This window comes from Halorubrum sp. Ea1 (genome assembly GCF_002252965.1).
In the GTDB taxonomy this organism is placed as follows: Archaea; Halobacteriota; Halobacteria; order Halobacteriales; family Haloferacaceae; genus Halorubrum.
Window position 1 is genome coordinate 1 of sequence record NZ_NHPG01000058.1, and the last position, 41,020, is coordinate 41,020.

Below are 41,020 nucleotides of genomic sequence, written 5' to 3' on the forward strand. Positions count from 1 at the left end.
GTCGACGACGCGGACGCCCCGGCCGATCCCGTCGGCGACGACCCCGCTGTCGACGAGGCGACGGGCGAGGTCGACTACGCCGGCCGGGCGTCGTCGATCCTCGGGTTCTCCCGCTGGTGGCAGATCGTCGCCGCCGCGGGGATGATGGCCGCCGTGAGCCCGTACCAGTACGTCTGGTCGTCGATCGAGCAGCCGCTCGCCCAGGGCCTCGACATCGCGTTGCCGGCGCTCGGCGCGGTGTTCTCCTTTTACGTCGTCTTCCAGTCGCTCTCGCAGTTCCCCGCCGGAAAGTGGCGGGACAGCCGCGGGCCGGGCGCGCTCACCTTCCTCGCGGCGCTGCTGGCCGGGGGCGGGTACATCGGGCTGGCGTACGCGACGGCCGTCTGGCAGCTGTACCTGCTCTACTCGCTCGGCGCGGTCGGCGTGGGGATCGTGTACACGGTCGCGGTGAACACCGCCGTCAAGTGGTTCCCGGACCGCACGGGACTCACGACCGGTATCGGCACGATGGCGTTCGCGGGGGGGAGCGCCCTCGTGGTGCCGTACGTGCGCGCGAACGCCACCGTCGCGGCGTACGGCGACGTGCTCCGGAACGTCGGGCTCGCCATCCTCGTCGTCACCCTCGTCGGCGCGTACCTCCTGCGGGACCCGCCGGACGACTGGCTCGGACTGGACGACGACGAGGACGGGAACGGCGACGGACTCGCGGCCTCGCTCCGCGGTCGCGCGTACACGACCAGAGAGATGCTGTCGACGTGGCAGTTCTGGCTGCTGTACGCGATGTTCGTCGCGATGGCCGGCGCGGACCTGATCGTCATCGCCAACGTCGTGCGGTTCGCCGAGCAGTTCGGGCTGGCGGCGGTCGTCGCGACCGCGGCGGCGACCCTGCTGCCCGTCGCCGCCGGCGTCTCGCGGATGATCCTCGGTGAGGCCTCGGACCGCTTCGACCGGAAGAAGGTGATGGCCGTCTCCTTCGTGCTCGCCGGGGTGTTCCGGCTCGCGCTGATCGCCGCCGGGCGCGCCGAGGCCGGCATCGCCTTCGTCGCGCTGGTGATGGCGGCGATGTTCTTCTCCTCGCCGCTGTTCGTCTACTTCCCGTCGGTCATCGCCGACTACTACGGCGCCCGGAACTCCTCGGGGAACTACGCCGTCCTCTACACCGCGAAGGTCGGCGGCGGCGTCTTCGCCGGGACCGTCACCGGCTACCTCGTCGCCGCGTTCGGCTGGGTCCCCACGTTCGCGCTCGGCGGCGGCCTGGCGGTCGCCGCCGGACTGGCGGCGCTCCTCCTCCGCCCGCCGAGCGGCTCCGGACTGGAGTCCGAGGCGGCGACGCCGGCGGACTGACGCCGGGGCGCAGTCGGCCGAATCAGTCGCCGCCCGGCGGCTTCCGTCCGACGACCGCGTAGAAGGGGTCGGTCCCCGGGCTCTCCGCGATCCGATTCTCCACCGCGAGGCCGCCCGCTTTTAAGTAACGCTCGACGAGGTCGGCGCGCTCGTCCATCGAGGCGGCCCGCCACGCCCGGACGGCCTTCGTCGGGAACATCCGGTTCGAGAAGCTCACGACGAGGACGCCGCCGGGTGCGAGGACGCGCGCGAACTCCGCGAACACGTCGCCCGGGTACTGGAGGTACTGGACGGACAGGGCACAGCAGACGGCGTCGAAGGCGCCGTCGTCGAACGGGAGCGTCGGGTCGGCGTTGAGGTCTCGGACGACGAATCCGTCGAGCCGGTCGTTCGCGGCGAGCTCGGCCTCGTTGAGGCCGTGGCCGACGACCCGGTCGAACTCGGTCGGCGGGAGGTGCGACACCCAGCTGCTCATCGCGTCGAGGACGCGGTCGCCCGGCTCGAACAGTTCGCCGTACAGCGCCGTCAGCCGGTCGAGGAACGCGTCGTCGGCGTGGGTGACGAACCGCGGCTCCTGGTAAAACGTCTCGTCGGATCGGTCGTCGCGCTTCAGCCGTTCGCGGTCGGAGAGGACGGTCGTCACGGGAGCAGAACTCCGTGCCGCGAACAAAAGAGGCCGTCGCCGGCGACGGCTCGTGAGACGCGCGAGCGGCGGTCTCACGGTTTCCTCCGGTTCGTTTTCGGTCGACCAACCGGCCGCGTGTACGACAGCACCGGAGACAGAATTAGATGAGACTAATTTTCTTATTAGTCCGCCAGTTTTTTATTATTCAACTCTTCACAGATAGTCGATCAACGACTCATGACGCGTTCAGAAGACACGATATCTTCCCGAGTCGACGCTCCGCGTCGGCTCCGGTCGCTTCGCGTTCGCGTGAGTACGCGTCTCGGAGCGGGAGCAACGACGCAGAGGGCGGGCCGATGATGCTGCTCCAGCTGTCTGCGGAGCTGGTCGGCTCACCGCTTCGAGAGGTTCTCAACATCTTCATCGGCGCTTGGCGCGAGGGCTTCGTCCAGGTCTCGGGGTTCGTCGGTGCGACCATTCTCCTCTTCAGTCTCGTCCAGTATCGGTTCGACGGCCGGATCACCTCGTGGCTGGAGGAGAACGAGCGCGCCCAGCCGCTCGCAGGTGCGCTGCTCGGCGTGACCCCCGGCTGCGGCGGCGCCATCATCGCGATGCCGCTGTACATCCGCGGGACGGTCAGCTTCGGAACCGTCGTCGCCGCGCTGGCGGCGACCGCGGGCGACTCCGCGTTCGTCATCCTCGCGCTGGCTCCCGAAGCGGCGCTGTACGCCTACGGGCTGGCGTTCGTCTCGGCGATCCTGTTCGGCTACGCGATCGACTTCGGTGGCCTCGGCGTCGGCAAGGTCGACGCCGCGGTCGAGCAGATGGGTCGCCCGCTGACCGACGGCGGGTTCGCCACCGAGAACGTCGCCGCCGGCGGGCCGAGCCTCCCCGACTACGAGCAGCCGGACGGTCACGAGGGGGACCACGAACACGGCCACAGCCGCGACCACGGGAGCGCCCTCCCGAGCTACCTGCCGGAGTCCCGGCTCCTCGAGCGCGTCAGCCACGCCGTACACGTGCTCTGGTGGGTCGTCCTCGCCGGCGCGCTCGTCGCTGGCGTCCTGTACCTCGCGCGCGGAGCGGCGGAGCCGGCGTGGGCCGTCACCGCGACGTACGACGGGCTGTTCACGCTCAGCGGACTGATCGGCACGACGCTGTCGTTCTACCTCTACTTCGTCGGCCGCCACTACATCGGCCAGAGCGAGGCCGGTCGCGTTCGGGACACGTTCGGCAGCCTGTACAACACCTTCCAACACGCCGCGATGGAGACCGCGATGGTCACCGTCTGGGTCATCGCCGGCTACCTCCTCTACGAATACGGCCTCCTGATCACCGGGGTTGACATCCAGGGCCTCGCGGCGGCGGCCGGTGCGGCGGCGCCGATGGCGGGCGCCCTGCTCGGCCTGATACCCGGCTGTGCGGCGCACATCGTGTTCGCTCAGCTCTACGCCGTCGAAGAGGCCATCCCGTTCTCGGCGCTCGTCGCGAACGCCATCAGCCAGGACGGCGACGCGCTGTTCCCGCTGATGGCCATCGACATGAAGGCCGCCATCGTCGCGACGATATACACGACGATTCCGGGCGTGATCACCGGCGTGCTCGTCTACTACTTCTGGCCGTACGCCCAGTTCGGCTTCGGGGTGCTCTGAGGTGTACGACGACATCCTCGTTCCCGTCGACGGGAGCGACCACTCGATGGCCGCCGCTCGGCAGGCCCTCGGCCTCGCCGAGACGTACGGGGCGACCGTCCACGCGCTGTACGTCGTCGACACCGAAACGAGCTGGCTCGCGGTCTCGAAGCGCGACGTGCAGAACAGCCTTCGCGACCTCGGGCAGAGCGCCGGCGAGGAGGCGCTGGCCTCATTCGAGCGCCTCGCGTCCGACTACGACGCGACCATCGACACAGAGATCCTCGAGGGGAGCGTCGACGTCGCCATACTCGGCCACGCTCGCGACCACGACGTCGACCTCGTCGTGTTGGGGACTCACGGCCGGAGCGGTGTCGCGCGGCGAGTCGTCGGCAGCGTCGCCGAACGCGTCGTCCGCGGTGCGACGATGCCGGTGATGACCGTCCCAGCCGACTCGGCGCGGTAGCTCCGCGCAGTCGGACGCGGCCGCGCCGCCGAGGCGCCCGCGCGAGGAGTTCAGTCCGAGGAGCCCCCCACAGAGATCGACCGCCACCATCGTCGTTAACGGTTTGAACAATCCGACGAGCGCGGCGGGAATCGGGATCCCGTTGGAGAGAAAGGCGAGACGGAGGTCCTGCCCGGCTCGGCGGTGTGCCGCGTCCGCGATCCCGGCGCGCTCGCTCTTTTAATTTCGCTCGGTCACCGGGCGCGCGTCATCGCCCGCTCGATCCGTCGCGTGAGGTCGTCGAGACGGTCGCCGATCGATCCGACCGCCGAGAGGACGGGATACGTCGCGTCCGTCGACTGGTAGAGGTACGTCGGGAGGTCGGCGACGTCGTCGCCGAGCCGGAGGTCGCGCCCGTGCTCCGCGATCACGCGCTGGCGGCGCGCCGCGATCCGGTCGCAGTCCTCGACGAGGACGCCGGCGCGAGCGCGACACGCGTCGAGCGCGCCGAACCCGCCGTCCGGGACGGCCGCGTCGAGCGACGCGATCTCCCGACGGACCGCCGCGAGCCGCGACCCCGCTCGGTCGAGCGAGTCGGCCTCGACCTCGAGCCGCTCCACGAGGCGGTCGCGCTCCTCGATCGCGGATTCGACCGCGTCGATCAGGGCCGGCTCGTACTCGGGGTGGTACCCCGCGCTCCGCGTGAGCGCGTACGCCAGTTCGGGACCGAACTCCGCGGCGACGCTCCGCTCGTATGTGTCGTCGTACTCCTCCTCGTAGTGCGGGACCGACATCACCGTCTCGGCGTACGCGTCCCTGACGGCCGCGAGACCGGATCCGGGCGGTCCCGCCGGACCGCCGGCGCCCGCGTCGGCCGCGGCGCCGGAGCCGCTCGCGGGGCCCGCGACCCCCCGAAACCCCGCCGCCGCTGACGATCCGTCGGGTGAGGTCGCCTCCGTCGAGACCGATTCGACCCGGCCGCGGAACGTCCGAAACGCCTCGCGCTCGTCGATCACGCGGCGCCGCTCGATCCGGAGCGCTTCCCGCGCGTCCTCCAGGGCGGCGCGGGACCCGTCCACAGCATCGTCAGTCGCTGTCATACCGCACGCCTCGCGAGTCGTCCTCGTAAACGCTTATATGAGGGGTATCCGGCGCCGTAGAGCGCTCCCGAGCGCTCAATAGCGCTCCCGAGGCGCCGGCTTTTTAAGTAATTCCTCTCGCCAGCGACCCGAGCAGGGGCAGGCCGAGCGCGGCTGCGGCCGCGACGTAGATCACGGGCCGCATCTCGGGCAGTGCCCCGGCCGCCGGCCCGAGCGAGACGGCGAACGCGCCGAGCGCCAGCAGGCCGGCCCCGAGCGCGTACGCGACGCCCCGTCGGAACGTGGGCGCGACGAGCGATGCGGCGACGCCGGCCGCGACGAGCCCGATCCAGTGGACCGACGCCAGCGCGAGGCCGAGGGCGACCGCGCCCGCGAAGGCGACGAGGCGGAGCCGAGGGTCGCCCCGAATCCGGGCGAGCGGCGACGGCGACCCGGCCGACTCGCCGAGGCGGTCGCTCACGACGACTCACCTCTGAACGAGACCGTCTCGCCCGCCTCGCTGTCGGGGTCGAGCGACATCGGCTTCTGGTCGTTGGCCAGCCAGTCGCGGAGTTGGTCGCCGTAGTGCTCGGAGAAGTAGTCGCCCGAGTTGCCGCCGGGGAGCACCGCCGTGGCGCCCTCGCCGGGGCGAACCACCATCCGCCAGCTCGACCCGACCGCGTCGTCGACGCGGTAGTTCATCACGGTCGCCGGCGAGCCGTCGGCGGGGAGCGTCGGGTAGTTCAGGAACGGCGCCTCGCCGCCGAGCGGGTGCGCGATCGCCGCCGTCGTGTTCCGGTCGCCGTACGTCTCCCACCCCGCCTCGTCGATCTCGTCGAGCGCCGCCGAGAGCGCCGCGACCATCGTCGCCTCGCGCGAGCGGTCGGCGAACAGCGGGTCGTCGGCCGGGAGCCGCGCGAGCACCCAGTCGTTCGGGTAGTACGCCTCGCCAAGGTCGGCGTCGTCGAAGGCGGGGGCGAAGACGAGGTCCCGGAACCGGTCGAGCCACCGGTCGAACAGGAGCGCGCCGCGGGAGTCGGCCGCCATCCGTCGGTCCCAGTCGGCGAGCGTCGCGGCGGCCGCGGCGAGGCGGTCCGAGCCGTCGGCGGCGTCGCGCTCCGCCACCGCCGCCGCGAGGTCCGGCACGAGCCGGTCGGCCCGCCCGTCGCGCACGTCGCGCTGGAGTTCGCGGTGGAAGGCGGGGTCGACCGGATCGTCCCCCGCGACCCCCGCGTCGAGGCGCTCGGCGATACGCGCGCCGCGGTAGGGGGCCGCGTAGTCGACGCCCACGTAGTGGGTCGGGTCGTCGATCACGCGCTGGTTGGCCGTCGAGAGGACCTTCGGGTCGATCGCGTGCGGCTTCTCTTCGAAGGGGACGAACCCCTCCCACGTCGAGCGACCGAACGGCTCGAACCCCGCCCACTCGCCCTCGCCGGCCGAGCCGTCGAAGACGCGGTCGCCGGCGACGGCCTCGCCGTCGACCCGCCGGATCGGGAGCTGCCCCGTCGCGTAGTACATCGTCCGCCCGTCGGCGTCGGCGTACACGAGGTTCTGCGTCGGGAGGTCGAACTTCCGAGTCGCCGCCAGCGCCTCCTCGAACCCGTCGGCGCGACCCAGCTCGTCGATGGCGAGCGTCGTGCGCGTCGCGGCGTGCCCGGTCCACGCCACGCCGACGTGCCGGCCCTCGCGCTCGACGAAGGGACCGTGGACGGTGCGCCTCGTCTCCAGGGTGCGGTCCTCGCCGCCGGAGACGGGGATCTCGCGCGACTCGGTCTCGAACTCGCGCCACTCCCCCTCGTAGCGGTAGCGCTCGCCGGCGTCGTCGACCTCGTAGCGGTAGCAGTCGAGCACGTCGGCGCCGACGTTGGTGAACGACCACGTCGCGCGGTCGCTCGCGCCGGCGATGACGAAGGGGACGCCGGGGAACGTCGCGCCACGGACCGAGCGCTCGGGCGTCTCGACGCGCTGCTCGTACCAGAGCGGCGGCGCCATCAGCGAGAGGTGCGGGTCGTACGCCACGGTCGGCGTCCCGCTCGCGGTGTGCTCGCCGGCGACGACCCAGCTGTTCGACCCGACGCCGGTCGGCGACTCGAACCCGGAGAGCCAGTCGGTGAGCTCGGGCGCGATCGGGCCGGCGTCCGTCGCGACGGCGGCGGCGTCCCCGGAACGCGCCCGCCCGTTCCCGGAACGCGCCCGCCAGTCTCCGGCGTCGACGCGCCGCTCGGCCCCGCCGAGCCGCTCCTCGTCGCCGTCGAGGATCGGCGCGTCGTGGTCCAGCCGCCGCGGGAACAGCGCCGCGGCCCGCTCCGCCCCGAGCCGGTCCGCGACCAGCGCCCGCCGGAGCCCGGCGAAGCTCCCGGTGAGCGTCCACGAGATCTGCTTTTCCATCAGCATGGAGTCGACCGGGGTCCACGGTTCGGGCTCGTAGCCGAGCAGCTCGAACTCGATCGGGAGCGTCTCGGCCTCCGTCGCCGCGTTGACGCCCGCCGCGTACGCCTCGACGAGGGGGCCGGTCTCCGTCTCGCTCACGAGGTCCCACGTCGCCTCGGCGGCCGCGGCGAACCCCATCGCGACGTTGAACTCGTCGCTCTCGACGGTCGCCTCGCCGACGACCTCGGAGAGCCGCCCGCGCATGACGCGGCGCTGGAGGTCCATCGAGAACAGGCGGTGGAACGCCTGCAGGTAGCCGACCGCGAAGTACGCCGCGGCCTCGTCGTCGGCCTCGACGTGCGGGACCCCGCTGTCGTCGACGCGGACGCTCGCGTCGCCGTGCGGGCTCTCGACGGTCTCCGGGAGCGAGCGGTCCGCCGCGTCCCACGCGTCGCCGGAGAGCGGGGCGAAGGAGTCGAGGAGGGCGGCGGCCTCGGAGCGCGCCAGCCCGGCGGTGCCGGCCGCGAGCGCCGCGGCGAGGACGGCCCGGCGCGTCGTGTCGTTCGTCACCTCGTGACAGAGCCGCGGGGTCCTCATGATGTTTCGGGTCGGCGAGGGCGGTCGGCCGGTCCGCCGCGGGAAACGTACATCCGTCGCCCGTCCCAAGCGGGGGCCGATGGAAGTCGCGCTGATCACGGTGGGCGACGAACTGCTCTCGGGCGACACGGTGAACACCAACGCGAACTGGCTCGCCGGGGAGCTGAGCGACCGCGGGGTCGCGGTCGCGCGGGTCCTCTCCGTCCCTGACGACCGGGCGGAGATCGCGGAGCACGTGCGCGAGTACGCCGCGGCGTTCGACGCGGTGATCGTCACCGGCGGGATCGGCAGCACCCCGGACGACGTGACGATGGAGGCGGTCGCGGACGCGTTCGACCGCGAGATGGCCGTCACCGACCTCACGCTGGAGTCGGTCGAGCGCCGGCTGGCCGCGATCCGCGAGCGCGTCCCCGACCGCGAGTTCGACATCGACGTGGCGGCGGAGGCGGCGGTCCCCGAGGAGAGCCGCCCGCTCGTGACCGAGGCGGGACTCGCCCCCGGCTGCGTGATCGAGGGCGTCTACGTGTTCCCCGGCATCCCGGACGAGCTGAAGGCGACGTTCGAGACCGTCGCGGACGAGTTCTCCGGCGACCGTCGGTCGCGGTTCCTCTACACGGTCGAACCGGAATCGAACATCGTGCCCGCCCTGCAGGAGGCGATGGAGCGGTTCGACGTCGCCGTCGGCTGTTACCCCGACCGCGAGGCCGACCACAACCGCCTGAAGGTGACCGCGACCGACGACGCCGCGCTCGAGGACGCCGCGGCGTGGCTGCTGGAGACCGTCGACGCGAGCGAGACGCCGGTCCGTCGGAACTGGGACTGAGAAAAGTTGGAGCGGCGAACGGGACCGGGAGGGACGCGGCTCAGCCGGCCGTCCCGTTCTCCGGCGGCTCCGCGGGCGGCTGGTCGGGGCCGGTCGGGCCGGTCGGTCCAGTGGGCCCGCTCGGGCCGGTCGGTGCCTGCTGGCCGCCCGGACCGGGCGGCGTCCGATCGTTCGACACGAGGAAGTCCGCCAGGTTCCCGATCAGCGCGTCGGTGTCGGCGCGCCGGGCGTTCTCGGGCGCGAGGAAGTCGCTGTCGCCCACCGCGACCACGCCGTCGGTCCGGACGAGCAGCGGCGCCTCGGTGGCCGCGCGGGTCGTCGACAGCTCGCTCCCCTCGTTCGGGCGGAGCACGGCGCTGCCGGCGACCGTCGTTCCGACCGGCGTCGCGGACGGCAGGACGGCGCGGTCGACGCCCTCGGTCAGCGCGGCGTCGGCGTCGCCGGTCGGTTCCGCGTAGACGCGCTGGTAGTTCAGGTCGTTCTCCGCCATGTTGTACACGTAGCCGGGCTCGGTCGTGACGCCGAGCGTCGCGTCGAGTCCGACCGCGCCGGGCTGGTCGAACGCCGCGTCGGGCTCGGTCGCCAGGATCACGTGGCCGCCCGACTCGACGAACGACTCGATCTCGTCGAGCTCCGCCTCGTCGTAGTCGGTCCGGAACGTCACGAACGCGTCGGCCTCGGCGAGCCGCTCGCCGAGCTGGGTCGGTCCCCGCGTGCCGGCCGGACCGGCGGCGCGCCGCTGCTGCTCCGGATCCGGCACGTAGACGTCGACCTCGTGGCCGTTCTCGATGAGCGCGTTCGCCAGCGGCCGAACGTCGCGGTCGGCGACGTCCGGGCCGCCGAAGCCGAGCAGCGCGAACGGGGTCGCGGGCACGGAGCCCCGCGGCTCGACGCCGGGGTCGACGAGCACCGTCTGCGACCGCGCCGTGGACTCCATCTCGACGTTCGCCTGCCCCGGCGTGTCGTTCGCGACCAGGTCGTCTTCGAGGTAGTGCTCGTTCTGTATCTCGGGCGACGGAGCGACGCCGTCGGCGGTGACGTAGCCCGCGAGCGCCGCGCCACCGGTGATCGCCGCGAGCGTCACAGCGAAGGCGACCGCCAGCTTGGTGGCGTCGCTCACGCGCCGACACCTCCGGTTAGCCGCGCCGTCTCGTTGCTCGTCCCGCCCGCGCGGGTCGCCGAGCCGCCGCGGTCGACGGCGAGGTCGCTCTCGGAGAAGCGCTCGACCGTGTCGACGTGCGGGACGGCCGGGCGGTGGACGTACGAGAGGCCCATCGGTTCGACCTCACCGTAGCCCGGGTCGTTCGCGTACACCGCGACGACTTGGGTGTCGGTGCGGAGCAGGATCGGGAAGCCGAAGTCGGGCCCGGTCTCGCGGGTGTCGACCCGGTACTCGCCCATGTTCTCCGCGGTCGCGGCGGCGTGGATCGCCTCGTTGAGCGAGCCGATCTCGTCGGCGAAGCCGTTGTCGACCGCCTCGGTGCCGAGGTACACGTCCGCCTGCGCGACCTCCTCGCGCGGCATCTGGAACTCGTCGCCGCGCTCGGCCATCATCGCGTCGACGAACGTGTCGGCGAGCGTCTCCTGCTCGGCCCACGTCTGGATCGCGTTGCCGCCGGCCTTGTCGGGACCGCTCGGCCCCTGGACCGGCGCGGTCGTCCGCGGCGCGGGGGCGTTCAGACCGATGCTGCCGACGGTCGACGTCGGGAGGACGTAGATCTCGTCCGCGGGCGCCATGGCGTAGTAGCCGCCGGAGGCGCTGATCGACTGCACGCTCGCGATGACGGTCATCTGTTCGCTCGTCCGCTGGACCGCCTTGTACATCCGCTCGGAGGCGACGGGGGCGCCGCCCGGCGTGTCGAGCTTGAGCACCACCGCGCCGACGGAGTCGTTGGCGCGGATGTCGGCGAGTTCGCTCTCGACGTCGTCCGCGAGGGCCGTGTTAACGGGCCCTTCGATCTCGACGACGGCGACGGTGTCTTCTGGGTCGTTGGTCGCCGCGTACACGCTGGGCGCGAGCACGGCGCCGACCACCGCCGCGGCCACCACGACGACGGCGAGCTGCTGCCGCGACGTGAGGGCCGTGGAGGGCTGGTTGGTTGACATGACCGCTTAGACCCTGCGCCAACCGAGGAATAAAAATTTCGAAACGACGACCCAAACCGACCGCAGCGAGGGCCGTCGCCGACGGGGGATCGATCAGCGGAGGCCGGCGACGACCGCCCAGCCCAGCGTCGTCCCGACGGCGACGGCCACCATCGTCGCCACGGCGGGGAGCGGTTCCTCCCGACGCGTGAACCGGTGCGTGCCGGGAGCGAGCCCGACCATCGGCGCGAGAGTCCCGACGGCGACGGGCGGCGGCAGGACTCGCCCCGCGAGGACGACCGCGCTCCCGGCCGCGGCGAGGCTCCCGGCGGCGTAGGCGGCCCGGAGCCGCCCCGCCGACCAGCGCGTCGCGAGGGTGCGCTTCCCGACCGCGGCGTCCGCCCGACGGTCGGGCCACTGCGTCTCCAACAGGTTCACGAACACGACGAGCGCGAACGGGACCGTCGCCAGCGCGGCGCCGGGCGCGACGTCGCCGGTGACGACCGCGACCCCGTACAGCGGCAGCGCGACCCCGCCGAGCGCCGCGTTCGTGACCTCGCCGAGCCCGTTCCAAGCGAGCCGCAGCGGGCCGACCGAGTACTGCCACCCGACGACGAGGACCCCGAGCAGGAGCGCCGCGGGGACCCCCGACAGCGCGCGGTCGGCGGTCGGGGTCACCGCCGATCCGAGCACCGCGAGGCCGAACAGTCCGGCGGCGACCGCGGCGCGCAGCGCGAGACGCGAGGAGAGACCGCTCTCGACGAGGGCGCCGCTCCCGCCGGAGAAGGGCGTCCTCTCGGTGCGAGCGTCGGTTTCGACGTCCGCGTACTCGTTCGCGTAGTGGACGCTCGCGGCGACCGGCAGGAGCGCGGCGAGGCCGAGGCCGACCGCTCGGGGGTCGGCGGTCCCGCCCCGGCCCAGCGCCATCGCGACGCCGAGGGCGTACACGAGCGCGATGAGCGCGAGCTGCGCCGGACGCGACATGCGCCACAGCGCGACGAGCACGGCGCGGCGACCCGGGTTGCCCATCCGTCAGTCGGCTCGCAGCGCGCGGACCTCGTCGAGCAGGTCGTCGGTCGCAGGGCGGTCGGCGGGCATCCGCCCCTCGTAGGTGTATTCGACGACCGGTTCGCCGGACCGGACGTCGAGGACCGTCGCGACCGGCATCCGCCCGACGAGGTCGTGGAGCGATCCCAGGATCCCGAACCGGACCGGCTGGTCGTACGCGTCGCTCACGTCGGTGTCGGGGTCCGCGAGCAGCGCGAACGGGAGGTCGTACGACGCCTGCCACTCGCGGGCGCGGTCGACGGGTTCCGGGAGGACCGAGGCGACCGTCGCGTTCAGCGCCGCGAACTCGTCGTACCGCTCGGCGATCGCCTGCACTTGGTTCCGGCAGTTGCCGCAGTGGTAGTCCCGCTGGAAAAGGAGGACCACGGCGTCGACGTCGGGGTCGCCGGCGACCGCGGAGAGCGAGAAGGGGTCCGGGCCGGTCGCGACGTTCGGCAGTTCGAAGTCGGGCACGCGCTCGGCGGGGGTTGCCGTGTCGCTCATGCGTGGGGTACGTGGTACCGACCCATAACGGCCGGTCGGTCTGACACGCGCCGCGCCCAACCGCGGGGGATACTCGTTCGCGGGCCGATAGATCTGGCTATGACGGCCTCGGAGCCGACGCCCGCGTCCGCCTCGCCTCCCGCGTCCGACGTCGGCCTCGTGGCGGTCTCGCGCCGCTTCCTCCGCGCGATGCGGGCGGGCGACGAGCGCGAGCAGGAGCGCGAAGCGGCGCGCGACCGTCTCGCCGGGACCGACCCGGCCGACTTGGACGCGCTCGGTCCCGACGAGCGGCTCGCGTTCTGGCTGAACGTCTACAACGCCGCGGCCGGCGACGCGCTGCTGTCGGACCCGTCGCGGTTCGAGGACCGGCGCCGCTTCTTCTCGGAGCCGATCGTCGCGGTCGCGGGCGAGGACCTGAGCCTCGACGCGATCGAACACGGGATTCTCCGCGGCTCGCAGTGGAAGTACGGGCTGGGGTACGTCCCGAACCCGTTCGCCTCCGCGTTCGTCCGCCGCCACCGAGTCGACGAGCCCGACTTCCGGGTCCACTTCGCGCTTAACTGCGGCGCCGCCTCGTGCCCGGCCGTCTACGGGTACGATGCCGAGACGGTGGACGAGGACCTCGACGCGGCCGCCGAGAGCTACCTCCGAGACGAGACCGTCGTCGAGGGCGGGACCGCCTACGTGCCGCGGCTCCTCCTCTGGTACCGGGGCGACTTCGGCGGCGGGAGCGGGATCCGACGGATCCTGCGCGAGTACGGCGTCGTCGATCCGGACGCGGTCTCGCGGATCCGATACCGCGAGTACGACTGGTCGCTCGCGCTGGACGCCTTCCGCGACGGGAGCGACGGCGAGGCGGACTGAGCCGCGACGGCGACCCGGCAGAACGTCGCAGGCGCGGCCGGTCGTCGCCGCGGTCGTGTGCCGGGCGCGCCACCGCGGACGGGCCTTGATGAGGGTGGCCGTCGTCGAGCGCTCCATGCAGGAGTTCGACTTCATCGTGATCGGGTCCGGGTCGGGGCTGGACGTGGCGAACGCGATGGCCGGCCGGGGGGACTCGGTCGCGGTCGTCGAGGAGGGGCGGCTCGGGGGGACGTGTCTCAACCGCGGCTGTATCCCGTCGAAGCGGCTCCTCTATCACGCCGATGTGATGGAGACGATCGAGGGCGCCGGGGCGTTCGATATCGACGCCGAGGTCACCGGCGTCGATTTCGCGGAGATCGTCCGGAAAGTGAACGAGGACGTCGCCGAGAGCGCCGACTCGATCCGGCGGGGGCTCGCCTCATCGGACGCCCACGACCTCTTCTCGGGGACCGGGCGGTTCGTCGACGACCGCACCGTCGAGATCGGCGACGGCGACGACGAGGGGGCCGCGCTCCGCGCCGACACCGTCCTCGTCGCCACGGGAACGCGCCCCTCGATCCCGCCGATAGACGGGATCGACGACGTGGACTACCTCACGAGCACGGAGGCGCTCCGACTGGAGTCGCCGCCGGACCGCCTCGTGATCGTCGGCGGCGGGTACATCGCCGCCGAACTCGGCCACTTCTTCGGGACGTTCGGTAGCGACGTGACGATCGTCGGCCGCCGGGAACACCTGCTCCCGGAGGCTGACGCCGAGGTCGGAGAGGCGTTCACCGACCGCTACGCCGACCGGTTCGACGTGTACGCCGGCTACGAGGCCATCGCGGCCGACGAGGCCGACGGGGAGGTGACGGTCGAGGCCCGGGCGTATCCCGAGGCCGACTCGGTCCGCGCGGGCGGCGAGACCGTCGGCGCGCCGGAGGAGGCGGAAGACGTGACCGTCGCGGGCGACGCGCTGCTCGTCGCCGCGGGCCGGCGGCCGAACACCGACGCGCTGAACCTCGACGCGACCGGGGTGGAGACCGACGCCGCCGGCTTCGTCGAGACGGACGAGTACCTCCGGACTGACGCCGAGGGGGTGTGGGCGCTCGGCGACGTGGTCGGCGAGTACCTGCTCAAACACAGCGCGAACCACGAGGCGAAGGCGGTCATCCGGAACCTGCTCGGCGACGAGCCGGAGCCGGTCGACTACTCGGCGATGCCGTTCGCCGTGTTCGCCTCGCCCGAAGTGGCGGGGGTCGGCGCGCGCGAAGCCGACCTCCGCGAGGCCGACGCCGAGTACGCCACCCGCACCTACGCCTACGGCGACACCGCTCGCGGGAGCGCGATGCAGGCCGAGGGGTTCGTGAAGGCCCTCATCGACCTCGACGGGAACATCGAGGGGTGTCACATCGTCGGCCCCGAGGCGTCGAACCTGATCGAGGAGGTCGTCGTCGCGATGACGGCCGGTTCGGGGACCGTCGCGGACATCCGCGACGCGGTCCACGTCCACCCCGCGCTCTCCGAGGTCGTCGATCGGGCCTTCTCGGGGCAGTTCTCGCGCGGCGGCGGACGCGACCACGCGCATCAGCACCACGGCTGAGCGGTGCCGCCGAGCGCTCCTCCCGAGCACCGCGGAGCTCTCGCTCGAAGGCGAGCGTTTACGTCGGCTCGTGGCAACAACGAACCAACACACATGGTATCTAGCGACACGCGGTCGGTCGGCGAACTCGAGCGACGCGTCGAGGCGATCCGCTCGACGGCGCCGGCAGAGAGAGACGCCGACGACCGCGCGCGGCTGACCGACGCCCTGGTCGCGCTCGCAGACGCCTACGGCGGGCGCGGGGAATTCGACGCGGAGGCCGAGACGATCTCGCGGCTGGACCGACTGCGTGGCGGCGACGGAGACGACGTCGAACTCCACCTCGCGAACGCCCTCGCGAACGCGACGAGCGTGCGGGGCCGCGACGATCTCTACGAGACCGCGATCGACCCGGACCGGATCGAGTCGTACCGAGATCGGATCGAAGAGCTGTACGGCCGCCGCCCCGAGCCGGCGATCGCGGCGCCGCTGGCCCGGGCGACTGCCGAGGCGATCCACGCGAACGGAAAGGCCGACCGTCGCGGCCGGATCGGACCGCTGGTAGACCGCCTCGAAGCGATCTACGACGCCCACTCCGAGCCGGACATCGCCGCCTCGCTGCTACGGGCGTACGCTCACGCGGGGCTGTACCTCGACGCGGATCTCGGAGGCGACGCAGATCTCGGAGGCGGCGCGGATCCGGAGGCCGCTTCGGCCGAGCGCGACGCGGGAGGCGACCGCGTCGCCCGCGCGGAGGAGCTGTTCCGGGCCCACCCGGACGGGGAGGTCGCCGCGGGGCTGGCCGGCGTCCTCGCCGGGCGGACGAACGCCGACGCCGAGCGGACGGACGTGGACGCGATCGAGGAGCGGATCGGCCGGATCGAGGCGCTCGCCGACCGGTACCCGGCACAGGAGGAGTCGATCGTCCGCTGGCTCCCGGTCGCGACGGCGAACGCCGCGCGCGCCGGCTTCGAGGCGGCCGACCTCGGGCGGACGGAGCACTGGGCGACCGAGACGGTCGAACACCACGAGCGGCTCTCGACCCCGTCGAGTGCCACGTGGGCGGCGGTGGCGACGTTCTTCTCCTCGCGGGCGTCCTTCTTCGACGGCGACGTGGAGGCGGGCGAGGCGAAGATCGAACGCCTCGAGGCGCTCGAACGGCGGTACGACAATCCGGTGTTCGAACACTGGCTCGGGCGGGCGATGTTCGACGCGGCCCGCAGCTACGTGGAGACGGACCGCCCGGAGCGCGCGCGAGCCGTGGTCGACGACCTCGCCGAGTTCGCGGTCGGTCACGAGGACCGCAAGGAGATCGAGGCGGGGCTGGAGGCCCTCCGATCGCACGCGCCGCACCTGTTCGACGAGTTCGACGGATCAGTCGGCGAGGCCGACGGATCGATCGGCGAGGCCGACGGCTCGGTCGACGTGACCGCCGGACCGGTCGACGCCGCGGGCGCTGCGGACGGAACGCGGACTGAATCCCCCGCTGACGCCGGTTCCGGCGCTGCCCCGACGAACGACGACTCGGGGTCCGCCTCGACGGACGACGGCTCGACGGACGCGCCCGGCTGCGGGAACTGCGGCGACGACGGCTGCGGGAACTGCGGCTCGGGCGACGAACTGAGGCCGCCGGCGTCTGGCCCGGTGCTCGCCGTCGCCGGCGCGGCGGTCGTCCTCGTCGGTCTCTCCGTCGCGTACACGCTCTACCGGGCGCAGCGCGCCCTCAGGAACGCGATCTGATCGCCGTGGCGAGGGCGATCGCCCCCCGTCCTCTCCCGCACCGGCCGCCGACGCGGCCGAAGACGTATTGCGGCTCCCCGTCGAACCGGGCCACATGACCGCCCCTTCGACCCTCTCCCGCCGTCGGTTCGTGACGGCCCACGCCGCGGGCGTCTCGCTGACCGCGCTCGCCGGCTGCGCGGACGACGCGGGACCGGAGCCCGCGGACGGAACCGACTCGGACGCAGGATCGGGGTCGACCGACGCCGACCTCGATCTCCGGGAGGCGAACGTCGTCGACGTCGCCGTGGAGCCGGTCGACGCGGGGTACGCGTTCGACGTGACGCTCCACCACGACGACGAGGGGGAGGACGGGTACGCGAACTGGTGGCAGGTCGAGCGCCTCGACGGCTCGCGGCTCGGCCGGCGGGAACTCCTCCACGCGCACTCCGAACAGCCGTTCACGCGGTCGGAGACGATCGCGGTCCCGGACGGCGCGACCTGCGTCGTCGTCCGAGGGCACGACGAGACGCACGGGTACGGCGGGGTCGCCGCCGCGGTCGACCTCGACGCGGGAACGGTGCGCCGGGTCGATCAGGGGCCCGACCCGCGCTCGTTCGACCAGAGCGACTGCCCGTGAGGCGCTCGGTCCCGGAGCCCGCTCCCCGGCGGATGACATGCCATCGCATGCCGAGTCGGCGTTCCGGACACACACCCGCGGGTGGGTTTTGTACGGGTGTCAGTTATCAGCGGACACGATGGCAAAAGCAGCAATCGTGATTCTCGCCGGCAACGAATCGCACGCCGACTACGGCCGCCTCGCGAACGCGCTCGAGGCCGCGAAGGAGTTCGCCGAGACCGAGGGCGACGAGGTCGAGCTCATCTTCGACGGCGCCGGGACCCAGTGGATCCCGGAGCTGGAGGACGAGGAGAGCGACTACCACGAGCTGTATCGGGCGGTCCGCGACGACGCCGCGGTGTGTGACTACTGTTCCGGCGCGTTCGGCGTCGAGGACGCCGTCGCCGACGCCGGCCTCGTCACGCTCGACGACTACGACGGCCACCCGAGCGTTCGCTCGCTCGTCGACGACGACTACGAGATCATCACCTTCTGAGCGGCCGGACCCGGCCGCGTCCCACGACGGACGACCGCCCTCTCTCGATGCACGTTCCGGGCAGTGACGCGAGGGTCACAGTTTGACGAACTGCGCCTTTCCGTTCTGTTCGACCGTGATGCGGTACCCCTCGTAGCTGAACGTGATCTTGACTTGGGCCTCCGGGACCGGGGGATCGGAGAACACGTGCTGGAGGATGTGATCGACCTGCTTGTACCCGGGCGTCAGGTCGTCTTGGCGGTCCCCCTCCAGTTCGGCCACCACCTCTACGATCTGTGCGACGGGCTCCTGCCTGTCCGTCTCCAACTCCCGGTGGACGATCTCGTCGTCGACGGTGTCGCTCATGGCTTCAGGTGGAGTTCCGACTCATAAATTAGTATGGAGCCCCCAACGGGGCATCAAAAGAAACTGACGCGCACCCGTCGGTCGGTACGAGGCCGAGGTGGCGTCCGAGACGCGACCGCGGACCGACCGCCACCGGGCGTCCGAGGCCGCGAGCGGGCCGGAGCCGCGACGGGACGCCGTCGACCGGGTCTCAGATGAACTCCGACGGGTTCGGTCCGTTCGTGACGTGGACCTCGAACGGCTGCGTGCCGACGTCGTCCCGCTCGACCAAGTGCCAGTACGTCTCGGCCAGTTCGTCTGGGTCGAGAAACGTCTCGTCGCCGCGATCGGGGTGACGATCGCGGTCCCCCGGCGAGTCGATCTGCCCGTCGATCACGACGTGCGCGACGTGGACGCCCTCGCCGCCGAACTCCTGGGCGATGTCCATCGCCATCCCGCGGGCGGCGAACTTCGCGGCCGTGAACCCGATCGCGCCGCCGCGACCGCGCACCGCCGACGTCGCGCCGGTGAAGACCACCGTGCCGCCGCCGGCCCCGAGCATGTCGTCGACCGCCTCCTGCGAGCAGACGAACGCGCCGCGGCCGTTGACCGCCCACGACTCCTCGAACCCCTCGACGCTCGCGTCCATGAGCCCGGTCCACGACGCGGCGCTCGCGTTGTTGACGAGGGCGTCCACCGGACCGAACGCCTCGCGAACCGCCTCGAAGCCGTCTCGGATCGCCTCGACGTCGGTCAGGTCGGTCGTGACCGCCAGCCCTTCGCCGGGGTCGGGGAGGTCGGCCGCGAGCTCCTCGATGAACTCGGTCGATCGAGCGAACAGGGCGACTCGACAGCCCTCCGCCGCGAACTTCCGCGCGAGTGACTCCCCGAGCCCCGGACCGACGCCGGCGACGACTGCCGTGCGAGTCATACTCGCGCTACGGGTCCCCGGATAAAAATCGTGCGCCAGGCGGACTCGCCGGCGACGGCGGGACGCCGGGCGGGCGGTCGCCTCCGAGCGTGCCGGGTCAGGGCTCCTGTCGCGCGGCGAACCGCCCTTCCGGGGCGGACGCCGGTCCCTCGGAGGCCCGGGTTCGCGGGGCCTCGCCGTCGAGCCGAAGGAGCCGCCAGCCGTCGCCGCGGCAGCGGACCGGTTCGAGGACGGCCGTGACGGCGTCTCCGAGGCGCAGTTCTCGCAGCCGACCGCGAACCGCGTCGCTCGCGTCGATGACCTGGTATGTTCGCCCGTCGGCACCGTACAGCGTCACCGCGCCGTCGCCGTTCGGTTCCGCCGCTACCCTGCACCGCCGACGAACGCCGTCGGTCGCTCCCATGGAACATCCGTACCGAGCAGCGCCCATAAAACGAACTATGAGGCCGACATACGGCGATAGAACGGTATTGAGAGATACCGAGACGGCCGCGGTCGAGGCGGTCGCGACCCGCCGTCGAACCGACCGCGAGCGTCCGTCCGGACGGGGCTTATTCGCCGTGGGCCGCCCGGAGTTCCGGGAAGTACCGACCGTGGAAGTCGAAGGGGACCGCGTGCGGCAGCGTCGCCCGGGCGCGCTCCGCGAGCGTCTCGCCGTCGAGGACGAGCAGACGCGACCGGTCGGCGTCGACGTCGAGCGCCACCGTGAGCACGACCCCGTCTTCCTCGCTCTCTCCGTCGGGGGCCGGCACGAATATCGGCTCGCCGAAGTAGTCGCCGCCCGAGTCGAAGGTCCGGACGGTTCCCGTCTCGGCGTCCAGCTTCAGGACCCGGCGCGCCCACTCGGTGACCGGGGCGTCCATGCCCATCGCGTAGACGTACCGATGCTCGCGACACCACCGCGCGGGCGAACACGTCGGCAGCGCGCTCCCCTCGGCGGAGAGGGTCTCGCGAGCCACGTCGGCGTCGGAACCGCCGCCGTACCTCCCCGTACGGGTGTCGGACCCGAGGTCGACGGTGAACCGCTCGATCCGACCCGCGATGGCGTCCATCTCGCCGGCGCGGACGTTCTCCAGGTATAACGAGTCGATGGCGGCCGCGTCCGGGACCGTCTCCAGGTCGAAGACGACCTCGTCCCCGCCCTCCCGCTCGAAGGCGTTGACGTGGTGGAAGCCGAAGAGCGGGTCCGCGGTCGGCTCCGCGACGACCGCCCCCGTCGTCCGGTCGAGCACGACGATCCGCGTCCCGCGCTCGGGTTCCCACTCGAACTGCTCGATGAACGGCGGCTGTCGGCCGGGCTTCAGGAACCGGCGCGGGTCGAGCCGAAGCGGGAACTCCGTCAACACGACGTACCGTGGCGTGAGCGCGAAGCTGTGCATGTACGCCGGACGGTCGGTCTCGACGCTCCCGACGTGGCGCCGATCGCCGTCGGCGGTCCACGCGGTGACGTGGTACCGGCTGGTCCGACCGAACTCGGTGTCGACGGTGACGAGCGCGCCGGTCGCCGGGTCGCGCTTGAAGTGGGCGCACGAGAGCTGTCCGCTCGGCGCGTCGCCGTCGCGGTCGACGGCACCCGTCGTTTCGAGCGTGTCCGGGTCGAACCCGACCCCCCTCGGCGACTCGGTCAGCGCGACGTACGCGTCGCCGACGCGCTCGGCGATGATGTTCGTGTTGTCGTACGGCTCCGTGAGAAACGTCGCCAGCCGCGAGCGGAGGGTCGTCTCGCCCGTGGCGAACCCGCCCTCGAACTCGCCGCTCGTCGCCGCCTCGTACGCGTCGGTCCGGAGGAAGCGGTTGCGGTAGTGGACGGCGCCGCCGTCGCCCCCGGCGACCGAACCGGCGTCGTCGCCCGGGTCGAAGGTGAATCGGTACAGCATCGCCAGCCCGTCGAACCAGTGGTCCACCTCGCTCCCGCCCGGGAAGGAGAACGCCCCGGGGCCGTTCCGGATCAGGCTCCCCCGGAGCCACTTGGGCAGGTCGCCGCGCACCGGAACCGACGCGTCGGTCTCCTCGCGGAGCGAGTGGAACCCGGCGTGCGAGTCCATGACCGATCCCGGGGGCGCGGCGGGCTAAGGTCTGACGGCGGCGCGAGGCGAACCGAGCCGCCAATCCCGGCGCGGACGGCTCACGCCGGGTCGGCGTCGAGGACGGTCGAGACGCGGGCGTTCTCCTTGATCCGGATCCCGGCGCCGCCGACCGATAGCGGGACCCGCGGGAGTTCCGTGACGCGGAGCGTCGGGTGGAAGGCGCCCCGCTCCAGCAGCGCGTCCCGCGTCTGGACCGCGAACCGAAGGTCGTTCCCGGCGATCGACTCGTTATGCTCGATAAGGTACGTGCCCGGGTCGAGCGACCACCACTCGTACTCGTCTTCGGGGTCGCGCTTCTCCCGCTCGTGCGGCTCGGCGCTCGCTGCCTCGAGCTCGCCCCCGCCGAAGTCGACGCGTCCCGGCCCGGTTATCTCGTAGACCTCGGCGACGGTCAGGTCGACGCCGTCGCCCTCGGTCTGCGTCGGTTCGTGCACGAGTCCGTCGATGTGGGTCGCGTACGGCGACATCGGTTGGCCCCTTGCCGCCGAAGCGACGTAAAATCACGCGGCGTACACGGGCCACGGGACGTGCGTGGGCCACGGGACGTGCGCGGGCCACGCGGCCGACGCCGCGGCCGCGTCGGTCAGTCGGCGGTCCGACCCGCCGGAACCCCGGTCGCCGCGGCGCGGCGCGACTGGAGGACGAACAGCGCCGTGGCGAAGCAGATGAACCCGGCCGCGAGCAGGAATCCGGTCTCCGTCGTGGTGAAGTCCATCGTCGTCCCGACGATGACCGGACCGACGACCTGTCCCACCTTCCAAGAGATGGAGCGCAGCGACATGGCGCTCGCGACCGACTCGCGACGCTCGCCCTCGTCGACGAACAGAGACATGCTCGCGGGCAGCCGGATCGAGTCGGCGATCCCGAGCAGCGAGTACGCGCCAAACAGCGCGAAGAATGCGCCGCCGAGCGTCTGTGAGTCGCCGAGGTACGACACCGTCACCGGCGCGACCGTCCCGTCGAAGTACGCCGCCAGCGGGATGGCCGCGGTGCCGACGCCGTACAGGAGCGCGCCGAGCGCGACGAACCCGTGGCGGCGGCCGTACTCGTCGGTGAGCCCGCCGACGAACCCCTGCGTGACCGCCTTCGTCGCCTTCCCGCCGGCCATGATCCAGCCGATGGCGAACGCCGAGATGCCGAACGAGGTCCGCGCGTATATCGGGAGGAAGATGATCACGGCCATCTTGCCGACGCTGAACGTGAACCGGAAGACGACCAGCGACCGGAGCATCGGGAGCGCGAGCAGCGACCGGAACGTCTCGACCCCGCCCGACTCCTCCGGGCTCTTCTGACCGCCGGGATCGTCGCGGAGGAAGCGCCACACCAGCAGGAACGCGCCGAGCGTGATGAGCGAGAGGACCGCGTACGCCTCGGTGAACCCGTAGGCGTACAGGAGGTAGCCGCCGAGGAGGTCGCCCGCGAGCGAGGAGACGGAAGCGAACTGGTTGTACGAGCCGAGCCAGAGCCCCTGGTCGTCGTCGGGGCTGATCTCGCCGATGACCGTCGCACCCGTGATCCAGAGCAGGCTCGCCCCGAGCCCCTGCACCATCCGGACCAGAATGATGTGGAGCGGGTTGCCCACGAAGGCGAACCCGACGAAGGCGGCGACGTTTATCAGGAAGCCGGCGAGCAGATACCGCTTCGCGTTCCCCGTGTCGACCGCGCGCCCGAGGGGGAGCACGACGATCAGCTGGACGACCGCGAAGGCGGTGCCGAACAGGCCCTCGACGAACCCGGTGGTCCCGAACAGGTCCGCGTACAGTGCCAGCGCGATCAGGATCGTCGAGTACGCCTGACTGCGCGCGAAGGCGGTGCCGGCCAGCGACCCGAACTCCGCGTCGCGCAGGAGCCGCACCGAATCTCCGAGGGCCATGAGTCGCGGTGGACGATGTAGCGGGTACGGGTATAAAAGGCCGGCAGACCCGGCGGGGGCTGCTGGATTCGAGCGACCGGGTTTGAGTGCCCGTCACGCCGTTTGACAACCCGCCTCGACGCGATTCTCAGGCACATACCGCTCAATAGTCCACATCCCAGCAGCTATCATCGCGGCACACGCCGACCCACCCATAACTCTCATGCCACGTCTACCGCGTCTGACACGCGAGGCCTCGATCCGCCACCGGAGCGTCGGCCCGATCAGCGAACCCCGAGCGGAACGCGGGCTCGGAACCGCGACGCCGACTTCACGCGCCGATCGAGGTGTCGGCCGTAGGGACGCCGCACTCCTCGCCTCTCGGTGGTGTGGCGTTCTGGGAATCGCCTCTCGCGGGGTGTCACGAGAGTCGACACTCCGACCCCGAGACCCCGCGGAGAGTGAAGGAGAACGTCGCGCCCTCACCGGGTTCGGAGTCCACCCAGATGTCGCCCCCGTGGCGTTCGACGATGCGTCTACACATCGCCAACCCGATGCCCGACCCGTCGTAGTCGTCGCGCGGTTCTACCCGTTGGAACACTTCGAACACCCGGTCTTGGTCCGTCGGATCGATTCCGATCCCCTCGTCCTCGACCGACACCGCCCACTCCCGACCGTCCCGCTCGGCCGAGATGCGTACTCGCGGCGGCCGGTCTCCGCTGTACCGCAGCCCGTTCGACAGCAAGTTCTGGAAGACCTGTCGGAGTTGGCTCGCGTCCCCCATCACTCGGGGGAGCTCCCCGACCTCGACATCGGCGTCGCACTCGCCGATCTGGACTTCGAGGTCCCGCAAGACGTCCGCGACCACGTCGTCGAGGTCAACCGGACACAGCGGCTCTCCCTCTGTCTCCACGCGGGAGTACTGCAGCAGCCCCTCGATCGTATCCCGCATCCGTTCGGCCCCGCCCACGGCGGAGTCGAGGAACTCCCGAGCTTCGTCGTTCAGGTCGTCACCGTAGCGATCTTCGATGAGCCGGAGGTAACTCGACACCATCCGGAGAGGTTCCCGGAGATCGTGTGAGGCGGCGTACGCGAACTGTTCGAGGCGCTCGTTCGACCGTTCGAGCTCCGACTCGTACTGTTTTCGCTCGATCGCCTCCGCGAGGACGTTCGCCACACTGACCACGAAGGAGACGTCGTCCTCGCTGAACGCCTGCGTCTCGGAGTCGTACACGCCGAGGATGCCCCACGGATCATCGGGTGAGCCGATGACCGTACTGATACAGCTCCGAACGTCGCGGTCCGTCGGCAACTCCGGCCCGCTGAACCGCGGTTCGGTCGGCAAGTCTTCGACGACGATGGGATGTTCGTTCTCTAGGGTGTACGCGGCCTGCGACTCCGCGTCAGCGGCCGACACCGTCACGTCCCCAACGACGTCCTCGTCCCAGCCGACCCCCTGCCGGATCAAGAGCGTTTCAGAGCCCTCGTGGAGGTCGAAGACGCCGCAGTACTCGGCGTCGAGCGCGTCGGAGAGCCTGCGGGCGGCCGCGTCGAGAAGGGCGTCGAGGTCGTCGACCTCGAGGGCGAACTGCCCGAGGTCGGCGACCGCCTGTTGCTGTCGTTCCCGCTCGTACGCCTCCTCTCGCGCTTCGTAGAGTCTCCGAGTCTGGAGGAGCATGTCCGCCGTGAGGTGGGATGCGTCGATGTCGAGTTCGTCGCTCAGGTCGATTTCATCCTCCCCCAAGAACGCGTCGACGAGCGGCGTGACGTCCTGGACGTGGTGGATGATGTACGAGAGGGCGTCGTTTGAATCGAACAGCGGCGTGTTGACCGGACTCCACCAGCGGTCTTCGAACTTGTCATCGGCGGCGTCTTGAGCCGGAACCGGATAGTGCGTCACCGGCATGACGTCTTCCACGTGCTGCTCGGTGACCCTGTTGAGCGACCGCTGCAGCCGAGGGACGCCTTCCGGGCTCGGGTCGTCGGGGTCGGCGGGGAATGTCTCGAACAGCGTCTGGCCGAGGATCGCCTCTCGTTCGGTCATGGTCGCCTCCAAGTACGCGTCGCTGACGGCGACGATCTCGTATTTGTCCGGTTCCACGATCAGGTAAGGGTCGGGGACGTTCTCGAACAGCTGACGGACGGTCGCTTCCGAGATACCGACCCCCGACGCGCCGTCAGAGTGCGGTCGCCACCAAACCTGAGTATTGGTACCGACGTCTTTCGCCCCCAGGTCGCCCTGGCTGACCAGTTGTTCGAGGCGGTCATGGACGACTCGCCGGTCCGCATCGAGGGAGTCTGCCACCTCCGGCGTCGTGAGGGGTTCAGTGGGATCATCGCGCTTGTCAAAGACAGCGAGCGTCTCAGCGTAGACGTCTCTCGGAGGGCCCGACGACGACATGCACGGGATGTAATCCGTCACACGTAAAGTGGTTCTGGTGACCGGAGCGAGCAGACATCCTCTTATCGCCTGAATGAATTTGAGTCCCCCGTTGTAGTTAATATAAGCTTAGGCAGTTCAATTGGAATCTGGCATTCAGCGGACATCCTCGAAGGATCTATTGCCACTCAGTTGGTCACATTTCTACGTTATCGTAACCACTGCGCGTGACAGACCGGGACGCCTCGGCCGAATGTGAGTGAAAGGAGATCCACCCCGAAATCGCATGACGTGAGAAATGTGGTCTACTTGAGGAGTCGCAGGAAAGTGCATGGGTTGGGGCGGATTCGAACCGCCGACCTGCTCCGTGTGAAGGAGCCGTCATAACCTGGCTAGACCACCAACCCGCTCGTGTCGAGGTATCCGACCTCCGGACTTAAGCGTTACTTTGTCGCGGGGATTCATTCCCCGGGCGTCCCACGATACGGCTATGACTCACAAGCTCCGGTTCCTCGAACGCGTCCGGCAGGGCCTCACGGGCCTGTTACATCTCCCGCTGTCGGCGATCGGCCTGTACGCCGAGCGGGAGACGCCCCGCGACCAGTACGCGCTCACGCTCCGCGACCCGTACACTATCGTCGAGGCGAGGCTGCATCGGCTCGGCTTCGTGCGCAACCTCGTCTCCTCGCTGAAGTTCCGGGACTACGCGACGCCGGAGGAGACGTCCGTCGCCAGCTGGGTTCGGTACCCGGACGGGGCCCTCGGGAGCGACTCACAGCTCCACCTCTCGCTGTACATCGGGCCGGACCGCTCGACGACCGACGTGTACGCGCACTGGGAGCCGTCGTGGATCCGCCATCCGATCCGTCATTACCGGGCGAACGACGTCGACGCCGAGGAGGGGATCGAGCGCGTCCGGGCGCTGTTCGAGCGGGAGGGGGTCGAGTACTCCGTGGTGCCGGCCGACGAGCGGCTCACCGTCGGGACGGAGCCCGCCGAAAATTGAATCGTTACTCCTCGGCGGCGTCGTGGCCGCGGTACTCCTTCACGCGCGCTCGGGCCGAGGCGACCGCCTCGCGGGCCTCGCCCTCCGCGCGCTCTTCCAGCTTCTTCAGGTCGTCCTGAATTCGGTCCAGCCGCGAGGGCTCCGGCTCCTCCTCTTCGGCGCCGACGAGCTCTTTCACGCGAGCCTCGACGGGCTCCAGCTCCTCTTTTACGCCCGCCTTCGCGTGTTCCGCCGCGCGACCGAGGTAGTACCGTGCGTCTTCGAAGTGCTTGCTCATATCTGTCCTTTGGAAGCCGACGGATATATTCTTTGTGGCTCTTTCGAGGCGACAGGAAGGTGCGGCCGCTCGGAACGCGGCGCGTCCGCTCTCGGGGCGGCGCTGCGGACGGCACGAGAAAGTGGTCGCGAGCGTCAGTACGACGGCGACTCCTCGGGCTCGCCGTCGCGCGCGTTCGCGACCCGGCCGAGCGTGAACAGCAGATCCGAGAGGCGGTTGAGGTAGGAGACCACCGCCTCGTTGATCGCCTCGGAGCGCGCGAGCTCGACGACCCGTCGCTCGGCGCGGCGGGTCACGGTCCGGGCGTGGTGGAGGCGCGCGCCCGACTCGCCGCCGCCGGGCAGGACGAACGAGGTCAGCGGCTCCAGCTCCTCGTCGAAGCCGTCGATCCGGTCTTCGAGCGCTTCGACCAACTCGGGCTCGACCTGCGGGTCGTCCGGGTCCGGATCGGGGTTCGCGAGGTCGGCCTGTACCACGTGGAGGTGGTTCTGGACCGTCTCCAGCAGCTCGTCGAGGTCGTCGTACCCGGTCGGGCGCACGGTCCCGATCAGCGCGTTCGCCTCGTCGACGGTCCCGTACGCCTCGATCCGCGGGCTGGACTTCGACACGCGGCTCATGTCGCGGAGGTCGGTATCGCCCTGGTCGCCGCGTCCGGTGTAGATGGTCATGCGAGGGTCCGGTCGACGTACTCCACGATGTTCGCGCTCTCGGCCATCGTCACGCCGCGTTCCTCGTCGATCAGGACGGGGACGCCGCGCTGGCCGCTGACCCGCTTCACCTCGTCGCGGTCGGAGTGAAGCGCGTCGACCCACTCGGTCTCGTACTCGATCCCGGCTTCGTCGAGCGCGTCGGCCGCCTTCTCGCACCACGGACACCCGTCGAGCGCGTAGAGTCGAATCGCCATGATCGACCGATCGGCGCGCGGCGGCAAGAAGGTACGGTGTCGGCGGGGGACCGTCCGCCGACCGACGAGTCGGTCGCCGCTCGCGAGACGCTACAGGTCATGGTACGACGCCATCCCCTCGCGGAACGCCGGCGGGACCGGCGCGGGCTCGCCGGAGTCGGGGTCGAGGCTGACGAGGGTCGCCTCGCCCTCGGCGACGACGGCACCGTCGACTCGCAGCTCGTGCGTCATGGTCACGCTCGATCGGCCGAGCTCGACCACGTCGAGCGCGACCGTCACGGCCCCGTCTGCCAGCTCGACCGGTCGACGGAAGTCGAGCGAGAGCGACGCCAGCACCGTCGACACGCTGGAGAGGTCGGCGTCGAGGACGTCTCGGAAGTACTCCGTCCGGGCCTGTTCGACGTACGTCGCGTAGACGGCGTTGTTGACGTGACCCATCGCGTCGATGTCGCGGAAGCGGACGTCGATCTCGGTCGTGAACGTGCTCATGTCGGGTCGTCCGCGGGAGGCGGTATGTAGGCGTCGGGATCGGTCGGCGACCGCTCCCGACGGCGATCGATCGGAATGGGGGCGTCGTCAGTACAGCAGCCGTCGTCAGTACAGCAGCCGTCGTCAGTACAGCAGCCGTCGTCAGTACAGCAGCCGTCGTCAGTACAGCAGCTCGTCGTCGTTCTCGATCATGTACAGCGACCGCGCGGCGATGTTGACGGCGTGGTCGCCGACGCGTTCGAGGTCGCGGATCGTGAGGAGGAGCCGCGAGACGTTCTGCATCGTTCCCTCCACGTCGGCGTCCTCGCGGAGCTCGTCGCGCTCGATGAGGTCGCGGACGACGAGGTCGCTCGCGGCCACGCAGGCGGCGTCGACGTCGTCGTCGGCCTCAGCGACGGCGTGACACAGGTCCGGGTCCGAATCCGCGTACGCCTCCATCGCTTCCTCCAACATCGTCAGCGTGTCGTCGCCGATGCGCTGGACGTCGACGTCGGGGAACACCTCGCGGTCGGCCTGCTTCGCGTACTCGCCGAGGTTCGTCGCCAGGTCAGCGATCCGCTCGAGGTCGGTGATGATCTTGAACGAGGCCGCGATGAACCGCAGATCGCCCGCCACCGGCTGCTGGAGCGCGATGAGGTCGGTGCACTGCCCCTCCAGTTCGAGGTACAGGTCGTTGATCTCGGCGTCGCCGGCGATGACCTCGTCGCCCAGATCGCCGTCTTGGCGCTCCAAGGCGTCGAGGCCCATCCGGAGCCGCTCGGCGACGACCTCGCTCATGTAGAGCACGTCGGCGCGGAGCTCCTCCAGCTTCGACTGGTACTGTTCGCGTGGCATCGTCTTGGCGTATCCGCCTCACCGGACGTATAAAAACACGTCGCCGACCGAACGATCGGTTTCGCTCCCACCGATCGACGCGGGGCCGATCGCGTCACGGTGGCGGGTTCGGCCGAGGTCGCGTTCGACCGCCTCACGTTCGACCGAGTGCCGTGATCCCTGACGAGTGGGACCGGACGAGAGTTCGGGGTCGACTACGACTCCGTGCCGATCGCGTCGTCGACGGCGTCCACCGAGTCGTCGGCGGTACGCCCCGGGAGGAACGTCCCGGTCTCGCGGCGAACGCCGACGAGCAGCGCGACCCCCGCGGCGAGCGGCATGACCGCGCAGGCGGCGTAGATCGGCGCGAAGCCGACCGTCTCGATCAGCGGTAACGACACCATCGGCCCGAGCCCGCCGCCGATGTCGCCGAACACGTTGTTCGTCCCGGAGGCCCGCCCCATCCGCTCGTCGGGGGTCAGGTCGGCGAGCAGCGCCATCATCGGGCCGCTCGTTCCGCCCTGTCCGGCGCCGATGAAGACGCAGGCGAGCGCGAGGTCGACGACCGATCCCGACCGGGCGAGCAGCAGGAACCCGACAAACGAAACGACGAGGAAGGTCAACAGGATCGGCGTGCGCGACTCCCGCGTGTCCGATATCCGACCGCCGACGATCATGAAGAAGGAGGCGGAGACGACGGTGCCGGCCATGAACAGCCCCGAGGTCCCCTGCGGGGCGAGCCCGAACAGGGAGATGTCGTTCTCGCCGAGGAACAGCACGAGCGTGGAGAACAGCGCGCCGATGTACGCGAACAGGAGCCCGAAGTTGACGAGCCCGACGGTGAGCGCGGGAACCGAGGTGTCGACGTCCCACGGATTGATCGAGTCCCCCGAGCGGTCGCCCGTGACGTGCGTCTCCGGGACGTACCGGTGGGCCACGACGCTGGCGGTGAGCGCGAACGCGGCGGCGACGGTGAACGCGGCCGCGTTGCCCGCCAGCGACGAGACGATCCCGCCGAGCACGAGCCCGGCCGGGAACCCCATCGTGATCCCGCCGCGGACGACGCCCATGTTCGTCCCGCGCGACCCGCTGTCAGAGAGGTCGGCGGCGATGGTGTAGGCGGTCGCGAACACCGCGGCGGAGCCGAACCCCCAGAGGACCCGCGCGAGGAGGAACCACGTCTCCGGCGCGACGAAGACAGACAACGGGGCGAACCACCAGTCCGGGCCGATCGCGACGGCGCCGACCGCGGCCCGCGGGAGCGCCGCCGCGAGCGGGCGGAGCGACTCGGCCGGCGGCATCGCGAGCGCGACGACGTACCCGAGCGTCGCGATCCCCTCGACCAGCAGTCCGTACACGAACGGCTTGCGCGTCCCGTACCTGTCGACGAGGGCGCCGGCCGGCCCGTTCGCGACGAGCCGCACCCAGCGGTTCGCCGAGAGGATGACGCCGACCATGAACGCCGAGATTCCGAGGACGGCGCCGAGGTTCGGCAGGATCGGGAAGACGACTCCGCCGCCGAACCCGACGAAGAACGTGCTGGCGATAACAGCGAGCAGCACGGTGGGCGGGCGATCGAAGCCGAACCGTCCCATCTCAGACACCTCGCGGGGACGCCGCGTCTCCTTCGCGCCGTTCCGGCGCCGACCCGTTCCCCGACCGCGTCGGTGTCGCGGTCATTCCGTCTCGTCGTCGCGGCTCATCGCGGCGATCCCGTCCTCAAGCGAGGGGAGCGCCACCCCATCGGCGAGCAGCGGCGCGACGATCCGCTGGAGGGTCGCCTCGGCGACCCGCCGGGTGTATGTCGGCTCGGGGAGGTCGTCGACGGCCGTCGCGTCGCCGCCCTCGGCGGTAGCGCCGTCACCGTCCGCGTCGGCCTCGTCACTATCGCCCGCCCCGTCGGCCTCGTCTCTATCGCCCGCCCCGTCGCCGTCCCCGCCGGTGAGCGTGATCTGTCGGGTCCGCGCGCCGTCGAGCGTCGCGACCACGAGCGCCGCCGTCTCCTCGACGTCGACCTCGCGGAACGTCCCGTTCTCGATCCCCGATTCGAGGATGTCGGCGACGGTGCCGCGGAGCAGGCGGTCGCTCCTGACCAGCTGTTCCCGGATCCGCTCGTTGAACGGCCCCTGCGTCCGGAGTTCGAGGAGGGCGATGTGGAACGCCTCGCGGTCGACGGCGTCGGCCTCGAAGACGAACCAGCCGACGAACCCCGCGAGCCGCTCGATCGGGGGCTCGTCGGCGTGAGCCCGGATCCGAGCCTCGGAGTCGGTGATGACGTAGTCGAGGAACGCGACGAGCAGGTCCTCCTTCGTGTCGTAGTGGTAGTGGAGCAGGGACTTGCTCTTCGAGCACTCGTCGGCGATGTCCTGCATCGTCACGTCGGCGTAGCCGTGGGCGCGGAGCGCGCGGTAGACCCCGTCCATGATCTCCTCGGCCGCGCTCGGCTGATCGCTCATTGACTGACCGGTCAGTCAGCGACCGGTAAATCCCTATCGGTCGGGGTTCGAACGGCCGGTTCGCGGGTCGCCTTCGGTCCCCGTTCGTCGACTGCCGACCCCCGCTCGCTGCCCGTCGGGCCGCGTTTCCCGACCGTCGACCGCCGGACCGCGACTGGACCGGCGGCTCACGGGCGTAGAACGGTCGAAAAGCCGATACAACCTCGAAACGTCGACGTCAGCGGTTACAGACGGGTGACGTTCGTGGCGCGCGGACCCTTGTCCGCCTCCTCGATGTCGAACTCGACTTCCTGACCTTCCTCCAGGTCCGGGCCGCCGACGTCCTCCATGTGGAAGAACACGTCCTCGTCCGCGTCGTCAGTCTCGATAAATCCGTAGCCGCCGGTGTCGTTGAAGAAGTCAACCTTCCCTTTCGCCATTGCGTCCGTAAGAGCGGGAGGAGTACATAAAAGGCTTCCGCGAGCGGGGGCTCTGTGTTAAGAGCAAACACACCCCCGATACGGCGGGCCGCTGTCGGGGTCGATCCCGCCGTGTTAGAAACTACTATACGACCCCAGTGCGGAACCGTTAGATATGAGTCAGTCGTACAATCGAGGCCTCATTGAGGACTTCAGTCGGTGGCGGGAGTTCGAGGCGGGGATGTGGGCCTGGATCTTCCATAAGTTCACGGGCTGGGTGCTTATCGGATACCTGTTCACCCACATCGCCGTGTTGAGCACCGGTATCCCTGCGGCGGGCGCGAGCGAAGCCGCGATCATGGCCGGAGAGGACGTGTACACCCAGACGATCGTCAGCCTCGAGAGCCTGCTGTTGGTGCGGCTCTTGGAGGTCGGCCTGCTCGCGGTGGCCGTGTTCCACATGCTCAACGGCACCCGGCTCCTCCTCGTCGACCTCGGGGTCGGCCTGGACGCACAAGACAAGAGCTTCTACGCGTCACTCATCCTGACCGGAGCGATCACCGTCGCGTCGGTGCCGACGTTCATCGCGGGGGCGTTCTGAGATGGCGGAGCGCTACTCCTCGTTCAAATCCGGCGGTCGGATGTGGCTGCTCCAGCGGGTCACGGCGGCGTTCCTGCTCGTCGTGCTGGCGTTCCACTTCTTCCTGCTCCACTTCGTCCACCACGCTGACGAGGTGTCGTTCCTCGCCAGCTCGGGGCGGATGGAGAGCCTGAGCTACTACTCGCTGATGATCCTCTTCCTCGTGACGGCGACGTTCCACGGGGTCAACGGCGTCTACAACGCCCTCGTCAACCAGGGACTCACCGGCACCAAACGCACCGTCATCAAGTGGACCCTCGTCGCCGCGAGCGCGGTCCTGATCGTTCAGGGCGTGCGCACCGCGAACGCGTGGGCGGGAATCGGACTCTACTGAACCGATCATGAGCACACAGATACCGAAGCAGACCGAGGAATCGAGCGAGACCGAAGCGGAGACCGACGTCGCCTCCAAGGGCGACGAACGGCGGGCCGAGAAGCGCCGCCGGGCCGCGGAGGAACGCGCCCGCAGACAGGCCGAGGAGGCCGAGAAGGCCGCGGCCGACGAGGACACGATCGAGCTGAAGGTGTTCCGATACGACCCGGAGGTGGAGGGGAAACAGGAGCCCCGATTCGACACGTTCCACGTTCCCTTCACGAAGGGGATGACCGTCCTCGACGCCCTGATGTACTCGCGGGATAACTACGACTCCTCGCTCACGTTCCGTCACTCCTGTCGGCAGGCGGTGTGCGGTTCGGACGCCATCTTCGTCAACGGCGGCCAGAAGCTGGCGTGTAAGACGCAGATCGTCGACCTCGAGGAGCCGATCCGCGTCGAGCCGCTCCCGCACGCCGAGGTCGAGAAGGACCTCGTCGTCGACATGGAGCACTTCTACGACCAGATGGAGGCCGTCGAGCCGTACTTCCAGACGGACGAGTACCCCGACGGGGAGCTGGAGGAGCAGCGCCAGACGCGGGAGAACCGCGAGAAGGTGAAGATGTCGACGCGCTGCATCTGGTGCGGCGCGTGCATGTCCTCGTGTAACATCGCTGCCGGCGACAACGAGTACCTCGGGCCCGCCGCGATCAACAAGGCGTACCGGTTCGCCATGGACGAGCGCGAGGGCGAGGAGATGAAACAGAAGCGGCTGGAGATCATCGAGCAGGAGCACGGCGTCTGGCGGTGTCAGACCCAGTTCTCCTGTACCGAAGTGTGCCCGAAGGACATCCCCCTCACCGAGCACATCCAGGAGCTGAAGCGCGAAGCGGTGAAGAACAACCTGAAGTTCTGGTAACGGCGGGAGACACTCTCAAGGGCATTCGGAACCAACCGACTATCATAACCACAATGCACGAACACGACGTCATCGTTGTCGGCGCCGGGGGGGCGGGACTCCGGGCGGCGATCGCAGCACAGGAAGCCGGGGCCGACGTGGCCATCGTCTCGAAACTGCACCCGGTCCGCTCGCACACGGGCGCGGCCGAGGGAGGAATTAACGCGGCGCTGCGCGACGCCGACTCCTGGCAGGACCACGCATACGACACCATGAAGGGGTCGGACTACCTCGGCGACGCGCCGGCGGTCGAGGCGCTCTGTCAGGAGAGCCCGGAGGAGGTCATCCAGCTGGAACACTGGGGAATGCCGTTCTCCCGCGAGGAGGACGGTCGCGTCTCCCAGCGCCCGTTCGGCGGGCTCTCGTTCCCCCGGACGACGTACGCCGGCGCCGAGACCGGCCACCAGATGCTCCACACGATGTACGAGCAGGTGGTCAAACGCGGCGTTACGGTGTACGACGAGTGGCACGTGATGGACCTCGCCGTCACCGACGAGGACGACCCGGCCGACCGCACCTGCCACGGCGTCGTCGCCTACGACATCCAGAGCGGCGAGGTCAGCGGCTTCCGCGCCGACAACGGCGTCATCCTCGCGACGGGGGGGATGGGGCAGGTGTTCGACCACACCACCAACGCGGTCGCGAACACCGGCGACGGCGTCGCGATGGCGTACCGCGCCGGCGTCCCGATGGAGGACATGGAGTTCATCCAGTTCCACCCGACCACGCTGCCGTCGACGGGGGTCCTGATATCGGAGGGGGTCCGCGGCGAGGGCGGCATCCTCTACAACAGCGAGGGCGAGCGGTTCATGTTCGAGCACGGCTACGCGAACAACGACGGCGAGCTCGCCTCCCGCGACGTGGTCTCCCGCGCCGAGCTGACCGAGGTCAACGAGGGGCGCGGCATCGAGGACGAGTACGTCCACCTCGACATGCGCCACTTGGGCGAGGAGCGCATCCTCGACCGGCTGGAGAACATCCTCCACCTCGCGGAGGACTTCGAGGGCGCCGACGGGCTCACGGAGCCGATGCCCGTCAAGCCCGGTCAGCACTACGCGATGGGCGGCATCGAGACGAACGAGCACGGCGAAACCGCCATCGACGGGCTGTACGCCGCCGGCGAGTGCGCCTGCGCGTCGGTCCACGGCGCGAACCGCCTCGGCGGCAACGCGCTCCCGGAGCTCATCGTCTTCGGCAAGCGCGCCGGTCGTCACGCCGCCGGCGAGGACATGGGCGAGGCAAAGGTCACGACCGGGAAAGACGGCGAGTGGGAGGCCGCCGACTACGAGTTCGAGATCGAGGTCGGCGAGACGGGCGGGAAGGGCCCCGCCGCGGCCGACGGCGGCGCGGTGGCGTCCGACGCCGAGAGCGTCCTCGGTGCCACCGTCGAGCGCGCCAAGGACCGAGTCGACGAGCTCCTCGCGCGCAGGGGCCGCAACCACGCGGAGATCCGCTCGAAGGTCCAAGAGACGATGACGGCCAACGTCAACGTGTTCCGCGAGGAGGGCCGGCTCGAGGAGACGCTCGGCGACCTCCGCGAGGCGCGGGAGGCGTACAAGGACGTCGCCGTCTCTGACCCGTCACGGACGTTCAACACCGACCTGATCCACACGATGGAGACGCGGAACATCCTCGACATCGCCGAGGCGCTCACGATGGGCGCGCTCGCGCGCAAGGAGTTCCGCGGCGCTCACTGGCGGAAGGAACACCAAGAACGCAAAGACGAGAACTGGCTGAAGCACACGCTCGTCTCGTGGAACGACGGCGAGCCGGAGCTGTGGTATAAGCCGACGATCCTCGAGGGCGAGAACAAGACGTACGAGCCGAAGAGCCGGTCGTACTGAGCCGTCGGACGCGACGCGATCGCGCCGACCCGGTCGCCCCGGGGCGACCGGGTCGGGCACGATCGTTCCGGATCGTTCACGGTCTCCTATCCGTCGTCGGTCGAAAGAGTCGGCGCGTTCCGGCGTCGACACTCTCTGCGCGGCGATCTCGCGATCGACGAACTGTCGTTTTTGGCCGATAGGAACCGTCTCGTTACCGTTCCGATCGATTACGACGATCGTTGAATAGGGGATTTATTATCGTCGAACTCGACGCTTCGGACAAGATGTTAGAGACACGCACCGCGGCGCCGGCCCTGCCGTCGGAGCTGCAGTCGCCCCGCGCGAAGCTCGTGTACCTGTACCTGACGACGAACGGCGACGCGACCGTCTCGGAGATGGGCGACTCGCTCGGGATGAAGAAGATCTCGCTGTACAGCATCCTGAAGACCCTCAAGCGAGAGGGGATGGTCGACTGCGACGGCGAATCCTACCAGCTGAACTGAGCCCTCGCCCCGCCGCGTTCTGAAGACTCCGCGACCCCCCAGCGGAGCGTTTAGGGGCTCGCGGGACGCAGTACGTCCGTGGACGCGAATCAACAGGAGTTCCGGAACCCGTTCGGGATGGACACGGCCTGCGAGAACTGCCCCGAGCTGTGTGACGCGCGGGAGCGCGTCGTCCACGGGTACGGTGACGTGGGCGCCGAGTTCCTCGTCGTCGGGACCGGGCCGACCGCGGCCGCCGAGGAGAACGGCGTCCCGTTCACGGGCGCGGAGGGCGGCGAGCGGGTCCAGTCCATTTTCGCCGACCTCGGGTTCGTGCGCTCGTCGCCGGACGCGGCGGAGCCGGACGTTCAGAACGTCTTCTTCACGAGCCTGACGCGCTGCCGACACCCGGAGCGCGAGCCGACCGACCGCGAGGTCGACACCTGCGAGCCGTTCCTCAACGCGGAGATCCGGATGATCAACCCGCAGATCATCGTCCCCGTCGGGGAGCGGCCGCTCCGCGAACTCGCGGTCGAGTACACGACGCGGCGCCCCGACTCCTTCGACGTCGACGCCGAGCACGCGACGACCATCCGCGGCCGTGGGTTCGAGCTGGTGCCGATGAAGGAGCCGGAGTCGATGACCGACGCCGAGGCCGACGCTTTTCGCGATCACATGCGCGAGAACGTGTTGAGCCGGGATTACCGGCAGACGAAGGGCCGGCAGAGCCGCTGACAACCGAATTCCGGGGCGTCGCGAACCGCCGGTACAGCGATCTACCGGTGCCGCGAACCGCCGTCAGTCTTCGAGGTCGACGTCGCGGAGGATCTCCTCGGTCGCGTCCCGGCTGTCCGCCCCGAACGCGCAGTCGATGAGGATGTGGCCGCCGAGTGTCGACGGGGATATCACTTGATCGGCGCCGGCGCGGCGGAGCTTGTCCACGTTTTCGCGCTGCGTCACCGCCGCGACGATCCGCACGTCTGGGTTGAGCTGGCGGGCGGTAAGGATGGCGAGCGCGTCGCGCGCGTCGTCCTCGGTCGCGACGACGACCGCGCGGGCGCCGTCGAGGTTGACCCGTTCGAGCGGTTCCACGTCGCTGGGGTCCGCGGTGTACACCGGGACCTCGTGGTCGGCGAGCCGCCGGGCGGCCGTCTCGTCCGGCGTCACCACGGCGTAATCGACGCCGTCGCGCTCGTCGAGTTCTTCGAGTATCGGTTCCGTCAGGTCCCCGTAGCCGAGCACGAGGACGTGGTCGTCGAGGAGGTCTATCTGTCTGTCTGTCATCTTTCCGAGCGCCTTGGAGAGCTGCGCCTCGATGGCGGGCGTGAGGAGGACCCCGAGCGCCACCGCGAACGCGGCGACGTTCATCACGAGCGAGGAGAGCACGAACAGCTGGGCGATGTCGGCGGCCGCGCCGGCCTCCGGCGTCACGTCGCCGTAGCCGACCGTGGAGGCGGTGACGACGGTGAAATAGAAGGCGTCGACGATCGTCTCCACCCCGTTGAACTGGTCGCGGAGCGCGTACGTACCGACCGTTCCGTACGAGACGGCCGTCACGAGCGCTGCGCCCGCCGCGAGCTGCGTCGGCGACGGGGAGAAGCGCCTGTCGAACCGTCCGCGGTTGTAGACGAGCGGGGGCACCGACAGGACCGACAGCGCGACCAGCGGGAACGACAGCACCGACGCCTGCATCAGCCCCTGAATCGCGGTCAGGGGCAGCAGGACCGCCGTGGAGTGCCAACCCACCCGGTAGCCGTTCTTCAGCGCGAAGCCGCTGCCGAGCATCGCGAAGCCGGTGATCGTCCCCGTGAATCCGACCGTCTGGCGGACGACGTCGGGGACGGGAGGGGCGAGCGGCCCGTCGACGCCGAGCCCGCCGATCTGGGCGAGTCCGGCGAGGATCGACAGGACCGCGACCGCGAACGTCAGGGCGATGGACGCCCGCACGGTCACCCAGTCGCGGGTCAGCTCCATACCGGCCCGTCGCCGAGGCTTGACTTAAACCCCGCGAGGGCGGAGCGGCGGCGGCGACAGGGGTTTAACCTCACCGCCGAGTGTGGGGCGTATGTCACTGCCCGTCGAGGTCGTCTTCGGGATCTACCTCGGGATCATCACGGGGATCCTGCCCGCGCTGGTCTCCGGGGTGCTCGGATTCGTGTTCAAGTACGTCACCGGGGTGACAATTCCCGGGCTCGGGGTCGTCGTCCTCGCGCTCGCGATCGCCGGCATCAACGGCGGCCTGCTCGCGCTCAACGACGAGACGATCCGCTCGTCCGAGCGCGCGCCGGCGGTCCTCACGGCCATCGTGGTGGTCCTGATGATCTCGCTGTACGCGCACGCCCAAGGGGACAAGCTCGGCGCCACCGTCCCGAAGCGGATCTCGCTCCAACAGCTCCGCGACCGGACCCTCTCGACGGACGTCGTCGAGCTGGTCGGCGGTCGGGGTCGGGTCACCGTCGACGTCGCCGGCGATGTGAACGACATGGAGGGGTACCCGCCGCTGCCGGCCGAGACCCGGGGCGCGATCGTCGACGGCGAGTGGACGTTCCCGGCCGACCTCCCGCTCGTCGAGCTTGAAGACCGGTTCGCGGAGCGGCTCCGGACCGAGCTCGACCTGGCTGACGTCGCCGTGCGGATCGACGAACGCGCCAACGCGACGGTGGCCGCGGCGCCGCCGACCGGAGCGCTGTCGAAGCGGGTCCCGGAGGGGAAGCGCGCGGTGTCGGTGCCGGCGCTCGTCCCGACCGGGATCGCCCGCGGCGATGTCGTGCGCGTGCTCGCGTCCGGCCTCAGCGTGGACGGGACCGTCCTGGCCGCGAGGACGAGCGGGAAGCCGGAGCCGGGCGCGGGGACGCCGGCGACCGGCGGCGGGCGGCCCGGAGACGACCTCCCCGGGACCGATGCCGCGCGGAGCGACGGGGAGCCGCGCGGGGACGGCGGGCCGCGGACGGACGGCGGCGAGGCGCCCCCCGCCCCGACGACCGCGAGCGCGCCGACGACGACCGGGGGAGAGGGGCGAGTGACGGTCGCCGTCGAGCGGCCGGAGGCGAGCGCGCTCCTGCGCGCGGGTCGGGGGCGCGTCCTCGTCCTCTCCCGCGGCACCCGCCGGGAGTACGAGCTCACGACGCTGCTGCGCCGCGCGGGGAAGCGGTTCCGTAAGGTGTCCGTCGTCCCCGGCGGCCCCCTCGACGGTCACACCATCGGCGAGGTGGGGGTTCGGGAGGCGTACGACGTCGCCGTCCTCGCGGCGCGGCACGACTCCTGGAGTATCGCCCCCGGCGGCTCGCAGCGCCTCTCCGCCGAGGACGACCTGTTCGTCGTGGGGAGCCGCGACGCCCTCGACCGGTTCGCGGAGGCCGCGCGATGACCGCGGCGGAGGCGGCGGCCGCGGCGACCGGCGCGGGTCATGAGGCTCTCGTCGGCGCCCTCGTCGCCGTCGCGCCCCAAGTCGCCGTCGCACCCCCGGTCGACGTCGGCTTCGCGCGTCCGCAACAGGCGGCGGTCACGCTCGTCACCTTCGCGGTCCTCTCGGTCCTCGTCGCCGGCGCGGCGGCGCTGACGTACCGGTGGTACTTCCGGGACGAGATCCCGGAGGGGGTCACCGTCCTGCTCGGCGTCTCCGTCGTCGCGCTGTACCTCAACACGACCTCGCTCGGGGCGATCGCGGCCGGCGAGAGCCCGTCGCTGCTCGAACCGGAGAGCGTCTTGTTCAACGTCGTCTCGCTCGGCGTCGCGGCGGTGTTCGCACCGGGCGGCCGGTACGTCGGCGACCGGCTCGCGGTCGACGTGTTCGCGCTCTCGGGGGCCAGGCAGCTGGAGGGCGAGCTGACCGGTATCGTCCGGGCCGTCGGCCGGTTCACGGCCGTCACGCTCCCGGTGGCCGAGGAGATCCGCGACATGGACACCTACGACCCGGTGTCGCCGGAGAAGAAGGCCGAGATGGCCGAGAAGACGCTGCTGTTCGCGCGGAAGCTCTCCGGCGAGGAGCTCCGCGAACGGCTCGTCGAGCGAGTGAAGAGCGACCACGGCGTCGGCTACGTGGACGTCGACGTCACCGACGACGGTGAGATCGAGTACTTCGCGGTCGGCTCCCGGGCGGCGGGGCTCGGACCGACGCTCGCGCCCGGATCCGCCGCGGTCGCCGTGGCCGCTGACCCGCCGAACAACGCGACCGCCGGCGACACGGTCCAGCTGTGGCGCACCGATCCGGAGCCGAAGCGGGTCGCCACCGGCGAGCTCCGGGGCGTCGCCGGCGACGCGGCGACCGTCGCGCTCGACGAGTCCGACGCCGAGGGGCTCACCGAGGAGGAGTCGTATCGGATCGTGACGCTCCCGGCGGAGCCGCAGGCCGACCGGGAGTTCGCCTCGCTGCTCCGGAACGCCGACGAGACGATGGCGGCGATCACGGTCGAGGCCGGCAGCGCCCTCGCCGAGAGCACCGTCGGCGACGTGGAGGTCGTCGTCGCCGCCGTCCGACCCGGGGACGGGGCGGTACAGCCCATCCCGCGGCGCGGGTACGCCTTCGGCGCCGGCGATCTCGTGTATCTGGTCGGCCGACCCGACGCGCTCCGTCGGTTCGAGGCCGACGCCGGCGGAGAGAGGGCGGACCCGTCGGTCGTCACGGCGAACGACGGCGACGACGGCGACGGCGGGGACCGGGCCGACGCCGAGGCCGAACCGAGCGAAGGGACGCAACGCTCTTGAGGCGTCCGTACGGGGTCAACGTATGGAGTGGAAGCTGTTCGCGGACCTCTCGGAGATCGCCGGCGGCCGCACCGTCGAGGTAGAGGCGTCGCCGGGGGACACGGTCGGCGACGCGCTCGACGGCCTGCTCGACGCCCACCCCGACCTCCGAGAGCGCGTGCTCGAGGACGGCTCGGTGGCCGACCACATCAACGTCCTCCGGAACGGGCGGAGCGTCCGCCACGACGAGGGGTTGGAGACGACGCTGGAGGAGGGCGACGAGCTGGCGCTGTTCCCGCCGGTGAGCGGGGGCTCGATCGGCCGGTAGATCGGTCGTTTCAAACGGTCGCCCGTCGCATCAGTCGACATGAGCGACGGCCACGACGAGCACG

General features: G+C 70.5%; 43 protein-coding genes and 1 tRNA gene. 19 read left to right on the forward strand and 25 right to left on the reverse strand.

Annotation, left to right across the window (positions count from 1 at the left end; all coding sequences use genetic code 11):
* The coding region (locus tag DJ73_RS07965) for an MFS transporter (RefSeq protein WP_254921618.1) at positions 1 to 1,344 on the forward strand (1,344 nt) is incomplete at its 5' end.
* A gap of 22 nt (positions 1,345 to 1,366) precedes the next feature.
* Here DJ73_RS07965 and DJ73_RS07970 read toward each other — a convergent pair.
* Positions 1,367 to 1,987 (reverse strand): class I SAM-dependent methyltransferase, encoded by a 621-nt coding sequence (locus tag DJ73_RS07970; RefSeq protein WP_094557730.1) that lies wholly within the window; start codon positions 1,985 to 1,987, stop codon positions 1,367 to 1,369.
* A gap of 338 nt (positions 1,988 to 2,325) precedes the next feature.
* Between DJ73_RS07970 and DJ73_RS07975 the strand changes: the two genes are divergently transcribed.
* Both DJ73_RS07975 and DJ73_RS07980 read left to right on the forward strand, forming a co-directional pair.
* Positions 2,326 to 3,621 carry a putative manganese transporter gene (locus tag DJ73_RS07975; RefSeq protein WP_254921619.1) on the forward strand — a complete coding sequence of 432 codons (1,296 nt, stop codon included), beginning with the start codon at positions 2,326 to 2,328 and terminating at the stop codon, positions 3,619 to 3,621.
* 1 nt (position 3,622) lies between these two features.
* Positions 3,623 to 4,066: a universal stress protein gene (locus DJ73_RS07980; protein ID WP_176451101.1), complete on the forward strand. Its 444-nt coding sequence runs from the start codon at positions 3,623 to 3,625 to the stop codon at positions 4,064 to 4,066.
* A 233-nt stretch (positions 4,067 to 4,299) separates the two neighbouring features.
* Here DJ73_RS07980 and DJ73_RS07985 read toward each other — a convergent pair whose 3' ends face one another.
* From DJ73_RS07985 to DJ73_RS07995, 3 genes are all read right to left on the reverse strand, one after another.
* The gene (locus tag DJ73_RS07985; protein ID WP_094557731.1) at positions 4,300 to 5,145 is read right to left on the reverse strand and encodes a hypothetical protein; all 846 of its coding nucleotides are present in this window, start codon (positions 5,143 to 5,145) and stop codon (positions 4,300 to 4,302) included.
* 103 nt (positions 5,146 to 5,248) lie between these two features.
* Positions 5,249 to 5,605, reverse strand: coding sequence for a hypothetical protein (locus DJ73_RS07990; RefSeq protein WP_094524737.1), 357 nt, complete (start codon positions 5,603 to 5,605; stop codon positions 5,249 to 5,251).
* The gene (locus DJ73_RS07995) at positions 5,602 to 8,064 is read right to left on the reverse strand and encodes a penicillin acylase family protein (protein ID WP_094557732.1); all 2,463 of its coding nucleotides are present in this window, start codon (positions 8,062 to 8,064) and stop codon (positions 5,602 to 5,604) included. The genes DJ73_RS07990 and DJ73_RS07995 overlap by 4 nt, the downstream gene beginning before the upstream one ends.
* A gap of 106 nt (positions 8,065 to 8,170) precedes the next feature.
* Between DJ73_RS07995 and DJ73_RS08000 the strand changes: the two genes are divergently transcribed.
* Positions 8,171 to 8,914, forward strand: a complete 744-nt coding sequence (locus DJ73_RS08000; RefSeq protein ID WP_094557733.1) for a molybdopterin-binding protein — start codon at positions 8,171 to 8,173, stop codon at positions 8,912 to 8,914.
* A gap of 40 nt (positions 8,915 to 8,954) precedes the next feature.
* On the opposite strand, the gene DJ73_RS08005 is transcribed toward DJ73_RS08000, so the two are convergent.
* From DJ73_RS08005 to DJ73_RS08020, 4 genes are all read right to left on the reverse strand, one after another.
* On the reverse strand, positions 8,955 to 10,034 hold the full coding sequence (locus DJ73_RS08005) for a hypothetical protein (RefSeq protein WP_094557734.1): 1,080 nt from the start codon (positions 10,032 to 10,034) through the stop codon (positions 8,955 to 8,957).
* Positions 10,031 to 11,020 carry a S49 family peptidase gene (locus DJ73_RS08010; protein WP_094526005.1) on the reverse strand — a complete coding sequence of 330 codons (990 nt, stop codon included), beginning with the start codon at positions 11,018 to 11,020 and terminating at the stop codon, positions 10,031 to 10,033. Before DJ73_RS08010 ends, DJ73_RS08005 begins: the two co-directional genes overlap by 4 nt.
* Before the next feature lie 93 nt (positions 11,021 to 11,113).
* Positions 11,114 to 12,028 (reverse strand): prenyltransferase, encoded by a 915-nt coding sequence (locus DJ73_RS08015; protein WP_217900432.1) that lies wholly within the window; start codon positions 12,026 to 12,028, stop codon positions 11,114 to 11,116.
* A gap of 3 nt (positions 12,029 to 12,031) precedes the next feature.
* Positions 12,032 to 12,550 (reverse strand): peroxiredoxin family protein, encoded by a 519-nt coding sequence (locus DJ73_RS08020; RefSeq protein ID WP_094557735.1) that lies wholly within the window; start codon positions 12,548 to 12,550, stop codon positions 12,032 to 12,034.
* 99 nt (positions 12,551 to 12,649) lie between these two features.
* Between DJ73_RS08020 and DJ73_RS08025 the strand changes: the two genes are divergently transcribed.
* The 5 genes from DJ73_RS08025 to DJ73_RS08045 all read left to right on the forward strand — a co-directional run bounded on the left by DJ73_RS08025 (position 12,650) and on the right by DJ73_RS08045 (position 17,809).
* Complete coding sequence (locus DJ73_RS08025; protein ID WP_094557736.1) at positions 12,650 to 13,414, forward strand: DUF547 domain-containing protein; 765 nt, start codon at positions 12,650 to 12,652, stop codon at positions 13,412 to 13,414.
* Positions 13,415 to 13,529: 115 nt separating this feature from the next.
* Positions 13,530 to 14,996 (forward strand): dihydrolipoyl dehydrogenase, encoded by a 1,467-nt coding sequence (locus tag DJ73_RS08030; protein WP_094557737.1) that lies wholly within the window; start codon positions 13,530 to 13,532, stop codon positions 14,994 to 14,996.
* Positions 14,997 to 15,089: 93 nt separating this feature from the next.
* On the forward strand, positions 15,090 to 16,715 hold the full coding sequence (locus DJ73_RS08035; RefSeq protein WP_094557738.1) for a hypothetical protein: 1,626 nt from the start codon (positions 15,090 to 15,092) through the stop codon (positions 16,713 to 16,715).
* Between the two features lie 94 nt (positions 16,716 to 16,809).
* Positions 16,810 to 17,334 (forward strand): hypothetical protein, encoded by a 525-nt coding sequence (locus DJ73_RS08040; protein WP_094524666.1) that lies wholly within the window; start codon positions 16,810 to 16,812, stop codon positions 17,332 to 17,334.
* A gap of 118 nt (positions 17,335 to 17,452) precedes the next feature.
* Positions 17,453 to 17,809 (forward strand): DsrE family protein, encoded by a 357-nt coding sequence (locus tag DJ73_RS08045; protein WP_094524667.1) that lies wholly within the window; start codon positions 17,453 to 17,455, stop codon positions 17,807 to 17,809.
* Between the two features lie 75 nt (positions 17,810 to 17,884).
* Here DJ73_RS08045 and DJ73_RS08050 read toward each other — a convergent pair whose 3' ends face one another.
* The 8 genes from DJ73_RS08050 to DJ73_RS08085 all read right to left on the reverse strand — a co-directional run bounded on the left by DJ73_RS08050 (position 17,885) and on the right by DJ73_RS08085 (position 25,790).
* A complete protein-coding gene (locus tag DJ73_RS08050) occupies positions 17,885 to 18,154 on the reverse strand; it encodes a HalOD1 output domain-containing protein (RefSeq protein ID WP_094524668.1) in 270 nt (89 codons plus the stop codon).
* A gap of 190 nt (positions 18,155 to 18,344) precedes the next feature.
* Positions 18,345 to 19,064, reverse strand: a complete 720-nt coding sequence (locus tag DJ73_RS08055; RefSeq protein WP_094526012.1) for an SDR family NAD(P)-dependent oxidoreductase — start codon at positions 19,062 to 19,064, stop codon at positions 18,345 to 18,347.
* Positions 19,065 to 19,161: 97 nt separating this feature from the next.
* The gene (locus tag DJ73_RS08060) at positions 19,162 to 19,467 is read right to left on the reverse strand and encodes a hypothetical protein (RefSeq protein ID WP_094524670.1); all 306 of its coding nucleotides are present in this window, start codon (positions 19,465 to 19,467) and stop codon (positions 19,162 to 19,164) included.
* Positions 19,468 to 19,615: 148 nt separating this feature from the next.
* Positions 19,616 to 21,109, reverse strand: coding sequence for a carotenoid oxygenase family protein (locus DJ73_RS08065; protein WP_094557739.1), 1,494 nt, complete (start codon positions 21,107 to 21,109; stop codon positions 19,616 to 19,618).
* Positions 21,110 to 21,189: 80 nt separating this feature from the next.
* Positions 21,190 to 21,618: a dCTP deaminase gene (locus DJ73_RS08070; protein WP_094524672.1), complete on the reverse strand. Its 429-nt coding sequence runs from the start codon at positions 21,616 to 21,618 to the stop codon at positions 21,190 to 21,192.
* Between the two features lie 116 nt (positions 21,619 to 21,734).
* Positions 21,735 to 23,024: an MFS transporter gene (locus tag DJ73_RS08075; RefSeq protein WP_094557740.1), complete on the reverse strand. Its 1,290-nt coding sequence runs from the start codon at positions 23,022 to 23,024 to the stop codon at positions 21,735 to 21,737.
* Positions 23,025 to 23,424: 400 nt separating this feature from the next.
* Entirely contained in the window at positions 23,425 to 25,308 is a 1,884-nt protein-coding gene (locus DJ73_RS08080) for an ATP-binding protein (RefSeq protein WP_176451102.1), read from the reverse strand.
* A gap of 407 nt (positions 25,309 to 25,715) precedes the next feature.
* Positions 25,716 to 25,790, reverse strand: a tRNA-Val gene (locus DJ73_RS08085).
* An 83-nt stretch (positions 25,791 to 25,873) separates the two neighbouring features.
* Between DJ73_RS08085 and DJ73_RS08090 the strand changes: the two genes are divergently transcribed.
* On the forward strand, positions 25,874 to 26,389 hold the full coding sequence (locus DJ73_RS08090) for a hypothetical protein (RefSeq protein WP_094526017.1): 516 nt from the start codon (positions 25,874 to 25,876) through the stop codon (positions 26,387 to 26,389).
* A gap of 4 nt (positions 26,390 to 26,393) precedes the next feature.
* On the opposite strand, the gene DJ73_RS08095 is transcribed toward DJ73_RS08090, so the two are convergent.
* The 8 genes from DJ73_RS08095 to DJ73_RS08130 form a co-directional block, all read right to left on the reverse strand.
* Complete coding sequence (locus tag DJ73_RS08095; protein WP_094524676.1) at positions 26,394 to 26,666, reverse strand: hypothetical protein; 273 nt, start codon at positions 26,664 to 26,666, stop codon at positions 26,394 to 26,396.
* Between the two features lie 134 nt (positions 26,667 to 26,800).
* Positions 26,801 to 27,334, reverse strand: a complete 534-nt coding sequence (locus tag DJ73_RS08100; protein WP_094524677.1) for a cob(I)yrinic acid a,c-diamide adenosyltransferase — start codon at positions 27,332 to 27,334, stop codon at positions 26,801 to 26,803.
* Positions 27,331 to 27,570 (reverse strand): glutathione S-transferase N-terminal domain-containing protein, encoded by a 240-nt coding sequence (locus DJ73_RS08105; RefSeq protein ID WP_094524678.1) that lies wholly within the window; start codon positions 27,568 to 27,570, stop codon positions 27,331 to 27,333. The genes DJ73_RS08100 and DJ73_RS08105 overlap by 4 nt, the downstream gene beginning before the upstream one ends.
* A 90-nt stretch (positions 27,571 to 27,660) precedes the next feature.
* Positions 27,661 to 28,059 carry a thioesterase family protein gene (locus DJ73_RS08110; RefSeq protein WP_094524679.1) on the reverse strand — a complete coding sequence of 133 codons (399 nt, stop codon included), beginning with the start codon at positions 28,057 to 28,059 and terminating at the stop codon, positions 27,661 to 27,663.
* Positions 28,060 to 28,218: 159 nt separating this feature from the next.
* Entirely contained in the window at positions 28,219 to 28,893 is a 675-nt protein-coding gene (phoU, locus tag DJ73_RS08115; protein WP_094524680.1) for a phosphate signaling complex protein PhoU, read from the reverse strand.
* A gap of 194 nt (positions 28,894 to 29,087) precedes the next feature.
* Positions 29,088 to 30,467, reverse strand: coding sequence for an MFS transporter (locus tag DJ73_RS08120; RefSeq protein WP_094557741.1), 1,380 nt, complete (start codon positions 30,465 to 30,467; stop codon positions 29,088 to 29,090).
* An 81-nt stretch (positions 30,468 to 30,548) separates the two neighbouring features.
* Complete coding sequence (locus DJ73_RS08125) at positions 30,549 to 31,328, reverse strand: TetR/AcrR family transcriptional regulator (protein ID WP_094557742.1); 780 nt, start codon at positions 31,326 to 31,328, stop codon at positions 30,549 to 30,551.
* A 224-nt stretch (positions 31,329 to 31,552) separates the two neighbouring features.
* Complete coding sequence (locus DJ73_RS08130) at positions 31,553 to 31,747, reverse strand: cold-shock protein (protein ID WP_092566404.1); 195 nt, start codon at positions 31,745 to 31,747, stop codon at positions 31,553 to 31,555.
* Positions 31,748 to 31,901: 154 nt separating this feature from the next.
* Between DJ73_RS08130 and sdhC the strand changes: the two genes are divergently transcribed.
* The 6 genes from sdhC to DJ73_RS08160 all read left to right on the forward strand — a co-directional run bounded on the left by sdhC (position 31,902) and on the right by DJ73_RS08160 (position 36,680).
* A complete protein-coding gene (gene sdhC / locus DJ73_RS08135) occupies positions 31,902 to 32,327 on the forward strand; it encodes a succinate dehydrogenase, cytochrome b556 subunit (protein WP_094523690.1) in 426 nt (141 codons plus the stop codon).
* 1 nt (position 32,328) lies between these two features.
* Positions 32,329 to 32,700, forward strand: a complete 372-nt coding sequence (locus DJ73_RS08140) for a succinate dehydrogenase (RefSeq protein ID WP_094523688.1) — start codon at positions 32,329 to 32,331, stop codon at positions 32,698 to 32,700.
* A 7-nt stretch (positions 32,701 to 32,707) separates the two neighbouring features.
* Positions 32,708 to 33,598: a succinate dehydrogenase/fumarate reductase iron-sulfur subunit gene (locus DJ73_RS08145; RefSeq protein ID WP_094523686.1), complete on the forward strand. Its 891-nt coding sequence runs from the start codon at positions 32,708 to 32,710 to the stop codon at positions 33,596 to 33,598.
* Between the two features lie 53 nt (positions 33,599 to 33,651).
* Positions 33,652 to 35,481 (forward strand): FAD-binding protein, encoded by a 1,830-nt coding sequence (locus DJ73_RS08150; RefSeq protein WP_094523684.1) that lies wholly within the window; start codon positions 33,652 to 33,654, stop codon positions 35,479 to 35,481.
* Positions 35,482 to 35,747: 266 nt separating this feature from the next.
* On the forward strand, positions 35,748 to 35,966 hold the full coding sequence (locus DJ73_RS08155; RefSeq protein ID WP_094523682.1) for a helix-turn-helix domain-containing protein: 219 nt from the start codon (positions 35,748 to 35,750) through the stop codon (positions 35,964 to 35,966).
* A gap of 78 nt (positions 35,967 to 36,044) precedes the next feature.
* Positions 36,045 to 36,680 (forward strand): uracil-DNA glycosylase family protein, encoded by a 636-nt coding sequence (locus DJ73_RS08160; protein WP_094523680.1) that lies wholly within the window; start codon positions 36,045 to 36,047, stop codon positions 36,678 to 36,680.
* Between the two features lie 63 nt (positions 36,681 to 36,743).
* On the opposite strand, the gene DJ73_RS08165 is transcribed toward DJ73_RS08160, so the two are convergent.
* Complete coding sequence (locus tag DJ73_RS08165) at positions 36,744 to 37,919, reverse strand: NAD-binding protein (RefSeq protein WP_094557743.1); 1,176 nt, start codon at positions 37,917 to 37,919, stop codon at positions 36,744 to 36,746.
* 91 nt (positions 37,920 to 38,010) lie between these two features.
* On the opposite strand from DJ73_RS08165, the gene DJ73_RS08170 reads away from it, so the two are divergent.
* From DJ73_RS08170 to DJ73_RS08180, 3 genes are read left to right on the forward strand one after another with little or no spacing between them, the layout of a single operon-like run.
* On the forward strand, positions 38,011 to 39,312 hold the full coding sequence (locus DJ73_RS08170; protein WP_094557744.1) for a potassium channel family protein: 1,302 nt from the start codon (positions 38,011 to 38,013) through the stop codon (positions 39,310 to 39,312).
* Complete coding sequence (locus DJ73_RS08175) at positions 39,309 to 40,649, forward strand: potassium transporter TrkA (protein ID WP_094557745.1); 1,341 nt, start codon at positions 39,309 to 39,311, stop codon at positions 40,647 to 40,649. Before DJ73_RS08170 ends, DJ73_RS08175 begins: the two co-directional genes overlap by 4 nt.
* Before the next feature lie 22 nt (positions 40,650 to 40,671).
* Positions 40,672 to 40,956, forward strand: coding sequence for a ubiquitin-like small modifier protein 1 (locus tag DJ73_RS08180; protein WP_094523673.1), 285 nt, complete (start codon positions 40,672 to 40,674; stop codon positions 40,954 to 40,956).
* Positions 40,957 to 41,020 lie beyond the last annotated feature (64 nt).

Excerpts from the sequence above, each read along its gene's own strand:
- DJ73_RS07975 (WP_254921619.1), top strand. The coding sequence starts at position 2,326 with ATGATGCTGCTCCAGCTGTCTGCGGAGCTGGTCGGCTCACCGCTTCGA.
- DJ73_RS07985 (WP_094557731.1), bottom strand. The coding sequence starts at position 5,145 with ATGACAGCGACTGACGATGCTGTGGACGGGTCCCGCGCCGCCCTGGAG.
- DJ73_RS08000 (WP_094557733.1), top strand. The coding sequence starts at position 8,171 with ATGGAAGTCGCGCTGATCACGGTGGGCGACGAACTGCTCTCGGGCGAC.
- DJ73_RS08010 (WP_094526005.1), bottom strand. The coding sequence starts at position 11,020 with ATGTCAACCAACCAGCCCTCCACGGCCCTCACGTCGCGGCAGCAGCTC.
- DJ73_RS08015 (WP_217900432.1), bottom strand. The coding sequence starts at position 12,028 with ATGGGCAACCCGGGTCGCCGCGCCGTGCTCGTCGCGCTGTGGCGCATG.
- DJ73_RS08020 (WP_094557735.1), bottom strand. The coding sequence starts at position 12,550 with ATGAGCGACACGGCAACCCCCGCCGAGCGCGTGCCCGACTTCGAACTG.
- DJ73_RS08025 (WP_094557736.1), top strand. The coding sequence starts at position 12,650 with ATGACGGCCTCGGAGCCGACGCCCGCGTCCGCCTCGCCTCCCGCGTCC.
- DJ73_RS08030 (WP_094557737.1), top strand. The coding sequence starts at position 13,530 with ATGCAGGAGTTCGACTTCATCGTGATCGGGTCCGGGTCGGGGCTGGAC.
- DJ73_RS08035 (WP_094557738.1), top strand. The coding sequence starts at position 15,090 with ATGGTATCTAGCGACACGCGGTCGGTCGGCGAACTCGAGCGACGCGTC.
- DJ73_RS08040 (WP_094524666.1), top strand. The coding sequence starts at position 16,810 with ATGACCGCCCCTTCGACCCTCTCCCGCCGTCGGTTCGTGACGGCCCAC.
- DJ73_RS08045 (WP_094524667.1), top strand. The coding sequence starts at position 17,453 with ATGGCAAAAGCAGCAATCGTGATTCTCGCCGGCAACGAATCGCACGCC.
- DJ73_RS08050 (WP_094524668.1), bottom strand. The coding sequence starts at position 18,154 with ATGAGCGACACCGTCGACGACGAGATCGTCCACCGGGAGTTGGAGACG.
- DJ73_RS08055 (WP_094526012.1), bottom strand. The coding sequence starts at position 19,064 with ATGACTCGCACGGCAGTCGTCGCCGGCGTCGGTCCGGGGCTCGGGGAG.
- DJ73_RS08060 (WP_094524670.1), bottom strand. The coding sequence starts at position 19,467 with ATGGGAGCGACCGACGGCGTTCGTCGGCGGTGCAGGGTAGCGGCGGAA.
- DJ73_RS08065 (WP_094557739.1), bottom strand. The coding sequence starts at position 21,109 with ATGGACTCGCACGCCGGGTTCCACTCGCTCCGCGAGGAGACCGACGCG.
- DJ73_RS08070 (WP_094524672.1), bottom strand. The coding sequence starts at position 21,618 with ATGTCGCCGTACGCGACCCACATCGACGGACTCGTGCACGAACCGACG.
- DJ73_RS08075 (WP_094557740.1), bottom strand. The coding sequence starts at position 23,024 with ATGGCCCTCGGAGATTCGGTGCGGCTCCTGCGCGACGCGGAGTTCGGG.
- DJ73_RS08090 (WP_094526017.1), top strand. The coding sequence starts at position 25,874 with ATGACTCACAAGCTCCGGTTCCTCGAACGCGTCCGGCAGGGCCTCACG.
- DJ73_RS08095 (WP_094524676.1), bottom strand. The coding sequence starts at position 26,666 with ATGAGCAAGCACTTCGAAGACGCACGGTACTACCTCGGTCGCGCGGCG.
- DJ73_RS08100 (WP_094524677.1), bottom strand. The coding sequence starts at position 27,334 with ATGACCATCTACACCGGACGCGGCGACCAGGGCGATACCGACCTCCGC.
- DJ73_RS08105 (WP_094524678.1), bottom strand. The coding sequence starts at position 27,570 with ATGGCGATTCGACTCTACGCGCTCGACGGGTGTCCGTGGTGCGAGAAG.
- DJ73_RS08110 (WP_094524679.1), bottom strand. The coding sequence starts at position 28,059 with ATGAGCACGTTCACGACCGAGATCGACGTCCGCTTCCGCGACATCGAC.
- phoU (WP_094524680.1), bottom strand. The coding sequence starts at position 28,893 with ATGCCACGCGAACAGTACCAGTCGAAGCTGGAGGAGCTCCGCGCCGAC.
- DJ73_RS08120 (WP_094557741.1), bottom strand. The coding sequence starts at position 30,467 with ATGGGACGGTTCGGCTTCGATCGCCCGCCCACCGTGCTGCTCGCTGTT.
- DJ73_RS08125 (WP_094557742.1), bottom strand. The coding sequence starts at position 31,328 with ATGAGCGATCAGCCGAGCGCGGCCGAGGAGATCATGGACGGGGTCTAC.
- DJ73_RS08130 (WP_092566404.1), bottom strand. The coding sequence starts at position 31,747 with ATGGCGAAAGGGAAGGTTGACTTCTTCAACGACACCGGCGGCTACGGA.
- sdhC (WP_094523690.1), top strand. The coding sequence starts at position 31,902 with ATGAGTCAGTCGTACAATCGAGGCCTCATTGAGGACTTCAGTCGGTGG.
- DJ73_RS08140 (WP_094523688.1), top strand. The coding sequence starts at position 32,329 with ATGGCGGAGCGCTACTCCTCGTTCAAATCCGGCGGTCGGATGTGGCTG.
- DJ73_RS08145 (WP_094523686.1), top strand. The coding sequence starts at position 32,708 with ATGAGCACACAGATACCGAAGCAGACCGAGGAATCGAGCGAGACCGAA.
- DJ73_RS08150 (WP_094523684.1), top strand. The coding sequence starts at position 33,652 with ATGCACGAACACGACGTCATCGTTGTCGGCGCCGGGGGGGCGGGACTC.
- DJ73_RS08155 (WP_094523682.1), top strand. The coding sequence starts at position 35,748 with ATGTTAGAGACACGCACCGCGGCGCCGGCCCTGCCGTCGGAGCTGCAG.
- DJ73_RS08165 (WP_094557743.1), bottom strand. The coding sequence starts at position 37,919 with ATGGAGCTGACCCGCGACTGGGTGACCGTGCGGGCGTCCATCGCCCTG.
- DJ73_RS08170 (WP_094557744.1), top strand. The coding sequence starts at position 38,011 with ATGTCACTGCCCGTCGAGGTCGTCTTCGGGATCTACCTCGGGATCATC.
- DJ73_RS08175 (WP_094557745.1), top strand. The coding sequence starts at position 39,309 with ATGACCGCGGCGGAGGCGGCGGCCGCGGCGACCGGCGCGGGTCATGAG.
- DJ73_RS08180 (WP_094523673.1), top strand. The coding sequence starts at position 40,672 with ATGGAGTGGAAGCTGTTCGCGGACCTCTCGGAGATCGCCGGCGGCCGC.